The sequence below is a fragment of the Winogradskyella ursingii genome (assembly GCF_013403975.1).
Lineage (GTDB): Bacteria > Bacteroidota > Bacteroidia > Flavobacteriales > Flavobacteriaceae > Winogradskyella > Winogradskyella ursingii.
Window position 1 is genome coordinate 1 of record NZ_JABFDH010000001.1, and the last position, 57,671, is coordinate 57,671.

General features: G+C 35.2%; 53 protein-coding genes (1 of these 53 running past the window's edge). 18 read left to right on the forward strand and 35 right to left on the reverse strand.

Translation table 11 applies throughout. From position 1 onward, the window contains the following. Window positions 1-217: 217 nt before the first annotated feature. Both HM983_RS00005 and HM983_RS00010 read right to left on the reverse strand, forming a co-directional pair. A complete protein-coding gene (locus tag HM983_RS00005; protein WP_179343187.1) occupies window positions 218-958 on the reverse strand; it encodes a DUF6090 family protein in 741 nt (246 codons plus the stop codon). A 138-nt stretch (window positions 959-1,096) separates the two neighbouring features. Continuing rightward, complete coding sequence (locus tag HM983_RS00010; protein ID WP_179343188.1) at window positions 1,097-1,630, reverse strand: hypothetical protein; 534 nt, start codon at window positions 1,628-1,630, stop codon at window positions 1,097-1,099. 188 nt (window positions 1,631-1,818) lie between these two features. Between HM983_RS00010 and HM983_RS00015 the strand changes: the two genes are divergently transcribed. Further along, the gene (locus HM983_RS00015; RefSeq protein ID WP_179343189.1) at window positions 1,819-2,151 is read left to right on the forward strand and encodes a single-stranded DNA-binding protein; all 333 of its coding nucleotides are present in this window, start codon (window positions 1,819-1,821) and stop codon (window positions 2,149-2,151) included. Window positions 2,152-2,225: 74 nt separating this feature from the next. Here HM983_RS00015 and HM983_RS00020 read toward each other — a convergent pair whose 3' ends face one another. From HM983_RS00020 to metG, 6 genes are all read right to left on the reverse strand, one after another. Continuing rightward, window positions 2,226-3,536 (reverse strand): T9SS type A sorting domain-containing protein, encoded by a 1,311-nt coding sequence (locus tag HM983_RS00020; RefSeq protein WP_179343190.1) that lies wholly within the window; start codon window positions 3,534-3,536, stop codon window positions 2,226-2,228. Between the two features lie 151 nt (window positions 3,537-3,687). Continuing rightward, window positions 3,688-4,590, reverse strand: a complete 903-nt coding sequence (locus tag HM983_RS00025) for a histone deacetylase family protein (protein ID WP_179343191.1) — start codon at window positions 4,588-4,590, stop codon at window positions 3,688-3,690. Between the two features lies 1 nt (window position 4,591). After that, a complete protein-coding gene (locus tag HM983_RS00030; protein WP_179343192.1) occupies window positions 4,592-7,015 on the reverse strand; it encodes a hypothetical protein in 2,424 nt (807 codons plus the stop codon). Between the two features lie 129 nt (window positions 7,016-7,144). Next, the gene (locus HM983_RS00035; RefSeq protein WP_179343193.1) at window positions 7,145-7,849 is read right to left on the reverse strand and encodes an OmpA family protein; all 705 of its coding nucleotides are present in this window, start codon (window positions 7,847-7,849) and stop codon (window positions 7,145-7,147) included. Window positions 7,850-7,853: 4 nt separating this feature from the next. Beyond that, window positions 7,854-8,324, reverse strand: coding sequence for a lipocalin family protein (locus HM983_RS00040; protein ID WP_179343194.1), 471 nt, complete (start codon window positions 8,322-8,324; stop codon window positions 7,854-7,856). Between the two features lie 156 nt (window positions 8,325-8,480). Beyond that, on the reverse strand, window positions 8,481-10,550 hold the full coding sequence (gene metG / locus HM983_RS00045) for a methionine--tRNA ligase (RefSeq protein ID WP_179343195.1): 2,070 nt from the start codon (window positions 10,548-10,550) through the stop codon (window positions 8,481-8,483). A gap of 195 nt (window positions 10,551-10,745) precedes the next feature. Here metG and HM983_RS00050 point away from each other — a divergent pair, with 195 nt between their 5' ends. Both HM983_RS00050 and HM983_RS00055 read left to right on the forward strand, forming a co-directional pair. Beyond that, a complete protein-coding gene (locus HM983_RS00050) occupies window positions 10,746-11,798 on the forward strand; it encodes a S66 peptidase family protein (RefSeq protein ID WP_317166929.1) in 1,053 nt (350 codons plus the stop codon). Window positions 11,799-11,832: 34 nt separating this feature from the next. Then, on the forward strand, window positions 11,833-12,192 hold the full coding sequence (locus HM983_RS00055; RefSeq protein ID WP_179343196.1) for a YraN family protein: 360 nt from the start codon (window positions 11,833-11,835) through the stop codon (window positions 12,190-12,192). Window positions 12,193-12,268: 76 nt separating this feature from the next. On the opposite strand, the gene nadD is transcribed toward HM983_RS00055, so the two are convergent. The 3 genes from nadD to HM983_RS00070 all read right to left on the reverse strand — a co-directional run bounded on the left by nadD (window position 12,269) and on the right by HM983_RS00070 (window position 14,497). Beyond that, window positions 12,269-12,850: a nicotinate (nicotinamide) nucleotide adenylyltransferase gene (gene nadD / locus HM983_RS00060; protein WP_179343197.1), complete on the reverse strand. Its 582-nt coding sequence runs from the start codon at window positions 12,848-12,850 to the stop codon at window positions 12,269-12,271. A 115-nt stretch (window positions 12,851-12,965) separates the two neighbouring features. After that, window positions 12,966-13,556 carry a guanylate kinase gene (gene gmk, locus HM983_RS00065; protein WP_179343198.1) on the reverse strand — a complete coding sequence of 197 codons (591 nt, stop codon included), beginning with the start codon at window positions 13,554-13,556 and terminating at the stop codon, window positions 12,966-12,968. Window positions 13,557-13,639: 83 nt separating this feature from the next. Continuing rightward, window positions 13,640-14,497, reverse strand: a complete 858-nt coding sequence (locus HM983_RS00070; protein WP_179343199.1) for a YicC/YloC family endoribonuclease — start codon at window positions 14,495-14,497, stop codon at window positions 13,640-13,642. 121 nt (window positions 14,498-14,618) lie between these two features. Between HM983_RS00070 and HM983_RS00075 the strand changes: the two genes are divergently transcribed. Next, the gene (locus tag HM983_RS00075) at window positions 14,619-15,098 is read left to right on the forward strand and encodes an acyl-CoA thioesterase (RefSeq protein ID WP_179343200.1); all 480 of its coding nucleotides are present in this window, start codon (window positions 14,619-14,621) and stop codon (window positions 15,096-15,098) included. 60 nt (window positions 15,099-15,158) lie between these two features. After that, the gene (locus HM983_RS00080; RefSeq protein ID WP_317166930.1) at window positions 15,159-15,599 is read left to right on the forward strand and encodes a DUF1761 domain-containing protein; all 441 of its coding nucleotides are present in this window, start codon (window positions 15,159-15,161) and stop codon (window positions 15,597-15,599) included. 48 nt (window positions 15,600-15,647) lie between these two features. Here HM983_RS00080 and HM983_RS00085 read toward each other — a convergent pair whose 3' ends face one another. Genes HM983_RS00085 through HM983_RS00095 form a run of 3 tightly spaced genes read right to left on the reverse strand, consistent with a single transcriptional unit; the run spans window position 15,648 to window position 18,023 of the window. Next, the gene (locus HM983_RS00085; protein ID WP_179343201.1) at window positions 15,648-16,781 is read right to left on the reverse strand and encodes a hypothetical protein; all 1,134 of its coding nucleotides are present in this window, start codon (window positions 16,779-16,781) and stop codon (window positions 15,648-15,650) included. Beyond that, window positions 16,778-17,677 (reverse strand): DMT family transporter, encoded by a 900-nt coding sequence (locus tag HM983_RS00090; protein ID WP_179343202.1) that lies wholly within the window; start codon window positions 17,675-17,677, stop codon window positions 16,778-16,780. Before HM983_RS00090 ends, HM983_RS00085 begins: the two co-directional genes overlap by 4 nt. Next, entirely contained in the window at window positions 17,670-18,023 is a 354-nt protein-coding gene (locus tag HM983_RS00095) for an arsenate reductase family protein (protein WP_179343203.1), read from the reverse strand. Before HM983_RS00095 ends, HM983_RS00090 begins: the two co-directional genes overlap by 8 nt. A gap of 138 nt (window positions 18,024-18,161) precedes the next feature. On the opposite strand from HM983_RS00095, the gene HM983_RS00100 reads away from it, so the two are divergent. Further along, window positions 18,162-19,412 carry a cation:proton antiporter gene (locus tag HM983_RS00100; RefSeq protein WP_179343204.1) on the forward strand — a complete coding sequence of 417 codons (1,251 nt, stop codon included), beginning with the start codon at window positions 18,162-18,164 and terminating at the stop codon, window positions 19,410-19,412. Here the strand turns inward: HM983_RS00100 and HM983_RS00105 are convergent. Continuing rightward, a complete protein-coding gene (locus tag HM983_RS00105) occupies window positions 19,405-20,121 on the reverse strand; it encodes a DUF3298 and DUF4163 domain-containing protein (RefSeq protein ID WP_218841795.1) in 717 nt (238 codons plus the stop codon). The genes HM983_RS00100 and HM983_RS00105 overlap by 8 nt on opposite strands. Before the next feature lie 140 nt (window positions 20,122-20,261). Here HM983_RS00105 and HM983_RS00110 point away from each other — a divergent pair, with 140 nt between their 5' ends. Further along, window positions 20,262-21,401: a cystathionine gamma-synthase gene (locus tag HM983_RS00110; RefSeq protein WP_179343206.1), complete on the forward strand. Its 1,140-nt coding sequence runs from the start codon at window positions 20,262-20,264 to the stop codon at window positions 21,399-21,401. A 76-nt stretch (window positions 21,402-21,477) separates the two neighbouring features. Here HM983_RS00110 and HM983_RS00115 read toward each other — a convergent pair whose 3' ends face one another. Beyond that, window positions 21,478-22,281, reverse strand: a complete 804-nt coding sequence (locus HM983_RS00115; protein ID WP_246277430.1) for a THC0290_0291 family protein — start codon at window positions 22,279-22,281, stop codon at window positions 21,478-21,480. Window positions 22,282-22,500: 219 nt separating this feature from the next. Here HM983_RS00115 and gdhA point away from each other — a divergent pair, with 219 nt between their 5' ends. From gdhA to HM983_RS00135, 4 genes are all read left to right on the forward strand, one after another. Further along, window positions 22,501-23,844 (forward strand): NADP-specific glutamate dehydrogenase, encoded by a 1,344-nt coding sequence (gene gdhA / locus HM983_RS00120; protein WP_179343207.1) that lies wholly within the window; start codon window positions 22,501-22,503, stop codon window positions 23,842-23,844. Between the two features lie 126 nt (window positions 23,845-23,970). Next, window positions 23,971-26,358: a type IX secretion system anionic LPS delivery protein PorZ gene (gene porZ / locus HM983_RS00125; RefSeq protein ID WP_179343208.1), complete on the forward strand. Its 2,388-nt coding sequence runs from the start codon at window positions 23,971-23,973 to the stop codon at window positions 26,356-26,358. A gap of 4 nt (window positions 26,359-26,362) precedes the next feature. Further along, a complete protein-coding gene (gene recO / locus HM983_RS00130) occupies window positions 26,363-27,082 on the forward strand; it encodes a DNA repair protein RecO (RefSeq protein WP_179343209.1) in 720 nt (239 codons plus the stop codon). A 20-nt stretch (window positions 27,083-27,102) separates the two neighbouring features. Beyond that, window positions 27,103-29,535 carry a TonB-dependent receptor gene (locus HM983_RS00135; protein ID WP_179343210.1) on the forward strand — a complete coding sequence of 811 codons (2,433 nt, stop codon included), beginning with the start codon at window positions 27,103-27,105 and terminating at the stop codon, window positions 29,533-29,535. A 49-nt stretch (window positions 29,536-29,584) separates the two neighbouring features. On the opposite strand, the gene HM983_RS00140 is transcribed toward HM983_RS00135, so the two are convergent. Continuing rightward, a complete protein-coding gene (locus tag HM983_RS00140) occupies window positions 29,585-31,972 on the reverse strand; it encodes a T9SS type A sorting domain-containing protein (RefSeq protein WP_179343211.1) in 2,388 nt (795 codons plus the stop codon). A 93-nt stretch (window positions 31,973-32,065) separates the two neighbouring features. Here HM983_RS00140 and HM983_RS00145 point away from each other — a divergent pair, with 93 nt between their 5' ends. Continuing rightward, the gene (locus tag HM983_RS00145) at window positions 32,066-32,536 is read left to right on the forward strand and encodes a regulatory protein RecX (protein WP_179343212.1); all 471 of its coding nucleotides are present in this window, start codon (window positions 32,066-32,068) and stop codon (window positions 32,534-32,536) included. A 54-nt stretch (window positions 32,537-32,590) separates the two neighbouring features. Here the strand turns inward: HM983_RS00145 and HM983_RS00150 are convergent, their stop codons facing one another. From HM983_RS00150 to HM983_RS00175, 6 genes are all read right to left on the reverse strand, one after another. Beyond that, window positions 32,591-33,079, reverse strand: coding sequence for a DUF6646 family protein (locus HM983_RS00150; RefSeq protein WP_179343213.1), 489 nt, complete (start codon window positions 33,077-33,079; stop codon window positions 32,591-32,593). 62 nt (window positions 33,080-33,141) lie between these two features. After that, on the reverse strand, window positions 33,142-34,002 hold the full coding sequence (locus HM983_RS00155) for a cupin-like domain-containing protein (RefSeq protein ID WP_179343214.1): 861 nt from the start codon (window positions 34,000-34,002) through the stop codon (window positions 33,142-33,144). Window positions 34,003-34,078: 76 nt separating this feature from the next. Further along, complete coding sequence (bioB, locus tag HM983_RS00160; protein ID WP_179343215.1) at window positions 34,079-35,173, reverse strand: biotin synthase BioB; 1,095 nt, start codon at window positions 35,171-35,173, stop codon at window positions 34,079-34,081. A gap of 159 nt (window positions 35,174-35,332) precedes the next feature. Continuing rightward, entirely contained in the window at window positions 35,333-36,763 is a 1,431-nt protein-coding gene (locus HM983_RS00165) for a flotillin family protein (RefSeq protein ID WP_179343216.1), read from the reverse strand. A 173-nt stretch (window positions 36,764-36,936) separates the two neighbouring features. Then, entirely contained in the window at window positions 36,937-37,581 is a 645-nt protein-coding gene (locus HM983_RS00170) for a hypothetical protein (RefSeq protein WP_179343217.1), read from the reverse strand. A 42-nt stretch (window positions 37,582-37,623) separates the two neighbouring features. Continuing rightward, window positions 37,624-38,796, reverse strand: a complete 1,173-nt coding sequence (locus HM983_RS00175) for a beta-ketoacyl synthase N-terminal-like domain-containing protein (protein ID WP_179344065.1) — start codon at window positions 38,794-38,796, stop codon at window positions 37,624-37,626. 157 nt (window positions 38,797-38,953) lie between these two features. Between HM983_RS00175 and HM983_RS00180 the strand changes: the two genes are divergently transcribed. Further along, window positions 38,954-39,364, forward strand: coding sequence for a cytochrome c oxidase assembly factor Coa1 family protein (locus HM983_RS00180; RefSeq protein WP_179343218.1), 411 nt, complete (start codon window positions 38,954-38,956; stop codon window positions 39,362-39,364). A 76-nt stretch (window positions 39,365-39,440) separates the two neighbouring features. On the opposite strand, the gene bioA is transcribed toward HM983_RS00180, so the two are convergent. From bioA to HM983_RS00210, 6 genes are all read right to left on the reverse strand, one after another. Further along, window positions 39,441-40,706 carry an adenosylmethionine--8-amino-7-oxononanoate transaminase gene (gene bioA, locus HM983_RS00185; RefSeq protein ID WP_179344066.1) on the reverse strand — a complete coding sequence of 422 codons (1,266 nt, stop codon included), beginning with the start codon at window positions 40,704-40,706 and terminating at the stop codon, window positions 39,441-39,443. Between the two features lie 327 nt (window positions 40,707-41,033). Beyond that, complete coding sequence (locus HM983_RS15975; RefSeq protein ID WP_317166931.1) at window positions 41,034-41,138, reverse strand: GIY-YIG nuclease family protein; 105 nt, start codon at window positions 41,136-41,138, stop codon at window positions 41,034-41,036. A 23-nt stretch (window positions 41,139-41,161) separates the two neighbouring features. After that, complete coding sequence (bioD, locus tag HM983_RS00195; RefSeq protein WP_179343219.1) at window positions 41,162-41,779, reverse strand: dethiobiotin synthase; 618 nt, start codon at window positions 41,777-41,779, stop codon at window positions 41,162-41,164. 2 nt (window positions 41,780-41,781) lie between these two features. Then, window positions 41,782-42,228 carry a putative signal transducing protein gene (locus HM983_RS00200; RefSeq protein WP_179343220.1) on the reverse strand — a complete coding sequence of 149 codons (447 nt, stop codon included), beginning with the start codon at window positions 42,226-42,228 and terminating at the stop codon, window positions 41,782-41,784. Between the two features lie 36 nt (window positions 42,229-42,264). Next, entirely contained in the window at window positions 42,265-43,449 is a 1,185-nt protein-coding gene (locus HM983_RS00205; protein WP_179343221.1) for an aminotransferase class I/II-fold pyridoxal phosphate-dependent enzyme, read from the reverse strand. Then, window positions 43,430-43,978, reverse strand: coding sequence for a hypothetical protein (locus HM983_RS00210; RefSeq protein WP_179343222.1), 549 nt, complete (start codon window positions 43,976-43,978; stop codon window positions 43,430-43,432). Before HM983_RS00210 ends, HM983_RS00205 begins: the two co-directional genes overlap by 20 nt. 129 nt (window positions 43,979-44,107) lie before the next feature. Here HM983_RS00210 and HM983_RS00215 point away from each other — a divergent pair, with 129 nt between their 5' ends. From HM983_RS00215 to HM983_RS00225, 3 genes are read left to right on the forward strand one after another with little or no spacing between them, the layout of a single operon-like run. Beyond that, a complete protein-coding gene (locus tag HM983_RS00215; RefSeq protein ID WP_179343223.1) occupies window positions 44,108-44,617 on the forward strand; it encodes a hypothetical protein in 510 nt (169 codons plus the stop codon). A gap of 2 nt (window positions 44,618-44,619) precedes the next feature. After that, window positions 44,620-45,204 (forward strand): DUF2975 domain-containing protein, encoded by a 585-nt coding sequence (locus HM983_RS00220; RefSeq protein WP_179343224.1) that lies wholly within the window; start codon window positions 44,620-44,622, stop codon window positions 45,202-45,204. A 2-nt stretch (window positions 45,205-45,206) separates the two neighbouring features. Next, window positions 45,207-45,413, forward strand: coding sequence for a helix-turn-helix domain-containing protein (locus HM983_RS00225; RefSeq protein WP_179343225.1), 207 nt, complete (start codon window positions 45,207-45,209; stop codon window positions 45,411-45,413). Here the strand turns inward: HM983_RS00225 and dinB are convergent, their stop codons facing one another. Together dinB and HM983_RS00235 are read right to left on the reverse strand one after the other, a co-directional pair. Next, the gene (gene dinB / locus HM983_RS00230) at window positions 45,414-46,631 is read right to left on the reverse strand and encodes a DNA polymerase IV (protein ID WP_179343226.1); all 1,218 of its coding nucleotides are present in this window, start codon (window positions 46,629-46,631) and stop codon (window positions 45,414-45,416) included. A 146-nt stretch (window positions 46,632-46,777) separates the two neighbouring features. Beyond that, the gene (locus HM983_RS00235) at window positions 46,778-49,798 is read right to left on the reverse strand and encodes a DNA polymerase III subunit alpha (RefSeq protein WP_179343227.1); all 3,021 of its coding nucleotides are present in this window, start codon (window positions 49,796-49,798) and stop codon (window positions 46,778-46,780) included. A gap of 86 nt (window positions 49,799-49,884) precedes the next feature. Here HM983_RS00235 and HM983_RS00240 point away from each other — a divergent pair, with 86 nt between their 5' ends. Both HM983_RS00240 and HM983_RS00245 read left to right on the forward strand, forming a co-directional pair. Next, a complete protein-coding gene (locus HM983_RS00240; RefSeq protein ID WP_179343228.1) occupies window positions 49,885-50,652 on the forward strand; it encodes an XRE family transcriptional regulator in 768 nt (255 codons plus the stop codon). 6 nt (window positions 50,653-50,658) lie between these two features. Beyond that, the gene (locus HM983_RS00245) at window positions 50,659-51,633 is read left to right on the forward strand and encodes a Gfo/Idh/MocA family protein (protein ID WP_179343229.1); all 975 of its coding nucleotides are present in this window, start codon (window positions 50,659-50,661) and stop codon (window positions 51,631-51,633) included. A 50-nt stretch (window positions 51,634-51,683) separates the two neighbouring features. On the opposite strand, the gene HM983_RS00250 is transcribed toward HM983_RS00245, so the two are convergent. From HM983_RS00250 to HM983_RS00265, 4 genes are all read right to left on the reverse strand, one after another. Next, window positions 51,684-51,977 carry a F0F1 ATP synthase subunit epsilon gene (locus tag HM983_RS00250; protein ID WP_179343230.1) on the reverse strand — a complete coding sequence of 98 codons (294 nt, stop codon included), beginning with the start codon at window positions 51,975-51,977 and terminating at the stop codon, window positions 51,684-51,686. 78 nt (window positions 51,978-52,055) lie between these two features. Beyond that, on the reverse strand, window positions 52,056-53,564 hold the full coding sequence (atpD, locus tag HM983_RS00255) for a F0F1 ATP synthase subunit beta (protein WP_179343231.1): 1,509 nt from the start codon (window positions 53,562-53,564) through the stop codon (window positions 52,056-52,058). Between the two features lie 180 nt (window positions 53,565-53,744). Next, window positions 53,745-55,283: an SGNH/GDSL hydrolase family protein gene (locus tag HM983_RS00260; RefSeq protein WP_179343232.1), complete on the reverse strand. Its 1,539-nt coding sequence runs from the start codon at window positions 55,281-55,283 to the stop codon at window positions 53,745-53,747. Window positions 55,284-55,306: 23 nt separating this feature from the next. Beyond that, a protein-coding gene (locus HM983_RS00265; RefSeq protein ID WP_179343233.1) for a TonB-dependent receptor crosses the window boundary here: on the reverse strand, window positions 55,307-57,671 show its 3' portion. Its footprint extends 419 nt past the window's final position; only the last 2,365 of its 2,784 coding nucleotides appear in the window; the start codon falls outside the window, past its right edge; its stop codon occupies window positions 55,307-55,309.

Sequence of the window (57,671 nt, forward strand, 5' to 3'; positions counted from 1 at the left end):
TACCTTCTAATTACTTTGTCATTTTTGTACATAATTGTTTAAGATTATGTAGCCTTTATTCAGGACGGGTCAAAATTGTGTACAACGGTCTCGTATAACCGTCAGTTACGGGTTAAATTAGCGTTTATTTTGGTTTGGCACAGACTTTAGCAATTCCGAGTGGATTCGGACGTAGTTGAATCCGCCGTAATTGCGGTTATACATTGTTGTGCTTTCGTTATTTTTTTAGTTCTATTCTAATTAATGCTATTAATTCATCTACTGATTTTTGTATTCCTCTTAAAGCATTTAAAGAATGAATACTCAAAGTATTAATGTTTTGACATTGTAATACAAGTTCCTCGTAATTATCTTCAAATAAAGACATATTTACAGTATTGTAATCAAAATTTGAATTAACAAAAAAGCCGAGTTTCCTTTGCTGAAATGGAACAAAATCAAAACTATATTGTTGGTCTATAATTGCATCTATATTCTCATATTTCTTACATTGATAGTCATATAGTTCAATGAGTGACGATTTAATTTTCTTTGATTTTAAGATGTCTATACCTTTGTTTGAAAGGATAGCGTTATATGTTCCATATTTTGGGAAGAAACTGTAGGCTCCATCATAAATGTTATAAAGAGACTTACTAATTTCTTCAATGTCCAATGAAGATTTTATTTCCAATAAATTAGAATTAATGAAACGATTTTGGTCTACTAAACTCTGATTCTGAAGCCGAATTATTTTAGCCAATTCCAAAGAGTCTGTAGTTAAACTGGCAAGTAAATTTTCGTAGGATTCACGCTCTACAATTGCCTCCTTTCTATTTTCATTCCAATTATTGATTTGTAGAGCAATCAAAATTCCAATAACCACAAGGATGATTTCTCCGAACGCATATTTCAGATACTTACCAGTATTCCCTTCGGATAGTAAGTTTTGTCTAATTTTTCTAAAGAATTTTATCATTGGTTAATGGTTGGTCATCACGAAGGCTAGCGTGTTTGTGTATGATTTCGTTGCGTGTTTCAGCAACTAAATTAGCAAATACAAACCGAATAGAAAATCCGCGAGGATTTTCGTAAGTAGGCGAGTATTAGCAATGAATTATACATGGTGTTGGCGTGTCGTTTTTTTTATTTCAAATCCGTTAATCTTATTCCTATTCAGCAATTCTTGTAATTCCTGATAATTGTCAAATTCAGATAGTTTTTCAGTTAGAAAATCAGGCATTTTTAAAGAGCCTCCAAATCCGTCATTTCTCAAATGATAGTCGTTAATCAAATAGTAAAGAAAATCCTCCGCACGCTCATTCCCATTTTCATATTCAAAGTAATTAAATAAGTCAATAAGTTCCTTTTCAATTTCTTTCCATTTTGAGTTGTCCGATTTTAGATACTCTTTGTAATATCCAAGTATTAACTTTCGGATTTCAGAAGATTTAAAATTCCATTCAATTTCTTTGGTCAAAAATTCTATGACTTCATTAGTCGATTTTGCAAAAGATAAATCAAAATACAGGCTTTCCTTTTTTCCGTTTTCAATTTGATAATCAGCCCATTTGCGAATTTCTGTCAATGGAATTTTTTTCAGAGCGAGTCCGAATCTAATTAAATGTCCTATTTTTTCTTTTTCTGTCAATACGCTCTGTTTAAATGCACGCCAACTAACAAATATAGAATATATTCCGTTTACAAACGACTACAAATATTTACAAACGAATTTAAATAGGTAACTACCGACTATTTTTTGCTCGCTATTTCATCTTTGCCATGTCGAAACATTGGAACTCGATAGTATTAACAGTTTAACAATAAAAATTTAAAATCATGAACACATTAAGAAACAAAGTACAGTTGATTGGTAACTTAGGCAATGACCCAGAAATCATTAATTTAGAATCTGGCAAAACTTTAGCTAAATTTTCAATTGCGACCAATGAGAGCTACAAGGATGCATCAGGGCAAAAACAAACTAAAACAGATTGGCACAATATTGTGGCATGGGGAAAAACTGCCCAAATTGTAGAAAAGTATGTTACAAAGGGAAAAGAAGTAGCCATAGAAGGAAAGTTAACCACACGTTCTTGGGAAGATAAAGACGGGATTAAACGCTACATGACAGAAGTGGTTTGTAATGAACTACTCATGTTGGGTAAATAATTCTTACAAAAGATAATTAAAAAAAAAGAGCGTCTTTATTAGATGCTCTTTTTTTTGTTATTAATATATAAGCCTTATTTTTTGATCACCTTTTTGGTAATACTCGATCCACTTGCTGTATTAGTGATTTTGATAAAATAGAGCGCATCATCCATTTTTTGAAGATTTGACAGTGTTATTGTATTGTTTTCAATGGTCTGATTTTTAGATAATACAACTCTACCATTAATATCCATGAGATCTATTTTGTAATTGTCATTTTGAACGTTGACGAATTGAATTGAAATAGACGACGTAAAAGGGTTAGGGCTAACTTGTATATTATTTAAACCAAATTCATCAACGCTTAATGCACCTGCGCAAATAGTCCAGCCCATGTCTTCAAAAAACCTTAGAGTAACTGGTCCTGGATTATGGTTAGCAACACCTGGTGCAAGACTTGGTGTCATTAAGGAGTTAACATTACCTTGAGGAAACGTGGAAGAATTCCAATGACTATAGCTCGAGCCTGGATTAAAAGTACTCGGAGCAAAAATTTTAGGTCTAGCATTACCATTTTCAGCTCTAACTAACGGGCTATTGCAAAACAAATTATTACCCGTCATTTGATCGAGCAGCTCAGTCGAAGGGTCAGGAAAACTAAGTATTGATAGCGCCGCAGCATTCTCTATAAACCGATCATAAATACTTGGAATATTACTAAACCTTATTCGTCCTAAGTTGCTATTGGTATCATCTAAACGACCAAAACCCACGAAACCTAAACCATGGCCTAATTCGTGTAAAACAACAGACACAAAATCAAACTGATTATTTGGAGGTCGGGCATTTGTGCCAAAATACCAGTTAATTTGATTACTAAAATTAGCGTTAATATCTATACTTGGTGAATCGGGAGCTGGAGGGTTTGATTCTGCGTTGTTAATTTTTTCAACCAATGCCTGTGGGTAGAATGTGTTTGACACTGCGTTGGGAGTTGTGGAAAAATTGGTAGGACCAGCACTACCCAAAACATTAGGGTCAAGTTCGGTAAAATTTGCATTTACGGTAATAGGTATTTCTGAGTCAATTGAATTTGCCCAAATATCTACGGCAAATTGAAATGCTGCTTGAGCTGGACCTGTAAAACCATTGTAGTTAACAGTTATGTTAGCACAAGGCATTCGGTTAGATTCCATTCGGGCAATAACCATAGGATCTCTCGGAATAGAAACAGATTCTGTAAACTCATCTGCATAATATATACATGCTGGGTGATCTAAGGATGTTGTTCTTTGGGTATCATCAATTGCTCCTTGTCCATAAGTAACTGTGCAGAACGATAAAAGAACGCAAAGTGAAAGCAGTTTAATTGATGAACTAAATTGTAGGGTAAAGTTTTTCATGGCTTTTATTTTTTTTTACTAAAAATATGAAATTTTAAACTAACATGGTTAAAAACACGACAACCTGAGCGATAAAGCGTTTAACTTATAATTTTAAGATTTCTAGTTTAGTCTTAATGAAATTAAAAACATTACAGAAAAAAATAAGTGTTTAAAAAAATATGTCTTGAGCAACTCTAAATGTATTGGCATGGGCGTCAACAATATCGTTTAAACTAGAAGAATAGCCTCCTCCCATACTACATACAACAGGTATTTGATTTTTCTTGCATTGATTTAAAACAAATTTATCCCTTGCTTTACAGCCTTCTAAAGTCATGCCCAACTTACCTAATTTATCATTGGCAATGACATCTACTCCACAGAGATAATAGATAAAATCTGGTTGCTGTTCTTCAATTAATTTTGGAAGAACATCATAAAGAATATTTAAATAAGTTTTATCATCTGTATTGTCCTCTAAAGGAATATCTAAATCGCTTGTCTCTTTTTTAAAAGGATAATTGTTTTTACCGTGCATTGAGAATGTAAAAACTGAGTTGTCGTTATAAAATATTTCAGCCGTACCATTACCTTGATGTACATCTAAATCTACAATGAGTATTTTTTTTGCCCATCCTTTTTGTTGAAGATATTTAGCCGCAATCGCCTGATCGTTGAGTAAACAAAAAGCTTCACCACGATTGGTGTAAGCATGGTGCGTACCGCCTGCAATATTCATGGCAATTCCATACTTTAAAGCAAATTCGCTGGCTTTTATCGTGCCATCTGCAATAATCACTTCACGTTCTACCAAATTTTCACTCAAGGGAAATCCTATCTTTCTTGCCGCACGTTGATTTAAAGTGAGGTTGACTAAATCATAATAATATTCTGGACTATGGACAGCTACTATATATTTATCATTTGGTATTTCTGGTTTAAAGAAATTTACTTCGTTACAAGTCCCTTCATGAATGAGTTGTTCAGGTAACAAACTATATTTTTCCATTGAAAACCGATGACCTTTTGGCAATGGGTGATGATATATAGGATGGAATGCTATTTTGAGCACATTAATTATTTAAATCCAAGGTTTGGGTTTGCGAAATAAAGGTTTTATCATTCACAACACCTTCAATATATAGATTAATGGAACTTGTATTGGTGTTGAAAACCTTAAAACTTAGAACTCTGTTCGGACTAATCTTAAGGTCTGGAGACCAAGATATGATACCATAATCTCTAAAAAAAGGGGTGTTGTAAAGACTGTAATTTGGCGTATAGTACTTTTTGGCTGAAGAGAAAGTTAATGGAAATTCATATTCGGAAATAATATTTCTCTTCTGTAATTTAATGTCTCGTGTGGGATCTGTAAAAATCTTAATAACTCCATTTGCACCTCTAACCCCTTCGGTTGCTCCAACTTTATCGATAACAACGTAATCGACAAAGGACATTCTAAAATTAGCAAGTACATTAAAATCAGATAACCTTACTCCATCGAGATAAATAACTGGTATATTATTATTTGGTGTGGCAGGATTTCTAACCGTTACAGTCAATTGGCCTAGTGTCTCATCAACTTTATATCCCTTACCTGTTAAATACATTGCCATCGTCATTGCACCATCTCGTGTACGATCGTCTATTACATCTACCGTGCCAAAATGTTGTGACTCAATAGCTTCAATTCTTGTTTTTTCTTTATTAGCAACGATCAATACTTCATCTAATTTTTCAACGTCTTTAGAATTCCACGAAGTGTTTATTATAGAATCGTTTGTAGCGATAAATGGTACTGAATTTTGATTTCTATAGTTTGAATTTCTATAGCTCAACGTATATTCTGGAAATTTAGATGGACTAAAAGTTACGTACAAACTCGGTTTTTTTGTAACCTCATCTCCGCTTTTTATGACATTATAAGTTTCGTCTTCCAATGGAAAAAGTCCTTTTTGTATAAAGGCTTTGTCCTCTTCAGATAGAATAAATATTTCTGAGGTATTATTCTTTAAAGGAGAAGAGACATAGGTTCCTGCTTTGGTCTTATCATTTACATTGGCAACTGAAGTAATTCCAAATTCAAAAGTATGCCTTACTATTGGTGGAGTGTTAAATATATTATGCCACTCATATCTGCTCCAGCCTTGGGAAATCAAAAGATTATCTAAATCATAATTTACTTTGGAAGTATTGTTTGAAAAATAATAGGCTGCGTTTTCTATATACCCTTTTACATAAGGTTCTAAATATAGTTTGGATAATAAATTGGATTCAAAATTGTAAGATTTTGTTTCAGAAGGTAATACCGAAATACTAATATTTTGAATTTTATTAGTGTCTAATTTTGTGCCTAATTGTAATTCTATTTCAAGAGAATCGAGTGATCGCTTGATTTTTGACGGTTTATTGAAACTCGTCGTTGCAACACCATTTCTATTAAAGTATAATCGTTCTAGAATAGGGTTGTTATTGGCGTCAAATACTGTTAACACATTTATCCCTGGGAATAGTAAATCTTTATTGATGAGCTGGTTCACTTCTACCTGATCTTGAAATTTAAAGATTGTTTGATTAAGGTTAGAGCCATTATGAAGAGTGAGCTTGTAATTTTTACCAGTGACTCTAGGTAAAGTTGCTTCATTTGTTCTAAAAGTTAAAATAATCCGGTCTCTCAACTCTGCTAACGACATAGTAATGCCATACGAATCAATTGAGTCAATAGCTTGTGTCAGATCTTTTTGCTCTGAAATCTCTGGAATAATGACTGTGTAATTTTTATTCCTTTTAGGTGTCAATATAGTTTTGGCAATGCCTGCTTGATCCAGATTAAATTCAGATAAAATGTTATTTTCATCATCTACTATTTTTCCTTTTACATTTTGTAGTCCAGATCCTGTTTGGTCTTTAACAATAATCGCTACGGTATTTTGAACTTCTGCAACCATATGACCTCCTTCTGGTAGAATCTGAATTGTATATGTATTTTCGATAGCTTTATTCTCAATTTCAGATTCCACTTGAGGATCGATAACAGTGAATTCGGTTTCAAAATGGTTAGGCTCATTAAAATTAAGCATGTAATTAGTATACGCACTAAATTTATATGTTCCTGACGTAAAGGTAGAATCGATATTGAACACGTTGTGTGCAACACCTTTCTCCATCATTATAAGTTTCTTTTTAATAATTGCATCTGTGGAATCTTTAATAACACAATACATATTTGTAGTGCCAGTAGAAGGGCCTTTATCAAACTTGTCAAAAACGTATATTGAATAGCCTAGCATTTCACCCTTTATAAGGGTAGATTTATTGAGGTGAGCATAGGTGATTTCTCTAGGAAGCGACGAATATTCGGTAAATTTTTGAGATAGATAATCTTTTTTTTCTTGTGCGTATAGGTTATTGAAATTAAACAAGAAAATCATCAATGTTGTTAACGCAAAAACGACAATATATCGCGATTTTTTTTTAGCCAATAATTTATGAGTCATAATGTTATAATGGTACACGGAAAACTACAATATTTTTCTTATGGTTAAGTTGGTTTTAACTAAAAAAACCATTTAATCATTACGTCTAAGTAATAATTAAATGGCAATTAAAATATTTTAGAGATTTTATTAATTCTTAACTTCTGCTTCAGCGTCCTTTATCATTTGTTCATTGGGTAAAATGGCTATGTTAACCCTTCTATTTTTAGATCTGCCTTCAGCAGTACTGTTATCGTACATAGGTTGAGATTCTCCAAACCAATTTGTTGTAAATCGACCACTGCTTAAGCCCTGACTAGTTAAATAATTAGTCACCGCATATGCTCTGTTTTTAGATAAAGTCATGTTATAGCTTTCTTGACCTACATTATCAGTATGGCCAACCACCAAAATATTGGTATCTGGATATTCTGCAAAAACATTGGCCAATTTGTTAAGTGTGGCTTGTGACTTTTGATTGATGTTATACTTATCAGTAGCAAAATAAACACCACTTTGCTCATCAAAGGTTACTACAATTCCATCATCCACACGTTCTACTACCGCACCAGGAATTTCTTGTTCAATTTCTTGAGCTTGTTTGTCCATTTTTTTGCCGATGAGTACACCAGCTGTTCCGCCAACAACGCCACCAATTACGGCTCCGAGTTCACCATTGCCTCCCTTGCCAACATTGTTACCAATTATAGCGCCTAAAATTGCACCACCAGCAGCACCTATTACAGCACCTTTTTGTTTATTATTAGCATTATCAACCGCCTTACAACTTGTAAAAAGTATAAGTATTGCGGTAAAAGTTACAGCTAAATTAATTTTATATTTTAAAAATTTCATAGGTTTAAATTTTTGTAAAATTCATGTTAATCGTAATGGTCTTTCCATCTAGATTGGCAATTTGTTGCCATTGCATATTGGTATCAGATAAAGATGTTAGTTCCATTCTAAATCCAATATCAGTTTCAGATTTTCCTCTTTGATTTGTTGGTTTTAACAAAAAATCATAAAGTCCAGTTGTTGGATCTATTTCTTCTATCGTAAATACAAAATAACGCATTTCAGAGTCACAAGTAGCTCCAGATAAAGTGTATGTTCCGGTATTGTTGTTTGGAATAAATTGCCACGTACTATTCTCAAAACAAGACTTGTTTGAGTCATTAAGCAATGTTATTTTCAAGTCACCTATAGCAGAGGACTTTACAGAATTCAATACCCAATCTCCTTTAATGGTTTTTTTGGAATCTCTCACTGTCTTGGATGCTCCACATGAAAGCATTCCAATAGCTAGAAATATTAAAAGTATTTTTTTCATAATAATATAATTTGGTTAAATAAATGTACCTCAGTTTATACAGGTGAACTATTCCAATCCATTAAATTGTTAATTCAAATGAGATTAAGTAAATGCCAAAAAAAAGATAAGCTTCACGAGCTTATCTTAAGAATAGGTTGACGGTAAGATTCAAGTTTAGCTTATTTTAAGCCCATTGATAACTTCGTTTGCGTCTTGGTTTGAAGTTGATGTGTCAGGGTTTACAAAAATAAGATTACCATGCTCATCTTCGGTCATTAAAATCATGCCTTGACTTTCTATACCTCTTAGTTTTCTAGGAGCTAAATTCACTAAGACTGTAACACGTTTCCCTATTATCTCTTCAGGCTTAAAGGATTCTGCAATGCCTGAAACAATTGTCCTTGTATCTATACCGGTATCAACCTTTAAGACTAAAAGTTTTTTGGTTTTGGGCATTTTTTCAGCCTCGATAATCGTACCAACTCGCATATCTAGTTTAGTGAAATCATCGAAAGCTATTTCATCTTTTTGTGGTTCTGCAGTTTTGTTGGCTGCTTCGTTTGCTTTTTTGCTGGCTTCTAGTTTAGCGAGTTGTTTTTCGATTTCAGTATCTTCTATTTTAGAAAATAGTAGTTCTCCTTTTCCTATTTGGTGATTTGCAGGGAGCAACGTTTTGTCTGAAGACACATCGTCCCATTTATCATCCATTTTGTTGAGAATAGATTTTAATTTAACTGATGTAAAAGGTAAAAACGGCTCAGACAAAACATCTAAGGCAGACGCAATTTGAAGTGCAACAAACATCACGGTTTTAGTTCTTTCTTCGTCTGTTTTTATGGTTTTCCAAGGTTCTTCATCTGCCAAATATTTATTACCTAAACGTGCTAAATTCATAAGCTCCTGGCTTGCTTCTCTAAATCGGTAACGTTCTATAGAACTAGAAATAACCGCAGGATATGCTTTTAAGGCTGCTAAAGTCTCTTTGTCAACTTCAGAATAATCGGATGGTTGTGGTACAATACCATTATAATATTTATTGGTTAACACCACAACACGATTAATGAAGTTTCCGAAAATTGCAACGAGCTCATTATTATTTCTAGCTTGGAAATCTTTCCAAGTAAAATCATTGTCCTTTGTTTCGGGTGCATTTGCGGTTAGTGCATAGCGTAGAACATCTTGCTGATCTGGAAAATCTTCTAAATAATCTGGCAACCAAACTGCCCAATTTTTTGAAGTAGACAACTTACTGCCTTCTAAATTTAAAAACTCGTTGGCAGGCACATTTTCTGGTAAAATATAGGAGCCTTCTGCTTTGAGCATTGAAGGGAAAATGATACAATGAAAAACAATGTTGTCCTTGCCAATAAAATGAACAAGCGTTGTATCTTCTTTTTTCCAGTAATCTTCCCAATTTTTACCTTCTCTTTCTGCCCATTCTTTAGTGGCTGAGATGTAGCCAATCGGTGCATCGAACCATACGTAAAGAACTTTACCTTCGCCACCTTCAACCGGTACAGGAATTCCCCAATCCAGATCTCGCGTTACTGCGCGAGGCCTCAAACCATCATCTATCCAAGATTTTACTTGTCCATAAACATTTGGTTTCCAGTCTTTTTTGTGTCCCTTTAAAATCCAATCTTTTAAAAACTGCTCATGTTTATTTAGAGGCAAAAACCAATGTTTGGTTTCCTTTAAAGTAGGTACATTTCCTGTAATGGCAGATTTTGGATTAATTAAATCCGTAGCGTTTAAACTAGTGCCACAATTTTCGCATTGATCACCATAGGCTTCTTCATTTCCGCATTTAGGGCATGTGCCTGTAACAAAACGGTCTGCTAAAAATTGATCTGCTTCAGCATCATATAACTGTTCTGAAATCTCTTCAACAAATTCATTATTATCATATAAAGTCTTAAAGAATTCAGAAGCCGTTTCGTGATGAATTTTTGCCGTTGTACGTGAATAATTATCAAACGAAATTCCAAAATCCTCAAACGATTGTTTAATATTTGCGTGGTATTTGTCCACAATATCTTGTGGTGAAACCCCTTCTTTCTTGGCCTTAATGGTAATTGGTACTCCATGCTCATCACTACCACAGATAAAAGCCACATCATTGCCCAACAATCTTAAATATCTAGAATAAATATCCGCGGGCACATAAACACCTGCTAAATGACCAATATGTATGGGTCCGTTAGTGTAGGGTAATGCTGCTGTAATCGTGTATCTTTTGGACATGTGAAGATTTGTTTTTTAGAAGTCACAAAAGTACACAATATATGAGCGAATTAGAAATGCCCTTTTGCAATTTTTTTGAAGGTTTTTATATATCTGATAAAGGGGTTACCGCTAATTCATAAACTTATAGAATGCTTGAAAATACTATGGAAGTTTGTGAAATTACGATTTGAAAATTTTAACCTCTCAAAAAAAATGTACATTTACATAAAGCAAAAAGATATGACTTTGAAACCAATTAATATACTTTCAATTTTCATTTTTTTCATAGCTGTAAATAAGCCTATTTATGCTCAGAATAAAACCGAAAAACAATCAATGATGAATTCTGAATTAATTCAACCACCATATTTAAAGGCTGGTGATACTGTGGCCATAGTGGCACCATCTGGAATTTTAAAAAATCGGGAAAGGGAAATACAACAAGCGGTAGATTTATTAAAAAGTTGGAATCTGCACCCAATTGTTGGTGAACATGTTTTCAGTAAAGCAGATCATTTTGCTGGTACGGACGCTGAGCGTTGCGAGGATTTACAAAACGCGATGGATGATCCTAAAGTAAGTGCCATATGGTGTGCAAGAGGAGGTTATGGTACAGTTCGAATTTTAGAGAAGCTAGATTACTCCCAGTTTAAAAAACATCCAAAATGGCTTATTGGGTATTCTGATATCACAGCTTTGCACAATCAGTTGCACAATGCTGGTATAGAGTCCTTACATGCGTTGATGTGTGTTAGCTTAACTAAGGATTTATCTGAGGTTAAAAGTTCTATTGAAACATTCAAATCAACCCTATTCGGTAATCCGGAAAACTACAATTTAAAAACATCACCTTACAATAGAGAAGGAGAGGCTTCTGGTCAGTTGGTTGGAGGAAATCTAACGATACTACACACTATGTTAGGCTCAAAAGAAAGTATTGACACATCAGGAAAAATTCTTTTTATTGAAGAAATAGGCGAATACAAATATCATATAGATCGTATGCTGCAAAGTTTAAAGAGGGCAGGTTATTTTGATAATCTTAATGGACTCATTGTTGGTGACATGTCTAAAATGAGAAAGAATACCACACCTTGGGGAACTTCAATTGAACAATTAATTCTAGATGCTTTAGACGGATATGATTTTCCCATTGCTTTTAATATGCCCGCTGGACATGAAAAGGAAAACAAAGCTTTAATTTTAGGAAGAGAGATTAATTTGAAAGTTGAAAAAACCGGAAGTACGATTTCCTATAAAAAATAAAACAAAGAGATTCCGATTTTAGCGAAAAGTGAGCATGGCACAACACATCCAACTTGGTAAAAAAGGAGAACAACTTGCAGTTGATTTTCTTATAGCAAACCACTACGATATCATTGAGCGTAACTACCGTTTTGACAAAGCTGAAGTTGATATTATAGCTCAAAAAAATGATGTATTAGCCATCATAGAAGTAAAAACCCGCTCTACTATTGACTTTGGAAACCCTCAAGATTTTGTAAAACCCAAGCAGATAAAAAATTTAGTAAAAGCCGTTAATGAATACGTAATAGAAAATGATTTAGATAAAGAAGTGAGGTTTGATATTATAGCCATAATCAAAGAAAATAAAGGCTTTAGAATTGAACATTTAGAAGATGCGTTTTATTATTTCTAAATATAATTTTATAGTAATTCACATTAGAGTATGAGAAACGATAATGAATAATCTATTTTTTCGATATAAGGTTAGTTTAATTTCTGTAAAAATTCATTTCATCTATATATTGCCAAACACTTTCTGACAACATCGGACGTATATCTCTACCCGCTTTTATTTCCTTTCTTATGAAGGTCGAAGATAACTCCATTATTGGTGCAGAAATTTTAAATATTTTACAGTGATTTTTAAATTTTGTATCAGTATGTCCTTGTGAGAGCCTAGGATAAACATAAATATTATAGAGTTCCAAAATGAGTTCGTAATTTTTCCATTTGTGGAAACTTTTTAAGTTATCCTCGCCCATAATTAAGGAAAACTGATGTTCAGGAAATTTTTCTTGAAGATAGGTCAGTGTATCAATTGTATAGTTAGGTTGTTTTAGACCAAATTCAATATCACTCGGTCTTAACTTATCGTAATCCTTAGTGGCGCGATAGACCATTTCCAAACGTTGGTGATTGTTCAATAGGCTACTTTTTTTCTTAAATGGGCTTTGAGGTGTAACCACAAACCAAACCTGATCTAAATCACTATGTTCAGCGAGATGATTAGCAATGGTGAGGTGTCCAATATGTACTGGATTAAAAGTCCCGAAGTATAAACCTATTTTCATTTTCTTTTGTTATTCCTGTCTCAGCAGAAACCTTATTGATTTCAGAATAATTTTTATTGTTTAAATTTCTGCCGAAGTCTATCTTGAGCGCAGACTAAAGGCAAAAATGATATTGTTATGTGTTTATAAAATCAGAAACTACTTTATAAGCATTTTCCAATGCCTCATCTAAATTAGAATTGACTACAATAGTATCAAATAGCGGAGCAGTTGCAAGTTCGGCCGGTGCCTTAGCTACACGCATATTAATTTTATCTTGACTTTCCTCACCACGATCTTTAAGACGTCGCACTAATTCATTCAAGTCTGGTGGTTTAACAAAAACAGCCAAAGTCTGTTCTGGAAATTTTCTTTTAATACGTAGGCCACCAGAAACATCAATATCAAAAATAACGTGTTTTCCTTTTGCCCAAATCCGGGCAATTTCAGTTTTAAGCGTACCGTAAAAATTATCTCTATACACCTCTTCCCATTCTAAAAACTCATCGTTTTTAATACGATTTTTAAATTCTGAAAGGGACAGATAATAATAGTCCTTTCCGTGTACTTCGTTACCTCTCTTATCTCGAGAAGTCGCAGAAATCGAAAATTCCAAATTTAATTCTGATTGCTTTAAAAGATGCCTGACAATTGTTGTTTTTCCAGAACCTGATGGTGCTGAAAACACGATAAGCTTACCCTGTATTTCGTTTTTTATTTCTGACACTTTTTTACTATTAATGTTTAAAAATGAATCGTGAGTAATTTGCACTAAACACTTATTACTTTATCTCAGCCATAGCTGGCTGCCTAAAGCACGTTTAGCATTTGTTCCTTAATTTTTTCAAGTTCGTCCTTCATCTGTACCACCAATTTTTGCATTGGAGCATAATTGGATTTTGAACCTATAGTGTTGATTTCACGCCCTATTTCCTGAGAGATGAAACCTAATTTTTTTCCATTAGAGTCTTCAGAATTTAAGGCTTTTATAAAATAATCGAGGTGATTTTCAAGTCGCACTTTCTCTTCAGTGATATCATATTTTTCAATATAATAAACGAGTTCTTGCTCAAAACGGTTTTCGTCAACCTTTTCTTTAATATCTGCAATGCCTTTTTCTAAGCGTGCCCTAACGCCATCAATTCGATCTGGATCCATTGCAATCACTTCGTCCAACAATCGTTTTAGGGTTGTAATTCTATCTAAAAAATCTTGTTTGAGAATTGCTCCTTCATCCTTACGATAGGTAACAATTTTGTCTATTGCATCATTGATACCTTCAGCAATTATGGCCCATTCCTCTTCATCAATATCATCTCGTTCTGTGGTCACGGCATCTGGTAGACGGATTGCCATTTTCAGCAATTCGGTTGTATCTCCATCGACAACCTCTTTTAATTGTTTAATGTATTCGTTTACAACCGTTTTGTTGATTTTAGAGCTAGTATCTTCGCCGGTAATTTCAACATATAAGGAAAAATCCACCTTACCTCTACCAAGATGTTTTGCGATAAGTTTTCGTATCTCAAGTTCCTTTGCACGATACATAGACGGCATACGTGCGTTGAGGTCTAAACTCTTGCTGTTCAGTGATTTTAGTTCTATTGAAACTTTTTTTGTTGGAAGCTGAAGTACAGACTTACCGTAACCGGTCATGGATTGTATCATGAAGATGCTCTAAATTAAAGTTGGACAAAGGTACAAAATTGAATTTTTAATAGCTTTCTAAATCCTTTTGAAACGCAAGAAGCTTTATTATTTTTGCACTTTCAATTTTGAAACCGAAATCATGTACAAAAAACAATTTGAAATACGTTGGAGCGATATAGATGCCAATGGGCATTTGGCCAATTCTGCTTACACCAACTTTATGAGCCATGCAAGAATGTCTTTCTTTGGCAATCAAGGTTTTTCAATGCCAGAAATTAGAAAGCACAATGTAGGTCCTGTTGTATTCTACGAACACATGTATTATTTTAAAGAATCCTTTATCGGTGCTCCAATCACAGTGACCATTGAAGTTTCAGGTTTAAGTGAAGATGGAATGCTTTTTATGTTTGAACATAATTTTTATAACCATAAAGGTGAAAATTTGGCCTATTGCGAAATGCAAGGTGGCTGGATTGATTTAAAGGCAAGAAAGCTGACTGGCCTGCCTAAAGAATTACTAAATTTAATTCATGACTTTCCAAAATCAGATAGCTTTAAAATTCTCACAAAAGAAGATACTAGAAGACATGGTATCCGTCCTAAGCCTTTAGCAGTATAGTCATTCGTGTTGTTTTAATTCGTATTTTAGTTGTAACTAAACTAATAAAACCGAATTAAAATGGAAGAAATGCACATTAATTGGCTTGCATTAATTGTGGCCTCAATTGTCCCTCTTGTTACTGGGTTTGTCTGGTACAACCCCAAAACTTTTGGTAATGCTTGGATGCGAGAAACTGGCATGACCGAGGAAAAAGCCAAACAGATGAATATGCTCAAAACTTACGGACTAACTGTGGTATTATCGTTTTTTGTATCGTTCTTTTTGTTTGTATGGACCACAACGGGTGGTGCGCCAACCGAGCCTCATGGCACGGAAGCTTACATGACTTTTAAACACGGTGCATTTCACGGAGCATTATTGGCCCTTATTATAGGTTTACCAGTTTTGGGTATCAATGCTTTATTTGAACAAAAATCCTTTAAATATATTGCGATTAATGTTGGATATTGGATATTGACAATGGCAATTATGGGTGGGATTGTAAACGCTTGGGTTTGATTAACCACAATTCACTAAAAAATAAAAGAGGCCTTTTTAGGTCTCTTTTTATTTATAAACTTTATGCTGCTTGTAGGACTTAATTTTCACGTTCTTAATAAATGGTTTGAGCATTTGATTGGGTAAGTAGCGCTTATGCTTAAAATAACAAGTCAAAGCTTCGGGTTGGGCACCTAGGGTACTTTTAATTTCCGAAGCTGTTCTCCCTAAATTAATTAGTTTTGCTTGCGTTGAAATTCCAAGTCTTAGGTAATCATTGAGAATTCTAGTGTAAATGCCGTAGTCCTTGTTTTTTTCGTAATCAATACCAATAAAATGCGCGTCTAAATTGTCACCGTTTTTCATAGCTGAAAGAAATCCCACTAATGTTTCATTCAAAAAATAGCCTTTAACAAAAAACTCATCTTCAAACTCTTTTTTTAAATGAATATAGGTGTCGAGGTTTAAAATTTGTGCGTTAAAATCTGCATTATCAATGGTGTTTTGATAGAGTTCCTGTAATTGGGTTTTATATGTTTTAATATCATTTTTGCTGAAAAACTTTGCATCCAAAATGTCACTTTTGGCGTCTGCACGGTTCGCTTTTACACGGTATTTAGATTTTAAAGCGTTTGTGTAATCTTTGAAAGAATTCCATTCAGGTTGAAGAGAAATAATCATATTCGGTTCAACATTCATGGCGGCATAATCGTAATCGAGAAGATGATTGGTGATGTAAAGGGATTCGTCTTTAAAATCTTTTACAAAAATAGCTTGTAGTTTTTTTGTTGATTTTGAAAGCGACTTAACAGCTTCGGCAATTGCCGTAAACGTGGCAATTTTGTCTTCTCCTGCTTTGAGAAACGTACCGTATTCACCGCTTAAAAAAACGTTACCACAAAACAGAACATGAAGCTGATTATTACAAAACAAACGGTTCACCATGGCTCTAATTCGACCGGACATTTTTATATTTTTGGTAATTGTCTCAACACCAATAGTTACAATTTGAGTGTAGGCAAATGCTACAGCTTCTTTATTTCTCAATATAAAAATATAGTTAAAATCGATATCTACATTCGCTACCTCAAAAGCACGGAGAAACTCAGGCGAATAATAGATGTTTGAGCAACAATTGACATGGTCCCAATAATTTTTTGGGATATCGTTAACTGTTGTGAATACTTCGAAATTCAATTTCAAATTGGCTTCTTTTTTTGTGGTTTTTTGGTGACCAAATACACACCAACAAAAATAAGCAGCATAGCACTGATCTTAACGGAATCTATGAAATCTGCACCCATAGAGAGTGCAAAAAGTCCAGCAATAACAGGTTGAAGATAAATAAAAATACCAACGGTGGAAGCTTTTAACTTGTTTAAAGCCAAAGGGTTAAATAGATAGGTCCCGAACGTAGCACCAATAACCACATATAATACAGAGAAAATTGTATACGGAGTGAATGTGTGCCATTCTATGCCTTTCACATCTTCGTAACCAAACGGAATCAATATAATAAGCCCAAATAAAAACAACCATTTTATAAAAGTGAACGGATGATATTTTGCAGTTAATTTTTTTATTAATATCACATATATACTGTACGAAATGGCATTTAAAAATATGAGCAAATTGCCGAGTGGCACATTATCACCAACTCTAGCAGATTTGCCATAAATGGTCAAAATTAAAGCACCAATTAAACCAATAATTACACCAGCTATTTTTAGTGAAGTAATTTTTTCTTTTAAAATAATAGCAGACAATATTAAAATAATAATTGGTACGATAATCATAATGGAAGAAGCATGGATGGGAGACGTATATTCCAATCCTTTAAAAAATAACAGCATATTTATGACTACTCCGAATAAGGCTGCCACAAAAAATTTCAAATAGTCTTTTTTATCAATTTTTTGTTTTGGCAAAAGGAAACTCATTAGCCAAAATAATACTGTCGCACCTAAAACGCGTATTAACACAAAGCCAAATGGTTTTATGTAATTTTCGTTCATTACGGTTTTTGCAATGGTATAGTTAAGACCATATAAGAGCTGCACCATAAATAGTGCAAAAATTGCAAATCCTCTGCTATTCATGTATGGCCTGTTTTGCAGCTTCTACTGTTTTCTTGGAATTTCCGATAAAAATTTGATTGTTATTAATAATGACAGGACGTTTTAAAAAAGTATAATGTTCTAAAATATAGGATTTGTAGTTGGCTTCCGAGAGATTTTTTTCCTTCAAATTCAGTTCTTTGTATAGTCTTGCGCGTTTACTGAACAGATTTTCATAGCTACCTGCGAGATTTTTCATTTCCTCAAGTTGGGACGCGGTAATGGTTTCTGTTTTTATATCCTGAAGGTTGAATGATTGGGGTAAATCCAGCTCTTTTATAATGCGCTTGCAAGTCTCACAAGTGCTAAGGTGATATATCTTTTTCATCAATTAATAGTGTTTATTTTTTTCACAACAGCAGAAATCTTTTTAATTTGCCTGTCTAGTGCTATCAACTACTTTTAAAGCTACAAAGTAACCTTATTTGAATTTAAAAATAAGCACATTTAAGAAAATTATATAGTTATGGAATATTACTCAATCGCAACGATATTAATTGTGCTTTCAGCTGTATTTGGCTATATAAATGTAAGGTTCTTAAAGCTACCAATTACTATTGGCTTGATGCTTATTACCATTGTGTTTACAGTCATTTTAGTAGTAATAGGTCAATTTGATGACACACTATTATTACAAGAGAAAGCTTTCATTTCAAAAATTGATTTTGAAACCGTTCTCTTGGATATTATGCTAAGTTTTCTGCTGTTCGCTGGAGCTCTACACACTAATTTTGACCAACTTAAAGTGCAGCGTGGGCCTATATTGGCTTTTGCTACATTTGGTGTTTTAATATCAACTTTCCTGGTGGGTACTGCCATTTTTTACATTTTACAATTATTCGGTTTTGAGATTTCATTTATTAACTGCCTACTATTTGGTGCTTTAATTTCGCCAACAGATCCAATAGCGGTTTTAGGTATTTTGAAAAAAGCTGGTGCGCCTAAGAAGTTGGAAACTAAGATTGTGGGCGAATCGTTATTTAATGATGGAGTTGGAGTAGTGGTGTTTTTAACCATATATGCCATTGCATCTAAACCCGATGCCGCAATTGAATTTTCTGAAATTGCCACCCTGTTTGGTCAAGAGGTCATTGGTGGCATAGCTTTAGGTTTGCTTTTGGGTTGGATTACGTACAGATTAATGCGTTCAATAGACAACTACGAAATTGAAGTGATACTCACTATTTCTGCCGTAATGGGAGGTACGATGTTGGCACATCAATTTCATTTATCTGCACCTTTAGCAATGGTAACAGCTGGATTAATTGTGGGGAATGATACTGTTAGAAATACAGCCATGTCCGAAATAACGGAAACGTATGTAGATAAGTTTTGGGAATTGATAGACGTATTGCTCAATACCGTTTTATTTGTTATGATAGGTATGGAAATGTTGGTTCTTACTTTTGGTGAAAATTATGTCTTTGTTGGATTATTGGCAATTCCTGTAATTCTTTTATGCCGTTATACATCTCTTTGGTTACCTGTAAAGTTCTTTTCAAAACGATTGGACTTTGTGCCTAAAACCACCTTGATTATGACTTGGGGCGGATTACGTGGTGGAATTTCAATTGCTTTGGCTTTGAGCCTCACGGCAGATATGAATCGAGAATTGTTTTTAGTAATCACTTATATTGTGGTAGTGGCATCAATTATAGGACAAGGGCTTACTGTTGAGCCTATTATTAAAAAACTGACTAGAAATTCGATTAATTAAAATTCAGATAAGGTAGAACATCCTCAAACGGAATTAAAAACTCTGTGTAGCCTTGATCATATGAAGCGACTTCGTAAACATTGTATAGCAAAATTAACCCATCGTCACTAAGTCCAATATTCTCCGGAAGTTGAAATGGTTTACCAAAGAAATAGTCTTCCATGCTTAACCCATTGTCATCGGCTTGAATGGATTTTATAAAGTGTTCTTTTGCTAGATATTTAAAATTATTTACATCTTTTAATAGTTCTTTTTGGTCTATAATAGCGCCAGTTTTAGCATTGAGGTTTAAAAAATTAATTTTGTCATTGCCATGCGCTCCGCCTTTAAATTCATAGCTGCTTATGGCTAGTGTAATAATTTCATCAGATTTATAGGTAATTTCAGTTTCTACATGTAATTCCCATTTAGGGTCTGTCTCAGAAAAATCAGCTATAAAGGATTTGTATTCTTCGTCAAAAGATTTTAAAGCTTCTTTTAGGGTGTTTTTATTTTCGCCATTATTTATTGCTGATAAAATTCCTTTTTCAATGTTTTGGTTAAATTTTTCACTCAAATTGCCATTTCCTTTAACTTGGTCAAATGTTGCAGTAATATCTGCCCTATATGGTTCTTCAATTGTTTGAGTTTGAAAAACAATAGGTTCAGTTTCGCTTTCACAAGAATTAAAAAGCACTACAGTTAATAAAAAAAAGAAGAGGTTTTTCAACGCATAATAGGTTTTGTTAAACATAGACTAAAGGTATTATATACTTTTCAATACAACGAATTATCGTTTAATTTTGTTATTATTAAAAGCGTTCTTTTTTAGAAATTGAAATTATTTTGTCTTAGACTAAAACTTATCTTATGAAATTCAATACAAGAACAATACATGGTGGTCAAAAACCTGATCCTGCTTACGGTTCGGTGATGCCACCAATTTATCAAACTTCGACCTTTGCACAGTCCACTCCAGGAGGGCATAAAGGATTTGAATATTCGCGTAGCGCCAATCCAACCAGGACGGCTTTAGAAAACTGTCTGGCAAGTTTAGAAAATGGAAGTTATGGGTTGGCTTTTGCATCAGGTTTAGCAGCTATTGATGCTGTTTTAAAATTGTTGGAGCCTGGTGATGAGGTTGTATCTACAAGTGATTTATATGGCGGTAGTTACAGATTATTCACTAAGATTTATGAGAATTTTGGAATTAAGTTTCATTTTATAAACATGAATAATGTTGAAGATATAGAAGCCTATATCACGCACGATACCAAATTGATTTGGGTAGAAACGCCGACCAATCCTATGATGAATATCATTGATATTGTTGCGGTTGCTAAAATCGCCAAAAAACATGAAGTGATGCTTGCTGTAGATAACACATTCGCCACACCATATTTGCAGCAGCCTTTGGATTTAGGTGCAGACATTGTAATGCATTCCGTTACAAAGTATTTGGGTGGACATAGTGATTTGATTATGGGTGCGTTAGTTGTAAATGATAAAGATTTGGCGGACCGTCTGTACTTTATTCAAAATGCTATTGGTGCTGTTTGTGGACCGCAAGATGCTTTTTTAGCGCTTCGTGGTATTAAAACTTTACACCTTAGAATGCAGCGTCATTGCGAGAACGGGAAGGCAGTCGCTGAGTATCTTAGAAACCATCCAAAAATCGAAAATGTGAATTGGCCAGGTTTTAAAGATCATGCCAACCATGAAATTGCAAAGAAACAAATGAAAGGCTTTGGCGGCATGGTTTCCTTTACGACAAAAGGAAATAATTATGATGAAGCCATAAAAATTATTGAAAATTTAAAGGTTTTCACTTTAGCAGAATCACTTGGTGGTGTGGAGTCATTAGCTGGTCATCCAGCAAGTATGACACATGCCAGTATCCCAAAAGAAGAACGTGAGCAAGCAGGTGTCGTTGATTCCTTAATAAGATTGAGCGTTGGCATTGAAGACGAGGCTGATTTAATCAATGATTTAAAACAAGCTATAGGATAGATATAATTCTTATTGTAAATCAAGAAAAGGCCAAATCTAAATGATTTAGTCTTTTATTTTATAATAATATCAAGTTCTAATCGATGTAATAGATGTATCCAAAATTGAACCAAGCCAACCAATCATTGTTTTTGTTGGAAGGTAACTTATGATCTAAACCATCTACAAAATCGTCGAAATAATACTGCCATCTTAGTTCTACAAACAAATCGGATAGTACAGATAGTTTGTAGCGCGTTCCAATACTTGCCACAACAGACCATGTAGTGCCAGACTCTGCGCTTACAAAAGGATCACCTCCTGATACATTTTCCCAAGGATTATAAAAGTTATTGTTGTTGTTTGGATCGGAATCGCCAAAAGAAGTTGCTACGCTTGGGTTATAAGAAACAAAATGTGCACCGAGTGCCCCAAAGGGAGCAAATGAATAGACTCCAGCCGAAAAGGCTCTAATGCTCAAAGGAAAATATTCTAATTGCATACCAATATCCCAATTTTGGGCTTCACCGGTATGTGCTCTAAGTTGGTCTGCTTCCTCACTGGTTTTTGATGCGTCAACAAATTCGCCAAAATGTTGCAAACTTGTTTTGTTCCAAGCGATTTCACTTCTTAATTTAAAATGATCGTTAAAATATTTATCTGTGGTATAGCAGTTACAATCTGCGCGGTAAGCAAAGTTTATATAGTGAACAATACCTACAGAAATTCCGGTATTGCCCGCGTTAGTTTCAAGATTTCGCCGTACCCCAAAATCAGATTGGAAAGCAACAGGGCCAACAAAAGCTCCTAACTCATGCGAAAAGCCTAATTGAGAATAACTTAACTGCATTGAAAACAACAATGCCAAAGCTATTAATGGATTTTTAAATTTTACTCCCATAAGTCTTCAAAAGTTTAGGCTCCTGCCGAACAAATATATAAAAACTCGATGAACTACAAAATAAAACGGATAAAATGCAATAAATTTTATTTATATCTAAATTTAAACGAAAATCGTGAGAAATAAATTCCCTTTGAGAATATAAAAAAATAAACTGTTATTTTTACAGATAACGTATCTTTACGCCCAATTAGTCACAATTTATTAATAATACTATATATGAAAGATAAAATTGAAGCTTTTTTAGAAATAGTCAAGGAACGCAACGGTCATGAACCAGAATTCCTTCAGGCAGTCCAAGAGGTTGCTGAAACGGTAATTCCTTACATCGCTAAGCACGAGATTTATAATGGGAAAAACATTCTGTTGAGAATGGTGGAGCCTGAAAGATTAATATCATTTAGGGTTTGCTGGGTAGATGACGCTGGTGAGATACAAGTTAACAGAGGTTATAGAATCCAAATGAATTCTGCTATTGGACCATACAAAGGAGGTTTGCGTTTTCATCCTACGGTAAATGCTAGTATCTTAAAGTTTCTAGCTTTTGAGCAAGTATTCAAAAATTCCTTAACTACGCTTCCTATGGGTGGAGGTAAAGGAGGTTCTGATTTCGATCCAAAAGGAAAATCGGACAACGAGATTATGCGTTTTTGTCATGCATTTATGACCGAATTATTTAGACATATAGGTCACAATACTGATGTACCTGCAGGTGATATTGGTGTAGGAGCTAGAGAAATCGGTTTTATGTTCGGTATGTATAAAAAATTGAACAATACATTTACCGGTGTGTTAACTGGTAAGGGACAGTCTTGGGGTGGATCTCTAATCAGACCCGAAGCCACAGGCTATGGTACTGTGTATTTTGCACAGAATATGTTGCAAAGAAAAGGAGACTCTTTCGAAGGCAAGGAGGTAGTGATTTCAGGTTCTGGTAACGTGGCACAATTTGCAGCAGAAAAAGCTTTAGAGCTTGGTGCAAAAGTACTCACGCTTTCTGATTCAGGCGGATATATTTACGACGCAGAAGGAATCGACACAGAGAAATTAAAACACATTATGTTCATAAAGAATGAGAAACGTGGAAGAATAAGCGAATATCTGGATAAGTATCCATCTGCAAAATATGTAGAAGGAGGGCGACCATGGTCTGTAAAATGTGATATTGCGTTACCTTGTGCTACTCAAAATGAATTGAACGGAGAAGAAGCTAAAGCATTGATAGACAATGGCTGTATGTGTGTTTCTGAAGGGGCAAATATGCCTTCAACTCCAGAAGCGATCCACGAATTTCAAAAGGCCAAAATCTTATTCGCACCTGGTAAAGCATCCAATGCTGGAGGTGTGGCAACATCAGGTTTAGAAATGAGCCAAAACTCATTACGATTAAGCTGGACGAGAAAAGAAGTTGATGACAAGCTAAAGGTTATCATGGAAAATATTCACAATTCTTGTGTAGAATATGGCGCTAACGAAGATGGTTCTATAGATTATATAAAAGGTGCAAACATTGCAGGTTTTGTAAAAGTAGCTGATGCTATGTTGGCTCAAGGAGTTATCTAAATATAATTAGAATGTATATATAAAGCTTTCAGGTTAATTCTTGAAAGCTTTTTTTTATGACTTAACATATGATAAGCCCTATATTATCGTTACTATTAAATATATTTGGACAAACAGAATTGTTGAATGAAAAAAACTATTTTCAGTCTTTTCTTAATTACCCTTGGTGTTTGTAACTTCATATCCGCACAAGACTTTTCGGCACTTTGGCAATCACATTTTTCTTATAACAGAATTGTAGATGTAGTTGCTGGAGAAGATAAAATCTACGGGGCGGCTCAAAATTCCGTTTTTAGTTACGATACTAATTCTCTGGAGATAGAGACAATTACAACAGTTGAAGGACTTTCAGGAAATTTAATCACAACTATTTATTATAGCACAGCATATCAATATTTATTAGTAGGCTATGAAACTGGGCTTATTGAAATTTACTCCGAAGAAGATAAATCTGTACTATCTGTAGTTGCTATATTAGATAAGGTTAATGTCACCCCCGAAAATAAGCGCATCAATCATTTCTATGAAAATAATGGACTAATCTACATATCTACTGATTTCGGAATTACAGTTTATGATTTAAATCGTTTAGAGTTTGGGGACACTTATTTTATAGGTGACGGAGGAGCGCAAATTAGCGTTAAGCAAGTTTCAATCTTAAACAACGAAATTTACGCTGCTTGTTATAATAACAATGGATTAAAAAAAGCAAATTTAGATAATCCCAACCTTATAGATTTTCAACAATGGGAAACTATAATCGCAGGAAATTATTATACCATAAGTTCTTTAAACGATAAAATATATTCTGTGCGGTCAAACAGGGTGTTATATGAGATCGATGGTGCTTCTATAACTACTTTATTTACCTTTCCCACACTGCCTTCCGATGCTGAGGTGGCAAATCAAAATTTTATTGTCTCAACATTAAACAATGTATATGTTTATAATGAGAACATAGAGCTCGTTAATACATATCAGCCCAATGCAGAGTTTGATACTGGATTTACTTCTGCAACCATAGTAAATTCAAATGTTTATATCGGTACGCAAGATTTGGGTGTTCTTAGAATTCCTATTGACGAGAATGACACCTATATTCAAGTAAAACCAAATGGACCATTGTTTAATAGTGTTTTTAGGTTAGACGCTACTACAGGTACTGTTTGGGCAACCTATGGTGAATTTACACCCGATTTAAATCCGTTTCCTTTAAACTCTAGAGGGTTGAGTTATCGTGATGATGACCTTTGGACAAATATTCCTTTTGATAGTCTATTGGGAGCAAGAGAACTAAATATTATTACACCGAACACTTTTAACCCAAACCAAGTATTCGTTAGTTCCTTTAAAGATGGCATTTTAGAATTAAACAATTTTGAGCCTACGGTTTTATATAATCAAACCAATAGCGGTCTGGAATCTTTAAGCCTTCCTAATGATCCTAGTTTTGTTGGGATAAGAATTTCGGGAACTACCTTTGACAGAAGCGGTTTAATGTGGGTTTTAAATAGTAGAGTAGATGAAGCCTTAAAATCATATGACCCAATTACTGGCAATTGGCAAGGTTATAGCTTTTCAAGCTTAATTGAAGATCCATTAAATGATGAAATTGGTTTTTTTGATTTGGTTGTAGATAATAATGGTACCAAATGGATAGGTTCTTACACTAATGGACTCATAGCCTATAATGAAAATATTTCTGACGGACCTTTGAGAAATATTAATTCTGAAAATCAAAATGTTTCTCCTTTCTCAAGATTTACTGCTTTAGCACTGGATAACAGAAACCAGTTATGGATTGGTACAACTTTTGGCTTACGTGTGTTGTTTAATACAGCAGGGTTTTATGATGACCCAAATCCTACACTCAGTCAAATCATTATTTTAGAAGATGGAATACCTAAAGAATTATTAGAAGACCAATCTATTAATGCTATTCGAGTAGATGGCTCTAACAATAAATGGATAGGAACAGCAGATGCCGGAGCTTTCTACGTGACGTCAGACGGACAAGAGACAATATATCATTTCACTACAGATAATTCTCCATTGCCTTCTAATAGTGTGAATGATATTTCCATAGATCCTAATGATGGGATAGTTTATATAGCAACCACAAACGGACTTGTTTCTTTTACCTCTGGCGGATCTGAACCAACGGAAACGTTAGATGATGCTTTTGTGTATCCTAATCCGGTTCGTCCTGAATATGATATCCTAGGCTTTAATAATTTAAATGATATTAATAAAGGAGTCAAAATTTCTGGATTAACCGAACGTGTAAATATTAAGATAACCGATATAGAAGGTAATCTAGTGGCCGAAGCGCAATCTGGTGTAAATCTTAGATCTTCTGGCGCTAACTATAATTTTGCAATTGATGGTGGCACTGCTATTTGGAATGGGAAAAATCTAGCAAATTCTGTCGTGTCTACTGGTGTGTATTTGATAATGATTTCAGATTTGGATTCATTTGAAACCAAGGTGTTAAAAGTACTTATAGTTAGATAAATTTATGCTCACCAAAAATAAAGGTATTGTACTGTCTAAAATTAAATATAGAGACAACGATCTCATTGTAAAATGCTATACGCAGCAGCGAGGTGTTGTAAGTTACATCCTTAGAGGTGTTTTAAAGTCAAAAAAAAGCCAAGCCAAGACCGTATACTTTCAAGCACTATCACAATTAATTTTAGAAGAGGTTTACAAACCAAAATTATCACTCCACTCCATTAAAGAAGTAAAACTAAATTATGTATATACAAGCCTACATACCAATGTCTATAAAAGCGCTATAGTTTTATTTTTGGCAGAAATACTTTCCAGCGTATTAAAGGAAGAAGAAAAAAATGAAAGTCTTTATAACTATTTAGAGACCGCACTACAATATTTAGATAGCGAGGATAGCTTTGCAAATTTTCATTTATTGTTTTTGTTGAGACTCACTCGTTATCTTGGTTTTCAGCCGGAAAATCTTAATAACGACCTCCCTTATTTTAACCTTCAGTCTGGTGTTTTTGAACAAAACGACATGGGAATGTATTCGATTTCTGGTGAAAATTTAACACTGCTTAAACGCTTGTTGGGCATAAATTTTGATGCTTTACAAACTGTAAAAATAAATGCAAAGCAAAGACAAGTTTTTTTGAATATGTTATTGTATTATTTTGAATTACATTTGGGTGGTTTTAGAAAACCCAAATCCTTACAAGTACTTAATGATGTATTTCATTAAGCTTTATATGAAACGATTTAATGACGCAAAATATCCAATTGAAACATTACGTATTATTTATCCTGTCTCTATTTTTTTCAAGTCTATCATTTGCTCAAACTCTCACTGTGCTCGAAGAAACTACCAACGAGCCCTTACCTGGCGTTGCGCTATATAACTCTAAAAAAACAATTTCCGTTGCCACGGATTTAAATGGTAAAGTGGATATCGGAGCATTCAGCAATGATGAGACCATATATTTCCAGAATTTTTTATATCAGAAAATAAAGTTTAAAAAGTCCGAAATAGCTGTGATGGATTACATAGTTTATCTCAAACCGGCAGTAGAAGATTTAAAACAGGTGGTGATTTCGGCTTCAAAATTCGAACAGAGCAAACGAGACATTCCTCAAACCATTGTAAGCCTTAATGCCAAGGACATAGCATTTGCCAATCCGCAGACAAGCGCAGATTTATTAGAAAATACCGGAAATATTTATATACAGAAAAGCCAGCTTGGTGGTGGAAGTCCAATTATAAGAGGGTTTTCTACCAATAGATTATTGATTACAGTCGATGGTGTGAGAATGAACAATGCTATTTTTAGAGGTGGCAATCTTCAAAACATCATTTCCATTGATCCTTTTGCGGTTAAAAATACGGAAGTGACCCTCGGAGCAGGTTCTGTGGTTTATGGAAGTGATGCCATTGGTGGAGTGATGAGCTTTTACACTAAAAAGCCACAATTGTCATATAAAGACGAGTTATTTTTTAATGGAAGTGCATTGGCTAGGTATGCAACCGCAAATAACGAAAAAACAGGACATTTTGATTTTAATTTAGGTTACAAAAAATGGGCATTCTTAACTAGTTTAAGCTACACTGATTTTGATGATTTGAGAACGGGAAGCCACGGACCAACTGAATATTTAAGGCCCAATTATGTCATTAGAGAAAATGGTGAGGATATTGTTGTTGACAATCCAGACCCGAAAGTGCAGGTGCCAACGGGCTACAACCAAATAAACCTAATGCAAAAAGTGCGTTACGAGCCTTCTGATAATCTTAATTTCGATTTAGGCCTATATTATTCAACAACCTCAGATTATCCAAGATACGACCGATTGATTAGACCTGATGGCGACGCACTACGCTCAGCAGAATGGGAATATGGGCCTCAAGAATGGTTTATGGGAAACCTGCAACTTACCAAATTAAGTAGTAGTTCCAACCTGTACGATAAAATTCAGGCGACCTTGGCTTATCAAAATTTTAAAGAAAGCAGAAGTGATAGAGATTTTCAGGATGTCATAAGACAGATCAGGTCAGAGAGTGTAGATGCGATTTCCTTCAACTTAGATTTGGAAAAGAAAACAAGTGAAAAAGCAAGTATTTTTTATGGTGTTGAATATTTGTATAATATAGTCGGTTCTGAAGGGCGTGATGAAAATATTGATACAGATACGTCCCAAGATAATGTAACTAGATATCCTAATGGTTCTACGTGGCAATCTATTGCTGCCTATACAAGTTTAAAATTTAAGCCTAATCCAAAATTTGTTTTTCAGACAGGTTTAAGGTACAATCAAATTCTAATTGATGCCGATTTTACAGAGAACAATGAATTTTTAAACCTGCCATTTGATGATGCACAAATTAATACTGGTGCATTGACAGGAACAGCCGGTATTACATGGTCACCGAGTAACTTAATTCAATGGAAATTAAATGCCTCTACAGCATTTAGAGCGCCAAATATTGATGATGTAGGAAAAGTGTTTGACAGCGAACCTGGTTCAGTGGTAGTACCCAATAAGGATTTAAAAGCCGAGTATGCCTATGGTGGCGAATTGGGACTGAGACTTAACTTTAACAAAAAAATAATTTTTGATTTAGCAACTTATTACACGTTTTTGGACAATGCGCTAATCCGTCGTGATTTTGAATTGAATGGACAAAGAGAAATTGAATATGATGGTGAACTGAGTAATGTGCAGGCCATACAAAATGCTTCAAAGGCTTGGATTTATGGTTTTGAAGCTGGTGTAGAGGTCCACTTTTCAGACTATTTTAAACTTCGTTCTCAATATAATGTTATTGGTGGCACGGAAGAAAACGATGGCGTTGAAGTTCCAGTAAGGCATGTTGCGCCAAATTTTGGAAGAACACACTTTGTTTTCAATAAAGACAAATTAAAACTGGATGCTTTTTTGGTGTATAATAACGAGTTGTCATTCAATCAGTTGGCACCTTCGGAAATAGAAAAAGATTATCTCTATGCTACAGATCAAAATGGGAATCCTTATTCACCATCTTGGTACACTGTAAATTTACGTACCCAGTATCAGTTTGATGATAACCTATCAATAACTGCTAGTTTAGAAAATATCACCGATCAACGTTATAGGCCTTATTCCTCTGGAATCTCCGCAGCAGGTAGGAATTTAATTTTGGCACTAAAGTACACGTTATAAAAAAGCCTCAATTTTCATGAGGCTTCAAATTCTAATTTTATATCGAGTGCTAATGTCTCTTAATAGCTTTTTTACTAATTACTTGCCCATTTGATAATGTTATCCTAGCGATATATGCCGCTTTGCTCAGTTTAGACAAGTCATACAACTCTTCCGAAGAATTGGCAGGCAAATTATAAATTTGTCTGCCTGTTATATCCAATATCTCAACATTGGTAAGGTTGAGGTTATTATTGATTTTTATTTCAATAGTGCCATCGTTCAACTCTACGATCGTTAGAGCATTTATATTACTGTTCTTGTCTTTTGTAGAAAGCAAATCGGCCGTAAAGACAACCTCAAAACGATCTTCAAATTCACCGACCTCTGATGTAAAGTTATAATCAGATTCTTTAAGGTTATGAACGGTGTTCATTAAATTATCTTTGATGAATATAGGATTGTTGTCGTAAAAAGTTCCTGCCGATTTTGCGATGGAAATACTATATATTGTAGGAGAATCGATAATAGTTTTAAAACCAAGTTCAATAACTTCTTCAATATCTAAACTTGATAAGTCCTTACCTTGAATAACAAACTGATCACTCTCGTCATTTATTGTTGAATATAAAGTGGCGAACACGTTAGAAGAAGCGTTGCGCTTAACATCATAGAACGTTCCATCATTTCCATCTGTGGCTCCATCAATATGAGCAACAGCTAGTTGAGTTGCAACACCATTATCTGATTTTAAATTTAACCATAACACTTTTTTATTGTTTGGGGTCGAATTTGTATTTCTAAAAAATTGATTATTGTTTCCCTCAACTCGCATGGAATTGTTAAAAATAACGCTAGAATTACTTAATGCTTCTACAAAAAAACCTTGACATGAAGGGACAAAGTCATTCGGTATTAATGAAAGGTCTCCTCCCGCAGTGTTAACACCGCTAGCAGAAATAACAGCATAATCTGCACTAGAAAAATTCAGCCCATCATTTCCAGAAGCATTTGCATCTGCCGGAGTCGCTTGATTCCATAAATAAATTGCATCTACAACTCCTGCATTAGTAGTAAAAAATATGTTGGTGTCTATTGCACTTGGATATGGGTTTCCAATAAAATTCCAATCATTATAAACACCGCCACTATCGTTGACAAGTGGTGCTAATATTACTCCATTATTAAAGTTGCCTTGAAAGTTAAATTGTTGAGCTGCTGGAAACATCCCAATGTTTGCAGCTGTAGCCGCATATCCTAAACCTGGCAACATATTACCTGATGCACTTTGCCAAGAATTGCCGTTGTCATCTATATCATCTTGTCCAGATACGAAGGTATTTGAATTATTAATTTCCATTAAGAAGTCTTCAAATTCTGAAGCATCAAAGTAATAGCGTCGATCTGTTGGCACAAGGGCAAATACATTTTCAATAGTTTCATTAGTCACTGGCGAACTCCAATACGTATATTCTACAGGTTCGTTTAAAACAGTAGTGAATTTTTGAATTGTAATATTTCCCAAAGTTGTATTAACGCTTGCATTATTCTTTTGAACTACAGCTCCCTCATCTTCTACAATTATAGTCCCAATAGTATTAATTTCATTTTTCACTTTTACATAACCATTGTTGTTTACAGTTAAGGTGGTCATATTATTGATTGTCAAGTTGCAGGCATTTATATTTCCATTGATACCAGTATTATACGCGAAATCAAGTATTGCAGAAGTATTTATGTCAGGAACTCCATTATCCCATCCCGTTGAAGACCAGGTTGTTGTCCCAGAGCAAGGAGCAAAAGTTCCCCAAATTTCGATATTGTCTATTGCAATATCTTCTTGACCTGCATTTAAATTAAACTCTATTTCTATATCCAGAAAAGTACCAGTATTAGATATGTTTCTTGTAAATTGTGTAAACGTATCAGTGATAGCTACGCCATCACCATCTCCATTAAAGTCATTATCAATTAGAGGTTCGTTATTGGTTCCTGATCCATCATTTTCTATCCATAACAGATTAGTGAAAATTCCACTATTATCAATATCATAATTTATATGTACATAGTCAGAATTATCCCAATGCTGTGTAACTGTCCTGGTTGTTTGGTCGTCTTCTGCCAAGTGTATTCTAAACTCTAAATTATCGTAACCACTGACGTCTATGTCTTCTAAGTTGAGAAATACAGGTAATGTGGCGCTTTCTCCATCGATGTCTTGTGCGGCAAAATAGAAATTACCTTGTATATTGTTAAATAGGACTCCATTGGCACCATTGTTAAAATCTGTACCATCAGTTCTTAAGAAGTAGTCTCTCACTCCATCTGTAAACTCAGGAATACTTGTACTATATCCTGTAGGAACTTCAAAAGTTACTTCAGCAATTTTAACTTGCCCAAAAGCAAAACAAAAACAACTTAAAAGAAATATTAGAGATAGGTAGTAGTTTTTCATCATGAGGGAAATGATTAATTAATTTGGGGATAAAGATTTGATACTTTATGACCTTTATACCTACAAATATGCGTTAATTTGTTCTATTTTAGAGGTTTGAATCTACAAAAAACATATACGGTCGATGAAGCGCAGAAAAAGCTCGAAAACTACTGTGCATACCAAGAGCGCTGTCACAAAGAAGTGCGTTCTAAGCTACGAGAGATGAGAATGATACCTCAAGCAATTGACCAAATTATAGTGCATTTAATTCACCATAATTACCTCAACGAAGGACGTTTTGCCAAAGCCTTTGTAAGAGGTAAATTCAGGATTAAAAAATGGGGAAAAAACCGATTGGTGAGAGAATTAAAATTCCGGGAAATTTCAAAATATAGTATTGACCAGGCACTTTCCGAAATTGATTTGGATGATTATTACAAGACACTTGATGAACTCACTAAAAAACGAATCAGTCAAATCAAGGAAAAAAATATATATAAAAAGAAAAAGAAAGTTGCCGATTATCTGTTATACAGAGGGTGGGAATCCCATCTTATTTACGAAAAACTGAATGAATATTTGTAAAAAAAAAAGCCTTTCTAAAACAGAAAGGCTAAATATCTTTGTTTAGATTAATCCTTATAGATTAAAAGAGGCACCAATATTTACAGTAAATTGATTGTGCAATTCTTCGGCTGGAGTAAGATTATTATCGTACTTGGCAAATGGGGTATTTAATTCTGTATAAATACCAAAACCATCAGTAAAAAAATAACGAGCGCCAAGGTGGCCTCCAAAATTCTTTAGACCTAAACTCAGTCCCGGATATAGGTCAAAATTTTCATCTATTTCTAAAACATTTCCAATATTTGCGTTGAAACGTGCTCTAACGTCGATTCGTTGATCAAAATCTGCATCTAAGCTTTCCTCTACACCTAGCAAATAAGTGCCGGATAAACCTAACGAAATATTTTGTCCAATTCCGTAATCGTAAGATAAATTGATTCCTGTTCCGTTATTTTGAAAATTGGCTCCCACCTGAAATTTATTGTCGCCTTCCCCTCGAAACGCTTGAGAATTTCCAAAGGTAAAAGCTAATAATGCTGTTATAAATAATATTTTTTTCATGATATCAATTGTCTAAAATTTGTGGCAAATATACAATACAAATTGCTATAAATATGATTGTTTTAAAGTGATTTGTGAGTTCTGGTAATAGCTTGTTCGTTTTTCCAATCTATCCATTTTTGTCCTTTAATTCTGCGCATTATATTGTCAAAACTTCGCATTATTAAAACGTTGTAAAGTGCTTTGCCAAGGTTTTTTGGATTGCGGGCAATGGCACGCAAACTCATTGAGAAACCTGGCGTAATGTATTTCATATAATGCCAATAACCTTCTGGCATATATAGAACTTCTCCATGGTTTAAATCACATATCCACCCTTTTGCATTTTTTAAAGCAGGCCATTTTTCAAAATCTGGATTGGAAAAATCGATATCCTCCCGTGTGATTAATGAATGAGGAATTTTATACAAATGCTCATTCTGCTTTTGGTCAAACAGAATACATTGTTTTTTTCCTTCAAAATGAAAATGGAAAATATTAGCCAAATCAATATCGTAATGCATAAATGTATGCGAATTAGTACCGCCAAAGAATAGCATCGGCAGCCCTTTCATAAGTCGCAGCCCAAAATCTGGATAACTATAATCTTTTTGAAGTTGAGGTACTTCTTTTAAAATGTTCCAAAGAAATATGCGGAATTTAGTTGGTTCGCGTTTAAGCAAATCTACATATTCACTCATTTTCATTTTGGCATGTGCTTCGTTAAAACCGTCTTTGTAATCTACAGGTCTATCGTCATAAAGTGGCACGGTAACATCACCTGCAACTTCTTTCATGTAATCTAAACTCCACTTAGAATAAGCGGGCCAATCTTCAATAAATCGCTCAATGACCACAGGTTTTTGTGGTTTAAAGTAATTTTTAAGAAAATCCTCTTTGGTTATAGTTTCAACGCGAGGAATTTGTTGAAGATTTAGTTTCAAAAGGTTGAATAATTTAGTTGGCAAAGTTAACAAAACGTTACTAAACCTTGAATATTGTAAACCTAAGTTTAACTATTTATTTTAAAACCTTGGCTTTTTGCTTGGCTTCTTCGTTACGCTCAATTTTGTGATCCGGTCGCGACCATTTTGGCTTTTCGCCTAGGTGCTGGTATTGAGAATCTTTGGCCTCAACAGATTCAGGCTGCATTTTTTTGATGAAAGGTTTTTGTGGATTCAAACCTAAAAGTTTAAACATTTCCATATCCTCATTCACATCAGGATTTGGCGTTGTTAATAGCTTGTCTCCTGCAAAGATAGAATTAGCGCCTGCGAAAAAACACATTGCTTGGCCCTCTCTGGTCATTTGTGTTCTACCAGCAGATAAACGTACTTGTGTTTCTGGCAGTACAATACGAGTTGTAGCTACCATACGTACCATGTCCCAAATAGAAACAGGCGTCTGGTCCTCTAAAGGAGTACCATCTACAGCGACTAATGCGTTAATTGGTGTTGATTCTGGCTGAGGGCTTAATGTTGATAAAGCAACTAGCATACCTGCTCTATCTTCCTCTTTCTCGCCCATTCCTATGATACCTCCAGAACAAACCGTAACATTAGTTTTGCGGACATTATCAATCGTTTTCAAGCGGTCTTCAAAACCACGTGTTGAAATCACTTCCTTATAATATTCTTCGGAAGAATCTAAATTGTGGTTGTAGGCATAAAGTCCAGCTTCAGCTAAACGATTAGCCTGATTTTCAGTGACCATACCTAAAGTACAGCAAACTTCCATATCGAGTTTGTTAATGGTGCGTACCATTTCCAAAACTTGGTCAAATTCTGGGCCGTCCTTAACATTTCGCCAAGCCGCTCCCATGCATACACGTGAACTTCCCGAAGATTTAGCCCGTAACGCCTGCGCTTTTACCTGTTGCACGGTCATTAGGTCATTTCCTTCAATATCTGTATGGTAACGCGCAGCTTGTGGACAATAACCACAATCCTCAGGGCAACCTCCTGTTTTAATTGAAAGTAATGTTGAAACTTGAACCGTGTTTGGATCGTGGTGCAATCTATGGATTGTTGCGGCTTCATAAAGCAGTTCCATCAACGGCTTATTGTAAATGTCTAGTATCTCTTCTTTTGTCCAGTTGTGTCTTACTTCGCTCATAGGTAATGATTATTGGGTAAAAATAGAAAATTCCACTTAGAAGTGGAATTTTATTTAAGTATCATTTATAGTTGTTCTGTTATTTCAAGAGTAGTCGAGAAATCTTATAGATATTAGTGAAGTTTGCATCTCGACTACGCTTAATGTAACCAAGAACGTTTATTTATTATTAGATTTATCAATCTCAGCATCATCTGCTTCAATTTCTTTTTTGTCTTTTCCTTTAAGATATTCAGGCAAATCCATACCAGCCATGTTAAACATGTCCTGTAAAGGTGGAACTGATTTATACATTCCTGAAATAAAGTTAGATGTTGAAGATTTACCATCTTTATTGCCACCATTTTCCCAAACGGTAACTTTATCAATTTTTATATTCTTGATGGCTTCTGCTTGCGTCTTAACCAATTCAGGCAATTTGTCAGCGATTAATAATAAGACTGCGTCTTTTGAATTGTTTCCAGCAGCTTTTACAATTTCATCCAAACCAGCAGCTTGCTTTGTTAAGACTTCATATAAACCCTTTGCTTCAGCTTGTGCTTTAAATAATATAGCGTCAGCTTCACCTTTGGCGCGTCTTCTGATGCGCTCAGCTTCTGCTTCTGCATCAATTTCAACTTTACGCTTATCTATTTCAGCCGGAACAATAATATCTGCCAATTGAGAGGAACGCTCACGCTCTGCTCTTGCAGTTTCTGCCATTTGCTCTGCAGCATAAGACTCTTCCAATGCTTTTGCAGCTTGGACTTTCTCAGAAGCGATAGCCACTCTTTCGGCTTCAGCTTCTCTTTGACGACGCAACGAATCTGAATTAGCCACGGAAATTTTTGCGGTATTTTCACCTTCAACTGCTTGTGCGTTTGCAGCAGCAACTTGAGAACGTTCGTCCTGTTTTGCGTTAGCCTCACCAATAGAACCATCTCTGGTTTTCTCGGCAACCGATTTACGTGCCGCATTTATAGCGTGCGCTGCAGCTTCCTTACCGAGTGCTTCAATATAGCCAGATTCGTCAACGATATCCGTGATGTTTACGTTAATTAACTTTAAACCAACTTTCTTTAATTCCGTTTCAACAGATTGTGAAATATTGGTCAAGAATTTATCTCTATCGTTATTGATTTCCTCAATATCCATTGAAGCTACGACCAAACGCAACTGACCAAATATAATTTCCTTTGCCAATTCTTGAATGTCTTGCATGGCTAAACCAAGCAGACGCTCGGCAGCATTTTGCATCACGCCAGGCTCGGTAGAAACACCAATAGTAAAACGTGATGGAACGTTAACACGAATGTTTTGTTTTGAAAGTGCGTTTACGAGATTCACTTCAATGGAAATCGGTGTTAAATCTAAGAATTCATAATCTTGAATCACTGGCACTATAAAAGCCGCTCCTCCGTGAATACATTTAGCTGATTGTCCGCCACCAACTTTACCATAAACGACTAAAATTCGGTCAGATGGACAACGTTTGTAACGCTTGATTAAAATAATGAGCGTTAATACAATAAAAAGAGCAACAAAAATTAAGACCATTGGTCCGCCAAAGCCGTCCATATTGAAATTTTCTTGAATGGTTAGTAAGTTCATATAGTTTAGATTTAATGGTTATTTTTCTTTTTTGAATATTCTTTGTCGGTTCGAGTGATTTTGATTCCGAAGGTATTCGGAATTAAAATTGTATCGAGAACTAATTTGAAACATTTCTTTTTGATACAAATTTTACTCATTTTCAATCGTAAAATTCACTCGAAGTGACGGTATTATTCTTTATCAATTAGATTTCTTTTACCCTCTGGCAGTTCTTCATTCTGAATGTGGGAAGGTTCAATAGGTTTTCGTGTTCGGTCAACGATTAATATACCGTTGGATGTGACATCGACGACTTTTATAATTGTTCCAGATTTTAATTCGGTTAAATTATCAGTCAACGCATCTAGTTCTCGGGACGTACCTTGAACATTTACGGTAACTTTTCCCATTTTGGAACGGTCTGCACCGATAGTCAAATAGACTTCTCCAACAGCATCAATCGCATTGTTATAATTTAATGTGCCACTATCAGTCAGTTTGCTGATAAAGTAAAAAAGCGCAGCCATAATCGTCATCATTAGTAATCCGGCGATAACCGAAACGATTACAGTAACTGGTTTGGACAATCCTGCATCAATACACGCAATGCCACTCCACCCGAAAATGGTAAAAAAGCCTACCAAATTTTTAAACGTGATGAACTGAAACCCAGCTCCAGCATCTGAATCAATATCGGAATCTATGTCGCCAATATCATCTGCATCTCCACCTGTGAATGCCATAATCATTACCACAGAAAAAATCAGCGAGCCAATGATGGCAATGAGCCAATAGACTTTTGAAAAAAACTCAAGATTTGAAAACCATTCCATCATAATTCAAGCAAATTAAGGGTTAAAATCACAAACTTCCATATTTCATTTTGAAAGTATCACGCTCACTGCATTACCACCAAAGCCTACGGCATTGACCATTATTTTTGAAATTTTATCTGGTGTCTGTTGTTCCAAGAAAGGAACGTCAAGAAATTCTTGATGGTTAAGCATTAGTATGGCCATTTCTACGCTGAGCATTCCTGAAGCTCCTAAGCTGTGACCAACTTGTAACTTATTAGTAGTCAAAGCAGGAATTTTGTTACAGAAAATCTTTCTTATTGCGTTGTATTCTGCTATATCTCCTTTTCTTGTGCCAGGTGTGTGCGTTACGATAATATCGACTTCGTCAGGATTTAAATCTCCCAAAGCCATTTTCATTGAGCGTTGAAAGCAATCTGCGTTAGTTGAAAGAGAAGCGTTATGTTCCAATAATTCTGTGCCATAGCCTATGCCTTCAATATATGCTAAAGCGTTTTCTGCTTTCCCTTTTTCTAAACAAGCGGTAGAAGCAGCTTCGCCGAGAATCATTGTGTTTTCGGTTTTGTTGAGGTTTAGTGCTTGGTTAGGATAAGATGCTTCGACAGGCTCAGCATGACAGCTGTCTTCCAATTTATATTTAGCATAAATTTTCAAAGCCTTCATCTGTGCGATTGTGAAAGGTGTTAAAGGAGCTTCACTGCCGCCAACTAAAAATTTATCGCACATGCCAGACTTGAGCCACGCAACTCCATTTAAGAGTGAGTGCAATGCTGTTGAACAGGTTATGGAATGTGAAATTTCTGGGCCATTGGTCTGTAGATCATGTGCAATCCAAGATGATATATTGCCTAAGGTTGTGGTTGGCGAACTTAAAGTTTCAGCTTTGTTTTTATCTAAAAAATCTTCAAAATACTTCTCGAATAACCCAGTTGCACCACGAGACGATCCGATATTTATGCCAAAATTGTCTGATGATTTCCAACCTGCTTGTTTCACGGCTTGACGTGCTGAAAATATTCCGAATAAAACCGAGTCATCTAAATTTTTGTATTTGGAATTTGACTGCTTTAACGATTCGATTTCCTGTTTAGCTTCAGATGGCAATTGTGCAACCCAATCACCATTTTTTTTAGAAAAGAAATGATTGCGGGATTTATAGTTATTCCAAATGTCTTCAGGTTGAAATCCTAAGGCTGAAATAGAGGAAATTGATGTTATGGAAATAGGTTGCTTCATAATTGTCATGCTGAACTTGTTTCAGCATCTCATTTGATGAAACAAAAGTAAGGTTTAATCTGAAGCCTAAAAATGATGTTGCTTCAAATTTTGTGTGCTTTTGTAACAAAACCGACTTCAAGTTTACATATATTTAGTAATCAATCAATAAATAAAAATGGAAGAACAAAAACAGAAAAGTTGGTTTGCCAGAAATTGGGGATGGGTACTTGGTGGTGGTTGTTTAACAGTCATTGTAATTGTAGGTTTAGCTATAGGTGGTTTAATTTATAAAGTTTCAGATAGCATAAAGGAATCAGAGCCTTATCAACATGCGCTGGCAAAAACTATCGAGAATGAGAAAGTTATTGCCTTTTTAGGCAGTCCAATTGAGACCAATGGAATGGGCAATACCAGTTATAATTACAAAAATGGCACTACTACGGCAGAATTGACTATACCAATAAAAGGCCCTAAAGATGAAGGTAGTATTGTCGTTGATGCTGAGAAGATAAATGACGAGTGGGCTTATAGAGTACTTTATGTTAAGATCGATGGCGAAACTGAAACCATAAATCTTTTAGATTAGAGTTTGGAATTTCAAATTTGTCAGGTTTAATGCTTCGAGTAGCCTCAGCAACCAACCTGACAGGTCTCAAACAAAACTAAAATTCTTTCAAAGCAGCTTCAATAGTTCGATAAACTTTATCCAATTCTTTATCCGTAATTACATAAGGCGCTAAAATATAAATAGTGCTGCCCAATGGTCTTAAAAACACGCCATTGTCCATAAAGAATTTAAAAAGCTGGTCTCGAAGATTGCCATAGCGTTCCATTTTAATATTTAAATCCAAAGCGAAAATTATTCCTGTTTGTCGGACTGATGCTACTTTTGGATGCGATTGCATACGTTTTCCAAAAGCTTGATGTGAGGTGATAATCCGTTTTATGTTTTGTTGAATGTCTTCTGATTTTAACAGTTCAATTCCAGCTAATGCAGCTGTACAGGCTAAAGGATTGGCAGAGTAGGTGTGGCCGTGAAAAAAGCCTTTTGTAATGTCATTACTTAAAAAAGCATCATAAATCTTTTGGCTGCAACTCGTGATTGCCATTGGTAAAAGGCCTACTGTTAACGCCTTGCTCAAGCATAAAATATCTGGTTGATTTTTAAGATGAAGCGAAGCAAAATGTTTTCCTGTTTTTCCAAATCCTGTCATCACTTCGTCAGCTACTGTTATAATATTTTGAGATTTGCAGAATTCCAAAATTGCATCCAAACCTTTTACGTCATGCATTTTCATTGCAGCGGCTCCTTGAACTAAAGGTTCGTAAACCAACGCAGCAACATTATTTTCTTTTGAAATCTGTTCAAGTTGATTTAAAATTTCTTTGTGATTGTCTCCATTTGGTGTTGGTATGCGTTTTACTTCAATAAAAAAATCTTCAAAAGGACCATTGTAAACTGATAGGCCTGAAACACTCATAGCACCAAAGGTATCTCCGTGAAACCCATCTTCAAAAGCAATTATTACATTGCGTTTCTCACCTTGGTTGAAATGATATTGCAACGCCATTTTAATACCCACTTCCACTGAGGTTGAACCATTATCACTAAAAAATATTTTATTTTGATTCTTCGGAAGAATATCGATTAAAGCTTCAGATAATTTTATAGCAGGTTCATGGGTTAAACTACTAAAAACAACCTGATCCAAAGTTTTCATTTGCTCAGCAACGCGATTGGTAATGTGTGGATTGCAATGACCGTACATGCAAGTGTACCAAGAAGCTATGGCATCAATATATTTATTGCCATCTTCGTCGTATAAGGTGCAGCCTTCCGCTTTAACAATTGCAACGCTTTCAGGGTGCAGTTGGTGTTGAGTTAGTGGGTGCCAGAGGTGTTTTTTGTCTCTTTCAGATAAGCTCAAAAAGCCTTTCTCCCTAACCCTCTTTCCAGAGGAAAAAGGGAATTTGGCTTGGTCATTATTATTATCTTTTGGCATTTGTAGCTTTGTCTTTGTTTTTCTGAAAGTTTTCATCATGCTGAACTCGTTTCAGCATCACATAATTTTATTGTATCACTAATAATCTAAAGTTTCTAAATTTGGGTTAATAGTTTTAACCAAATTCAACTTCCATTCTTTATGCCAGTTTTTCAATTGGTTTTCCCTATCAATCGCCTGATTTATATCATTAAATGTTTCAAAGTAAATTAAATCTTTGATATTGTATTTCTTAGTAAATTTTGAAGCTGTTTAGTTATAATGCTCTTCTAGTCTTTTACTTAGATTTGCAGTTACTCCAATATAGAAAGTTGTTCTGTATTTGTTGGTTAATATGTAAACGTAACTATTTTTCATTTATGTGTGACCCTGAAACGAGTTCAGGGCGACGTAAGTGATTCCTTGAACTTCTCCGCATATTCTTTAATCACATTCCTATCAAAATAAGGCTCATCGTTTATTCTACCAATCACTTTTACTCCTGTCATTTTTTCGATTATTGACTCGGTGGATTTGTTTTCGTTCCCGCTATAAATTAAGGCAACATCCAACCCTTTTTCTTTCAGTGTATTTATAGTTAATAGCGTGTGATTAATGCTACCTAAATAATGTCGAGACACCACGATGACTTTATCCTTTGGCTGAATTAAATCTAAAATCGTTTCAGAATTATTGAGCGGAACCATTAACCCACCAGCTCCTTCTATGACCAAATTGTTTTTTGTTTTTGGTCGTTTTATCTTTTTGATATCGATTGTAATGTCATCAATCTCTGCCGCTCCGTGTGGACTCATTGGTGTTTTTAAAGCGTAACTGTTTGGGTGGAAAACGGATTTAGAATTGGAAATCAATCGCTTCACTTTATGCGTATCGCTATTGTCTAAATCTCCGGCTTGGATGGGCTTAAAATAGTCAGCTTCTAAAGCTTCGACCAAAATGGCAGAGGCAATGGTTTTGCCAACCTCTGTTGAAATTCCTGTTATAAAATAATTATTCATATTTATTTAACGCGTCGCAAATGGCTTTTTCTATCTTTTATTGAAAATTCTGTTTTACAATTTTCACAAACATATTTATAACGTGTATGGAATGGTAACGTAAAGGTTATCAATCCAAGTAGGAATGACAAAAATGATTTTAAATTATCTATTGTTGAATACATCTCTACTTCATTCTTCCCACAATTTGGACAAATTATTGGTGTGCCTTCATCATCCACTGCATATGCTTTAATGGATTTTAATATTTCTCGTGCTTCCTTTTCATCCTCAGCGCGTACATTCAATTTTATACCGCCAATAGCATTACTTACCAATGGGTCAGTGTCAATCGTGATGTTATCTTTCAGAAAAACCTGAATACCATCAGCTTCCAAGCGACCTTTTATGATTTGTGCTTCGGACGAATATTGAAATCTTGCGATGGTTACAAATGTTTGATCTTTCATAATTGATTATGAGGTGCTGAAACAAGTTCGGCATGACTACGCCACAAAGGTAGTCAACAAGGTCAAGACTTCCGATATTTCTTCTTTGGAATTGTAGCTGTGAACGCAAAAGCGCAAACGTTCTTTTCCTTTAGGCACAGTTGGTGACAATATAGGTTTAACATCATAGCCATGATCTTGAAGTGTGCTTGCTACTGATTTTACACTTTCGTTGTTAGGAATGATGCAACAATGGATTGCGGAATCACTTTGAATAAATTCGTTTTGTAAACCTACGCGCTTGATTTCTTTTTTGAAGAAATTGATGTTATCTGATAGCCTCTCAATTTGAGGATGAGATGTCTCACTGAAGCTTGTACTGAGCGCAGTCGAAGTGTTCGACATGACAGATAATTCACTATAAGCCGTTTTTATCGTAGCCAAAGTATGTGGAGGTAATGCCGTAGTATAAATAAAAGATCGTGAAAAATTTACGAGATAGTCCTTTAATCTCTGAGAGCCTAAAATAGCCGCACCGTGACAACCAAGAGCTTTGCCGAAAGTGATAATTCTGGCAAAAACATCAGTTTCGATTTTATGCTTTTGAACTAATCCATATCCAAAAACTCCAACGGCATGAGCTTCATCGATGATGAGATTGGCATCTTGAGTTTTACATAATTTTGAAAGTGCGACCAAATCTGGTGAATCGCCATCCATTGAAAAAACGGATTCGGTGACTACGTACAAATCGCAATTGTCATTCAGAGCGAAGCGAAGAATCTGTTTCTTCAAATCCTGAAAATCATTATGCTTAAACTTAAAGCTTTTGGCATTGCTCATTTTTATACCATCCCTGATGGAAGCATGGCACAATTCGTCATATAAAATCACATCGTTACGTTGTGGTATGGATGAGAAAAAACCAATATTAGCATCGTAACCCGAATTGAAAATCAAAGCTGCTTCGCAATTGTGAGTTTTTGCAATTTCCGATTCAACTTCATTGTAAAGCTTATGATTTCCTGAGAGTAAGCGAGAGCCAGTTGCGCCGTTTTGTTTTAAATTGTTTTCAATTAAATATTGATGGGCTTTATCAAAAATAGCTTCTGATTTCGAAAATCCTAAATAGTCGTTAGATGAAAAATCTACCAAATCTTTTGGCGTGTCCAATTGCCTAAAAGCGTCATTCGCTCTACGGTCTTGTAGTTTTGTGTTGAGTTTATTTGGTAGAGACTTCATTGATTTTAGTTTTCCATTCTTCTTTATCTATCCACTTAAAATCATTTGGGACCGTTGCGTCTAACAAATCGATGTTTAATTCTTCAGAAAGGTCGTAACCAATTAAAAATGCATCTTTATAATTGTCTTTTTCGTAGAGGTTAAAATGTTTGTTGTTATCGTACCAAAGATTCACCTCAAAGATATAACTTCCATCCTTTAAAGGCTGATGAAATACCGAAACGTATTCGTAATTTTTAATGGTTTTCCAGGTGCCAAATTTTAAAGGACCAACTGCTAACGTTGGCTTAAATTTTGAACTTTTAATATCAATATGGATACTTTTAGTTAAGGTGAATCCTACGCCAATTGATGCAAGTGCAATACTTGGTTCAAGTCTATGCAAAAATATAATAAGTCCTTTTTCGGTAAATTCTAATTTATACAAAGCTAGTAATATAATTAATGTAGCTGCGGAAAAAAACAGTGCGGCAATAGGCATTTGCCAGATAGGTCTATCGTTTTCTGAAACAATAATTTCGGAATTCATTCTTCAAATATAACTAAGACCTAAGTCGTTTCAAAAAACGGTAGAGATTTATCTAAAATTATTTTTTTTCGATAAAAAATTATTGTTTAACAATAATAATTATATATTTGTTATTGTTAAACAATAATTATGAACTCTGCGAGAACTCTTTATTTGATATTAAATGTTATTATTTTCCTTCTACTAATTAGCATTGGTTTAGGGATTATTGTTTTAGCAATGACTCTTTTGGGTGTAAAACAAGAATTTATCGGTTTAAAACACGATGCATTAATTTTTAAAACTGAATCAATGCTTTATATTTTCACCTTTTTAAAGCTTGTGGTTTATGTTGTTTTTGTTGTTGCACTTTGGAAATTAAGAAGGGCAACAAAATTGCTATTGAATAAAGATTTTTATAATTCCGAACTTTTAATAGGAATGTTCAATTCGGGAAAACTTATGGTTCTTTCGTCAGTTTCATTATGGTTTATTGATGAGATTGGCAATATGTTTTTTAAGCGGAAAGTTTTTATTGGTTTAAGTGAAAAAACATTGGTCTATTTATTAATAATTGCCATGGGATTGTTTTTAATGCTTATGAGTACAATTATTAGAGATGCTAAGGTTATAAAAGAAGAAAATGATTTAACTGTATAATTATGACTAAAAACACACTTTTAAATATTGCTATCTTGATATCAAGATTATTAAAAATTATTTTAATAGTTACGGCAATAGGCCTGACGAGTTTATTTATTTATGTCCAGGTTGATAAAAAGACTTTTGGAGGTGAAGAGATTATCTTAAGTGATAATGTTAGGTTGTTAGGTATTACAAATATATACTCGACTGTTTGGAAGGATAATAATGACAATAGATATGATTTGAAACCTTATACTTTTGAAAAACTAAAAACAGTTTCGTTATATGTAAATTTCTTTAAGATACTCATTATTATGATTTTAATGTTTCTTATAATTAGGGCCTTTGAAAGGGTTATGTTGTCTGTAAAAAATTTAAATACATTTACTAGAAATAATGTCAAACTATTTAGACGGATTGGGATATATATAGTGTTTGTTGCAATTCTAACAAGTTATACCGTACTTCGGTTCGAAAATGGCAATCAAACTATGTCACATATATCCTTGACGCCAGTAATTTGTATCATTTTAGCATTTATAATGGCTGAAATCTTTAAAGAAGGTGAGGATTTAAAACAAGAAAACAATCTAACCATCTAATCATGCCAATAGTAGTCAACTTAGACATAATGCTCGCTAAACGAGGCATGAAGAGCAATGAGCTTGCAGAAATTGTTGGGATTACTACTGCCAATCTTTCCATTTTAAAAACAGGAAAGGCCAAAGCCATTCGTTTTTCTACTTTAGAGGCCATTTGTAAAGCGCTAGATTGCCAGCCGAGCGATATTTTAGAGTATGTTGAAGATTGATCACTGATGCCTATTAGCCAGCAAAGGTGGTGGTTCTCCCGTAAAAGGATTCCAACGACTAATGGTTTTGGCTTCCATTCCAGCGGCACTCATTACAGCTCTGTCTCCATAACGTTCCCTCATTTTATCCATGGCATTACTGAGGTTGAGGTGCATTTCATTGTCTTCAAACAAATTGACTTGGTGTCCGCCTTCTACCAAATGACTAAAACGTACACCTATTAGTCTCACTAAAAGCCGTCGGTTGTAGAGTTTTTTGAATAACTCCAGCACCACGGGAATAATACTATGATCCATAGCGCTATACGGAATTCGCTGTTGCTGCGTGTACGTCTGAAAATCTGAATATCGAATTTTAAAGGTGACGCAAGCCGTTAATTTATTACCACGACGCAACTGAAACGCCAAATTCTCTGCCATGGCTATTACCAATCCTTTTAATTTGTTGACATCTGTGGTATCCTGCCCAAAAGTACGTTCGGTAGAAATGGATTTGCGTTCGTGATATTGTATTACGGGGCTGTTATCTATGCCATTGGCTTTTTTCCAAATGGACAATCCATTTTTCCCCAAAACTTTGTGCATCAATTCCATGGGCATTTCTTGCACAGTTCTTATTCGTTTTACACCCAAATCACAAAGTGCCTTATAAGTGACATTACCGACCATCGGAATCTTTTTAACCGAAAGCGGAGCTAAAAATGGTTTTTCATCACCAGAAAGCACACGAATTTCGTTATTAGGTTTGGCTTCACCTGTCGCAATTTTAGATACTGTTTTATTAAGTGATAAACCAAAAGAAATAGGCAATCCCGTTTCCCTGATTATTTTTTGACGCAGTTCTGAAGCCAATTTATGGCAGCCAAAAAACTTATCCATTCCTGTGAGATCAATGTAAAACTCATCAATCGATGTTTTTTCGTAAAGTGGTACACTTTCTTTAATCACATCTGTAACATTATTTGAAAATTTGGTGTAAACACCAGAATTCCCTCTAAGTACAATGGCTTCAGGGCAGAGCTGTTTTGCCAACCGCATAGGCATTGCAGAATGGATGCCAAAGGTGCGTGCTTCGTAACTACACGATGCCACAACACCTCTATCGCTTGTACCACCAATGAGTATGGGTTTGCCATTTAGCTTACTATCTAGCAGTCTTTCACAGGACACAAAAAACGTGTCTAAATCCATGTGTACTATGTTGCGGTTGTTGTTCATTTTTTAATTCTATCGTCAGTTCGAGTGTCAATTTTTGTAGCTAAAGCGAAAAAATTGATGTATCGAGAATAGTTAATTATTAAGCACTTCTCGATACTATTTATTCGTGCCTCATAAATCACTCGAAGTGACGATGTGTTTTACTTTTAAGTTGATGTAAGTTTAAGGTCCTTAAAACTTTTCTTTTTTTGAAAAGTTGGATTTTTTGATTTGATAGAATACCGCGGATCTTCAATTATTGACAAGCGTTCAAATTTCGAAACCTCAATCGTTACGCAATTAAATTCTACCATCACTTTACCGATAATCTCATAAATGCCCTTTCCTCTAAATGGATATTTGGCAGCTATTGGCGGAAAATGAACTGTATCTATAAAATCGCCCTCACGGTCTAAAAATGTGCCAAAATGCATCACTTTACCTTTTGAGGTTTTGGTGTTTTTGGTGGTGATGAGATAGCCTTCAATTTTTATATATTTTCCGATAAGCCGTTCTAAATGCTTAGCTCGTAATTTACTGGTTGAAGGTTGTTCTAATAGATGAAACGGATTGCACAACGGAAAGCCTAAAAGTTCTAACTCATCAAAGGCATTTTCTAAAGCGTTACTTGGTAGTTTTGGTGTGCTGTAATTGACGCGCTGCGTTTTAAAAAGTGTAATCAGGTCTTCTCTAATTACAGTTTTACTGATTTTAAGATGTGCCTCCCAAAGTAGTTCGCGCTTATTGGTTTTTGTAAACCGAAACGCATTTATTTTTATTAAAATTGAAATCTGTTCAATGGAAATCGGTACGCGTTCTATAAAATCATCTAGCGATTGAAACTTTCCGTTTTTGGTACGCTCAGAAAGTATACGGTTAATGGTTTTACTTTCCAGTGATTGCAAAAACATAAAACCTAGATAAATTGTTTTGTCTATGATAATGGCTTCAGCAAATGACGTGTTAATGCATGGCGCTTCAATGGTGCCATTGTGCATTCGTGCTTCGTGAACATAAAGTTCGGTGCTATAAAAACCACCAAAATTATTAATGGTAGCCGTCATATATTCCAACGGATAATAAGCTTTCAAAAATAAGCTTTGGTAACTTTCTACGGCATACGAAGCCGAATGTCCTTTAGCAAAAGCATAGCCAGCAAAACTTTCAATCTGTCTCCAAATGTCTGCTACGACTTCGTAAGTTTCACCGCGATTGGCACAGTTGTTAAAAAACTTTTGTTTCACTTTTAGAAATTCTTCCCGTGAGCGGAATTTCCCTGACATACCACGACGCAACATGTCCGATTCGCCCAAATCCAAGCCGCCAAAAATGTGTGCCACTTTAATTACGTCTTCTTGATACACCATAACACCATAGGTTTCGGGCATAATGCTTTGCAATACAGGATGCGCTTCTTTTCGTTTTTCGGGCTGACGATGGCGCAGAATATATTCGCGCATCATCCCACTATTGGAAACACCAGGCCTAATGATAGAACTTGCAGCAACCAAGCCCAAATAAGTATCAACTTGAAGTTTTTTTAAAAGCATGCGCATCGCTGGCGATTCTACATAAAAACATCCAATAGCTTTAGCATTGCGTAGCAAATCTTTAATGCGTTCATCTTTTTTAAAAGCTTTAATATTATGAATATCGAGTGGTGCTTGTTTGGTGTAATTACGGTCTATAATTTCAACAGTTTCCTTTATTTTTCCGAGCCCACGTTGGCTGAGAATATCAAATTTGTAGAGTCCGATGTCTTCGGCCACAACCATATCAAACTGTGTTGTGGCAAAACCTTTTGGTGGCATAAATGTGGCACAATAACAATGAATGGGTTGTTCTGAAATCAAAATTCCACCTGCGTGAATACCCAAATAATTTGGGAATCCTTGAATGTATTTGGCATATTTAATTACCAGTTGAGATAATCTATCCAGCTGATTAAAACTATATTTATCTCGGGTAAGTTTGTCCATTTCGGCTTTTGGCAATCCAAAAACTTTACCCAACTCGCGTACCGAAGCTTTAAATTTAAAAGTATTATAAACCGTTATTAACGCGGTATGTTTAAAATTATTAAAGATAAAATGGGTGACATCGTCTCTGTCTTTCCAGGAAAAATCGATATCAAAATCGGGCGGATTTTGCCGAAAGAGATTTATAAAACGCTCAAAATATAAATCGAGTTCAATTGGGTCAACGTCTGTAATGCGTAATAAATAGGCGATGATGCTATTGGCACCACTACCACGGCCAACATAGTAATAATTTTTACTGCGTGCGTATTCTAAAATTTTCCAATTTATGAGAAAATAAGAAACAAAACCTTTTTGCTTAATAAGGTTAAGTTCCTTCTTAATGCGGTCATAAACCTTTTGTTCAACATCATTTCCATAACGATAGGGAATACCGTCGTAAGTCAGTTTTTCTAACAATTGATAATCCGAAGTTTCATTTGCGGTTAGGCATTTTTGATTTTTAGACGTGTTGTTTTTAAAGTCAAAATCGATAGAACAGTCTGCCAAAAGTTGTTCTGTATTATCGATTAACGTTGGGAATTCCTCGTAGGTTTTACAAAGCTCATTGTAAGGTAGCATGATGTCTGTTTCACTACCTTCTTCAGATTTTGGCAATTTGCTCAATAAGGTGTTGTTGTCAATAGCACGTAATAAACGATGCGTATTAAATCCCTTTTTATTTTGAAACGATACCGTTTTTAGTACTACCAATTTATTCCGGAATTGATTCCATTTACTAAACTTTAAATGGTTGAGGTCTTTGGGTGAAATACCTAAAAATTCATTTGGTTTTAAATCGAAATGTTTTCCGTTTTGATAAGGATAAATTACGAAGCAATCGTCTAAAAATTCATCTGGTCGTTCAGGTATTTGCAATTCGGAATTATGAAGAAATTTAGACAGATAAGTGTTTATATTTTTGAAGCCTTCATTGTTTTTCGCAATGAGAATAAATTGCTGTTGTGCACTATTTCTAAAATCGACACCGAGCACGGGTTTTACTTTGTATTTTTCTGAAAGTCTCACAATATCAAAACACGCGGATGTGGTATTTATGTCTGTTAACGCCAAAGTCTGTACACCATTTTCTGAAGCAATAGCAAGTAATTGTTCAGGTTTTATGGTGCCATAGCGTAGACTGTAATAAGTGTGACAATTGAGGTACATAAATAGTAATTGGACTGTAAAATTAGCTACTATATGTAGTTTTTATTGCTTACATTTGTAGTAAATAATGTTAAATTTAAAATGTATTGAAACCAATTCAAGTTAACATAAGGCACCTTAGGACTTTAAAAAAGATGTCGCAAGAACGATTCGCAGACGAGCTAAACTGGACGCGTTCTGTCGTGGGTTCTTATGAAGAGGGAAGAAGTGAGCCTCCGATTGAACGGCTAATAGATTTATCTAATTATTTTGACATTCCTATTGATATTTTGGTGCGTAAGGATTTAAGAAAAGCTAAGGAAACTTCGTTTATTGAAGTCGGAAATAAGCGCGTGCTATTTCCTATAACCGTAAATGAGGAAAATGAGGATTTGATTGAAATCATTCCTGCAAAAGCATCGGCAGGTTATTTATCGGGTTACGATGATCCAGAATATATTGAGCAACTTGAAAAGATTAAATTACCTTTTTTGCCAACAGGGACACACAGGGCATTTCCCATTAAAGGGGATTCCATGTTACCTGTAAAGGATGGCTCTTATGTGGTGGCGAAATTCGTTGAAGACATCAATGACGTTAAAAACGGAAAAACCTATGTAGTGTTAACCAAGGACGATGGTTTGGTTTACAAACGTGTTTATATTCCTAAAAAAGATACTGTAAATTTATTGTTGAGTTCCGATAACAAATCGTATCAACCTTATTTAATTTCAAAAGAGCAAATACTGGAACTTTGGGAATTTACTTGTTGTATCAACACGCAAGAATATGATGAAAAGGAACTAAAATTAAGTAGTATTATGTCTATGTTTCAAGATTTAAAAATTGAACTGGAAGCTGTAAAACGCATGTAAATCATAATGGAGAAAGCCATAAAATGGGGAATAATCGGTTGCGGTAATGTTACCGAGAAAAAAAGCGGACCTGCCTACCAAATGACCGAAGGGTTTGAAATCGTAGCCGTAATGCGCAGAAATCTGAAATTGGCAGAAGATTACGCTAAACGTCATAATGTTAAAAAGTTTTACGATGATGCCGATGTGCTTATCAGTGATGATGAGGTTGATGCGGTTTATATCGCAACACCACCAGACAGCCACCATCACTATGCTTTGAAGGTGGCCAAAGCAGATAAAATATGCTGTATCGAGAAGCCTATGGCGCCAAGTTACGCTGAATGTGTTGCCATTACTGAAGCTTTTGAAAAGAAAAATCTCCCATTATTTGTGGCTTATTACCGTAGGTCACTTCCGAGATTCAACAAAGTGAAGGAATTATTGGATGCTGAATGTATTGGAAAAATAAGATACGTTAACTGGACACTCACCAGAACACCAAGCGACGCAGATACATCCAGAGATTACAATTGGCGCACCGATGCCAAAATAGCACCAGCGGGTTATTTTGATGATTTGGCGAGCCATGGAATGGATTTATTTGTCTATTTATTGGGAGACATCAGCGAAGCTAAAGGCATATCATTAAATCAACAGCGATTATACACTTCTAAAGATGCTATTTCTGGCACATGGCTGCACAACCCTGGTGTCATTGGTTCTGCAATGTGGAATTTTGGAAGCTATAAAAGAGAAGATGAAGTAAGAATTGTTGGTAGTAAAGGTGAAGTCACCTTTTCAATTTTTGGCGATGACCCGATTGAACTATTTACTGAAAACCGGACGCAAGAATTTTCAATTGACAATCCAAAACACATTCAACAACATCATGTTGAGAATATGAAAAACCATTTAAACGGTATACGAATGCATCCTTCGACTGGAAAATCTGCTACGCATACGGCCTGGGTGATGGATAAGATTCTCGGGACGTTATAAAATAAAAAACGCGAAGCATTGCTTCGCGTTTTTTATATGATATAATGTAATTAATCAGCTAAAATAATAACCTTGTTGTCTTTCATTTCAACAGTACCGGAATTGATTTTTACAACCAATATCTTATTATCGTCAAAATGTGGCTTTACTTCGGCATGCAGTTCATCAAACACCAAATGATTTTGGTTATGGGTATGAATTTTTACAGTACCTGAGTTTAAAGTAGATACTATAGCTGCGTGATTATTCAACATTTGAAATTCACCCTCAACACCTGGTACAGTTACAGAATCTACTTCTGAACTAAACAATGTGGCCTCTGGTGATACTATTTCTAAATACATAGTTTTTAAGTATTTATTAATCAGTATTTAGTAATCAGTATCGAGTTCGTACTGTATACTGCATACTGCTTACTGTTTTTAAGCTTCCGCTAACATCTTTTCTCCAGCCTCAATAGCTTCTTCAATAGAACCTTTAAGGTTAAACGCTGCTTCTGGTAAGTGATCTAATTCACCGTCCATAATCATGTTAAAACCTTTAATTGTCTCTTTAATATCTACTAAAACACCTGGAATACCTGTAAACTGTTCAGCTACATGGAATGGTTGAGATAAGAAACGTTGTACACGACGTGCACGGTTTACAGCCATTTTATCTTCTTCAGACAATTCTTCCATACCTAAGATGGCAATAATATCTTGTAATTCCTTATACCGCTGTAACAACTCTTTTACACGTGTTGCACAGTTATAATGCTCATCACCTAAAATATCAGCTGCTAAGATTCGAGATGTAGAATCCAATGGATCTACCGCTGGATAAATACCAAGCTCAGCAATTTTACGAGATAATACCGTAGTTGCATCTAAGTGAGCAAAGGTTGTTGCCGGTGCAGGATCCGTTAAATCATCTGCTGGTACATAAACCGCTTGTACAGATGTAATCGATCCTTTTTTAGTTGAAGTAATACGCTCTTGCATCGCACCCATCTCAGTTGCTAATGTCGGTTGGTAACCTACCGCAGAAGGCATACGACCTAAAAGTGCAGATACCTCAGAACCCGCTTGTGTAAAACGGAAGATATTATCAACGAAGAACAATACGTCTTTTCCTTGACCATCTCCAGCACCATCACGGAAATATTCTGCTATAGTTAATCCTGAAAGTGCTACACGAGCACGAGCTCCAGGAGGCTCATTCATTTGTCCGAACACGAAAGTTGCTTTAGATTCTTTCATGATTGACTTATCAACCTTTTGAAGATCCCATCCGCCTTCTTCCATAGAGTGCATAAAGTCCTCACCATATTTTATAATACCTGACTCTAACATCTCACGAAGTAAATCGTTTCCTTCACGTGTTCTTTCACCAACACCTGCAAATACAGAAAGTCCACCATGACCTTTGGCGATATTGTTAATCAATTCTTGAATCAATACTGTTTTACCAACACCAGCACCACCAAATAAACCAATCTTACCACCTTTTGCATAAGGCTCAATAAGGTCAATTACTTTAATACCCGTAAATAAAACTTCTGTTGAAGTTGATAAATCTTCGAATTTAGGAGCTTGTCTGTGAATAGGCAAACCAGCATCACCCGCTTTAGGCAAATCACCTAATCCATCGATAGCATCACCAATTACATTAAAAAGACGTCCGTAAACATCTTCACCAATTGGCATTTGAATTGGAGCACCAGTTGCATGAACTTCTGTCCCTCTACTTAAACCATCTGATGAATCCATTGCAATGGTACGTACTGTATCCTCTCCAATGTGAGACTGTACTTCTAATATTAATTTAGAACCATCTTGGTTGTTAATTTCTAACGAATCATAAATCTTTGGAAGTTCTGAACCAGCAGCGAATTCTACATCGATAACCGGACCAACGATTTGTGCAACTTTACCTGTAACTTTTGACATTACTCTTATGTTTTTGTTTTGCAATAATTTAATTCTGAAAAATAGGGATTAGATTTAAGTACAAAGTACCCCTTTTTTTGCGCTGCAAAGATATAGTTTTATTTAAAAAAATAAGTCTTTTTTAAATAAAAAAAACACGCCTTTTTTAGACGTGTTTCTATTCAACAATTTTAAAATATTTTATTGCAGTGTTGGCGAATAATTTGTTGGAAAATCACCTGCCTCGGCTAAATTGCCTGAAGCTTCAAAATTAGAGCCATATGTAGCGTCAATGGCCTTCAAGAAGCTGTTAGCCATTAAAGCATAACCTCTGGCGGTTAAATGTACGCCGTCTAAACTCACTAAACCTCCAAATACTAGATCTGTGTTTAAGAAGTAGTCGTCAAACTCTATACCTGTTGTAGACGCCTCAACTAAAATAGAATTTAAATCTACCAAGGCGAGGTTATTAGCGTTTGCTGCAGCAGATAAACTAGAATTATAAGCTTGGGTTGCAGTAGCGATTTCAGTTTGTTCTTCTGGAGTTAATACTAAATTATCTGCCATAGGAAAGCTAACACCATTAACATTGGCAGGTGCCGGAACTCCAGGAACTGTCGTCGCGATAGCAGTAGATGCTGTTAATAATATCAAATCATTTGCTGTGGCCTGACGTGCTTTACCAAAAATCTGACCAAAAGCCGCTGCTGTTTGAGGCCCTAAAACTGGTGTCAAAGCGCCAGTTATTTGTGCAGTACGATCTGGTGCGTTTTCATCATTAATTAATAATGGGTTTGCTGCTGTTTTTGATAATGGATTAAGTCTATCCGGTTCGCCGAAAGCTGTGAATATACCATCCAATGGCTCGTACAACTGAGCATTTAAAGCATCAATTTGCGGTGCTAATGCAGGAAGTGAAGGATCTAAAGAGTTAAAAGGCACTGTAGTAAAAAAAGATAAACTTGTAATATTAGGTAAATTTCCTATCGCTCCTTTTGCACCATTTGCGGTCAATGCTGCGACCATTGCATTTAATGCACCATCAAACATAGCCGTAGGAGTGATTGGATTACTTCCGTCACCTCCAGATGTTGCGTAACCTAAAACATCATTTCCTCCAACTTCTGATAATGTGAAAAATGTTGGATTTTGTGCTACTGCCAATTCTACAATTGAAGCATTAGGCGCATTTCCTGTAACTCTAACTGCATAAGGGTTGGCATTTGGTAAATTTTGAATATTACCATAGCCTGGAGCAACCAAATGGAAGCTTTTTGCACCTGGAATTCCTAAATTATTAAAAGGGCCTGCAGGATTGTTTGTAATGTCTGTCATCACCGTAACTGGTCCAATAACTGATTCAATAGGAACTGGGCCAGCGCCACCAAAAACAAGTCTTGGGTCTGTTAGTCTCATACTTCCTAGTTTTAACCCTCCTAAATTTCCATTCATTAATGGTTGATTAAAACTTCCACCTCCAACTTTGGCAAATTGAGTCGCCATAATGTTAGGGAATGAATTTTCCTGACTTGCCATAAATAAGGCGTTATCCGTAAAACCTGCCGTAAATGAGGCTCCAACAGCTACGAAATTTGAAAAATCGGCTTCTCCAGCTACGAGCTCTGGTAAGGGACCATCATTTTGATTGGCTTGGTCCCGTAGTTCTTGAACTGTTTCGTTCTCACAGGATAACATTCCTAATGTTAGTAGTGATAGGGTTATATATTTAATATGTTTCATCTTTAATGATTTATGATGTTATTTTATAAATTATCAATTGTCCATGATAAATAATAGATAGAACCAATATTTCCTGTACCTATTGCAGTGAAATATTCGTCACCCAATAAATTAGTAGCACCTGCTTTAAGAGTGGTTTTTAAAGAAGGAATTGCATAACTTAACTGAGCGTCTACAACATGATAAGCTGGGATGTCGCCATCTCCAAAGGTAGCTTGCCAAAAATAGTTATCGCTCCATCTCCAAGCGACGTTAAATCCAAAGTTTTTAAATAATTCGGTATTTCCAAAATTCATTTTAGTTCTATGTTGTGGGGTATTAAAGCTAGTTCTAAAATCTGGAAAAGAAGCTTGATCAAAATCTTGCTTTGTGAATGTATAACTACCGCCTAAATCAAAATTTCCAAAGATTTTAGTTGATAAGCCAATAGAACCTCCATAAGAATTAACATCTGCGTCTGAATTTGTATAGGTTTGATAGGTTGTGAAATCCCCATTAGCAATTGCTGCCACTGAGAGAGAACCATCACCTACTGTACCGTACAGAGGTGCCAATACGGTTTCACCGGAAATAAAATCTGTATACTGGTTGTAATATACGCTCATATCAACAGTTACTGTATTCAATTTACCTCTATAACCTACTTCGAAAGAAGTGATTTTTTCTGGTGTTACTAAATCTGAATTTCCTATCCTTAAATCCGCGGGATTACCTGATTGACTAAAGTCCATAACAGATGAGGCTAAATATGAATTATTGTAAGCAGCACCACCAGTTTGAGAAATCGTAGCTGGTTGCCCAAATACAGTCTGGCCAGCAGCACTAACACTATAATCTCTTTCGTAACGATCTAAATTATCAGGTGCACCACCGATTAAGATTGCGCGTCCGGCGTTAAGCCCAATAAACAAATCTTGTGTTGTCGGATTTCTAAAACCTGTTTGTATAGATGCTCTAATGTTGTGATCTCTATTCACAGTTAAACCAGCAGAAATTCTAGGGGAAACAAATCCATCGAAAAATTCGGATTTATCATAACGAGCAGAACCAGTTAGTTTTAACTTCATCTCTTCGTTAAGATCAAACTCTTTTTGAAGTTGAGTATAAATTCCATATTCTGAATAATCAATAGGACCATCAAAATCCGTATAAATAGTTCCAGAAGAATTTAAACTATATTTTCTGTAAGACCCTCCAACTTGGATGTCAATGACATCCCATAAATGGCTAAAATTGTAATTAGCATCAGCATGTTTATAATTTGAATTATCCTGAAATTTAGAACCTGTTGTTAAATCTGGATCATTAATACTTTGATTAAATGCGCTTTGAAATTCATCAGAACCTGGTTCAAAACGTCCAGTATCTGCAGCTTGACGTGCAGCAGCGTGAGCTTGATCGTTTGTAGCACCACCTAGTGTCTGACCAATATATGCTGCAACATACTCACCAAACCATGTTTGGTCATCTTTCCATGCTCTATTTATATTGATACCTGTAAATACCATATCGTAAGAATCACCGGCTTTATCAGACACTACATAACCTCTTACAAAAAAATTATCGTTTCTTACTTCTATTTTGTGTTGTTGCTGAGAAAAGCCAGCAATATTGTATCTGTTGGTACCTTGGTAAATAGTGTTACCTGTTCCATATTTTCCTACATATTGAATTTCGAAATCATTTTCCCATGGTCTAAAATATAAACCCCAATCAGCTTTAATACTTTCAGCGTTATAATTTGTTAAATCGCGTTCTTCGTAACCTGTTCTACTTACATCTACAGATGGAACCAATGTACTGGATCCTGAAGGTGCAAGTCCTAAGCCTTCCAATAGTAGTGCTACATCATTGATGTTGGTAGAAACCTCATCTCCATAAATGTTATAACCGTCATAGTTGATACTTGATCTATCATCACCAGTTCCTGGTTTACCATCATAATTGTTGGCGGTCCAATCTGTACCCTTTAGCCAGCCGAAGTTAACTTTAGCAGCGAATTTTTCGCTAAATTTATAAGCTAATCTTATCCCAGAATCTCTATAAGTGTTGTCACCACCAGCTTCTTGTGATGTGATACCTTGCTTATGGTAACCGCTTATGCCTTGAAAATCGAAAGGACTTTTACTTCGCATAAATAAAATTCCGTTAAAAGCATTTGCCCCGTATAGTGCGGATGCGGCACCAGGTAAGAGTTCTACGCTAAAAACGTCAGTTTCGTTCATTCCTACTAAATTTCCGATTGGGAAATTCAGTGCAGGAGCAGAATTGTCCATTCCATCGACTAATTGCATGAATCTTGTGTTGGCGAATGAAGCAAATCCTCGAGTGTTAACAGATTTAAACGTTAAACTGTTTGTATTTACATCGACACCTTTTAAGTTTTCT

Coding starts and splice junctions, on each gene's coding strand:
- HM983_RS00005 (WP_179343187.1), bottom strand. CDS start 958: ATGATAAAATTCTTTAGAAAAATTAGACAAAACTTACTATCCGAAGGG.
- HM983_RS00015 (WP_179343189.1), top strand. CDS start 1,819: ATGAACACATTAAGAAACAAAGTACAGTTGATTGGTAACTTAGGCAAT.
- HM983_RS00020 (WP_179343190.1), bottom strand. CDS start 3,536: ATGAAAAACTTTACCCTACAATTTAGTTCATCAATTAAACTGCTTTCA.
- HM983_RS00030 (WP_179343192.1), bottom strand. CDS start 7,015: ATGACTCATAAATTATTGGCTAAAAAAAAATCGCGATATATTGTCGTT.
- HM983_RS00035 (WP_179343193.1), bottom strand. CDS start 7,849: ATGAAATTTTTAAAATATAAAATTAATTTAGCTGTAACTTTTACCGCA.
- HM983_RS00040 (WP_179343194.1), bottom strand. CDS start 8,324: ATGAAAAAAATACTTTTAATATTTCTAGCTATTGGAATGCTTTCATGT.
- metG (WP_179343195.1), bottom strand. CDS start 10,550: ATGTCCAAAAGATACACGATTACAGCAGCATTACCCTACACTAACGGA.
- HM983_RS00050 (WP_317166929.1), top strand. CDS start 10,746: ATGTACATTTACATAAAGCAAAAAGATATGACTTTGAAACCAATTAAT.
- HM983_RS00055 (WP_179343196.1), top strand. CDS start 11,833: ATGGCACAACACATCCAACTTGGTAAAAAAGGAGAACAACTTGCAGTT.
- nadD (WP_179343197.1), bottom strand. CDS start 12,850: ATGAAAATAGGTTTATACTTCGGGACTTTTAATCCAGTACATATTGGA.
- HM983_RS00070 (WP_179343199.1), bottom strand. CDS start 14,497: ATGATACAATCCATGACCGGTTACGGTAAGTCTGTACTTCAGCTTCCA.
- HM983_RS00075 (WP_179343200.1), top strand. CDS start 14,619: ATGTACAAAAAACAATTTGAAATACGTTGGAGCGATATAGATGCCAAT.
- HM983_RS00080 (WP_317166930.1), top strand. CDS start 15,159: ATGGAAGAAATGCACATTAATTGGCTTGCATTAATTGTGGCCTCAATT.
- HM983_RS00090 (WP_179343202.1), bottom strand. CDS start 17,677: ATGAATAGCAGAGGATTTGCAATTTTTGCACTATTTATGGTGCAGCTC.
- HM983_RS00095 (WP_179343203.1), bottom strand. CDS start 18,023: ATGAAAAAGATATATCACCTTAGCACTTGTGAGACTTGCAAGCGCATT.
- HM983_RS00100 (WP_179343204.1), top strand. CDS start 18,162: ATGGAATATTACTCAATCGCAACGATATTAATTGTGCTTTCAGCTGTA.
- HM983_RS00110 (WP_179343206.1), top strand. CDS start 20,262: ATGAAATTCAATACAAGAACAATACATGGTGGTCAAAAACCTGATCCT.
- HM983_RS00115 (WP_246277430.1), bottom strand. CDS start 22,281: ATGGGAGTAAAATTTAAAAATCCATTAATAGCTTTGGCATTGTTGTTT.
- gdhA (WP_179343207.1), top strand. CDS start 22,501: ATGAAAGATAAAATTGAAGCTTTTTTAGAAATAGTCAAGGAACGCAAC.
- porZ (WP_179343208.1), top strand. CDS start 23,971: ATGAAAAAAACTATTTTCAGTCTTTTCTTAATTACCCTTGGTGTTTGT.
- recO (WP_179343209.1), top strand. CDS start 26,363: ATGCTCACCAAAAATAAAGGTATTGTACTGTCTAAAATTAAATATAGA.
- HM983_RS00135 (WP_179343210.1), top strand. CDS start 27,103: ATGACGCAAAATATCCAATTGAAACATTACGTATTATTTATCCTGTCT.
- HM983_RS00140 (WP_179343211.1), bottom strand. CDS start 31,972: ATGATGAAAAACTACTACCTATCTCTAATATTTCTTTTAAGTTGTTTT.
- HM983_RS00150 (WP_179343213.1), bottom strand. CDS start 33,079: ATGAAAAAAATATTATTTATAACAGCATTATTAGCTTTTACCTTTGGA.
- bioB (WP_179343215.1), bottom strand. CDS start 35,173: ATGAGCGAAGTAAGACACAACTGGACAAAAGAAGAGATACTAGACATT.
- HM983_RS00165 (WP_179343216.1), bottom strand. CDS start 36,763: ATGAACTTACTAACCATTCAAGAAAATTTCAATATGGACGGCTTTGGC.
- HM983_RS00170 (WP_179343217.1), bottom strand. CDS start 37,581: ATGATGGAATGGTTTTCAAATCTTGAGTTTTTTTCAAAAGTCTATTGG.
- HM983_RS00175 (WP_179344065.1), bottom strand. CDS start 38,796: ATGAAGCAACCTATTTCCATAACATCAATTTCCTCTATTTCAGCCTTA.
- HM983_RS00180 (WP_179343218.1), top strand. CDS start 38,954: ATGGAAGAACAAAAACAGAAAAGTTGGTTTGCCAGAAATTGGGGATGG.
- HM983_RS15975 (WP_317166931.1), bottom strand. CDS start 41,138: ATGAAAAATAGTTACGTTTACATATTAACCAACAAATACAGAACAACT.
- bioD (WP_179343219.1), bottom strand. CDS start 41,779: ATGAATAATTATTTTATAACAGGAATTTCAACAGAGGTTGGCAAAACC.
- HM983_RS00200 (WP_179343220.1), bottom strand. CDS start 42,228: ATGAAAGATCAAACATTTGTAACCATCGCAAGATTTCAATATTCGTCC.
- HM983_RS00205 (WP_179343221.1), bottom strand. CDS start 43,449: ATGAAGTCTCTACCAAATAAACTCAACACAAAACTACAAGACCGTAGA.
- HM983_RS00210 (WP_179343222.1), bottom strand. CDS start 43,978: ATGAATTCCGAAATTATTGTTTCAGAAAACGATAGACCTATCTGGCAA.
- HM983_RS00215 (WP_179343223.1), top strand. CDS start 44,108: ATGAACTCTGCGAGAACTCTTTATTTGATATTAAATGTTATTATTTTC.
- HM983_RS00220 (WP_179343224.1), top strand. CDS start 44,620: ATGACTAAAAACACACTTTTAAATATTGCTATCTTGATATCAAGATTA.
- HM983_RS00225 (WP_179343225.1), top strand. CDS start 45,207: ATGCCAATAGTAGTCAACTTAGACATAATGCTCGCTAAACGAGGCATG.
- dinB (WP_179343226.1), bottom strand. CDS start 46,631: ATGAACAACAACCGCAACATAGTACACATGGATTTAGACACGTTTTTT.
- HM983_RS00235 (WP_179343227.1), bottom strand. CDS start 49,798: ATGTACCTCAATTGTCACACTTATTACAGTCTACGCTATGGCACCATA.
- HM983_RS00245 (WP_179343229.1), top strand. CDS start 50,659: ATGGAGAAAGCCATAAAATGGGGAATAATCGGTTGCGGTAATGTTACC.
- HM983_RS00250 (WP_179343230.1), bottom strand. CDS start 51,977: ATGTATTTAGAAATAGTATCACCAGAGGCCACATTGTTTAGTTCAGAA.
- atpD (WP_179343231.1), bottom strand. CDS start 53,564: ATGTCAAAAGTTACAGGTAAAGTTGCACAAATCGTTGGTCCGGTTATC.
- HM983_RS00260 (WP_179343232.1), bottom strand. CDS start 55,283: ATGAAACATATTAAATATATAACCCTATCACTACTAACATTAGGAATG.